Consider the following 56878-nt stretch of genomic DNA (forward strand, 5'->3'; position numbering starts at 1 on the left):
GAGTGGCGTCCCATAGGGGGTTCGAACCCCTGTTACCGCCGTGAAAGGGCGGTGTCCTGGACCACTAGACGAATGGGACGCTGTGTCTCGCCTCGTCGAGATGGCGCGTATAGTACTGACACGACGGGAAAGTGTCAAGCGCGGGAGTGGCCCGACGATCTAGCGTTAACGATCGAGCTGGAAAAAACGTCGTGTCTTGATGTCACAATGAGGTGCACGCACCTGGCGACGCAACCGAGGAGTAGAGGCCATGCGCAAGAAGGTAGAGAAGAGCGAGGCCGAATGGCGTGAACAGCTCACCCCAGAGCAGTATCACGTGACCCGAGAGAAAGGCACCGAACGCCCCTTCTCGGGCGACTACGGAACCACCGACGAACACGGCATCTATCACTGCGTGTGCTGCCACGCGCCGCTGTTCGAGAACGAGCACAAGTTCAACGCCGGCTGCGGCTGGCCGAGCTTCGACCGCCCCCTGGCCAGCGGCTGCGTGGAACAGCAGGCGGACTCCAGCCACGGCATGCAGCGCATCGAGGTGCTCTGCGCCCGCTGCGATGCCCACCTCGGCCACGTCTTCCCCGACGGCCCGCAGGAGACCACCGGCCAGCGCTACTGCATCAACTCGGTGGCCATCGACTTCCACCCCGGCGAATAGCGTCTTCCCCCACCCTGCAGCGGCCGGCCATCTGCTATGATGGTCGGCCGTTTCATTTAGTAGCAGGAGAGGGATGATGCTCGGCTGGTACCCGGGACACATGAACAAGGCGCGCCGGCAGATTCTCGAGGCGCTGCCGGAGATCGACGTGGTGATCGAGGTGCTCGACGCCCGTCTGCCCTACTCCAGCGCCAACCCCATGCTGGCGGAACTCACTCGCCACAAGCCGGTGCTCAAGATCCTCTCTCGGGCCGATCTGGCCGACCCGGTGCGCACCAAGGAATGGACGGCCCATTTCGACGCCCAGCCCGACACCCGGGCGCTGGCGGTGACCACCACCCAGTCGCGCGAGCTCAAGCGCATTCCCAAGCTGTGCCACGAGCTGGCCGGCCAGGTGCGCGCCGACCGCGACGTGCGGGTGATGGTCATGGGCATTCCCAACGTCGGCAAGTCGACGCTGATCAACGGCCTGGCCGGGCGCACCATCGCCAAGACCGGCAACGAGCCGGCGGTCACCAAGCGCCAGCAGAAGGTGCGCATCAACGGCCAGGTGGCGCTGATCGACACCCCTGGAGTGCTGTGGCCGAAGATCGAGGATCAGGCCAGCGCCTATCGACTGGCCGCCAGCGGGGCGATCCGCGACACCGCCATCGACTACGTCGACGTGGCCGTGGTGGCCGCCGCCGAGCTGGCCAAGCGCTATCCCGAGGCGTTCTCCGCCCGCTACAAGCTGAAGACGCTGCCTCCCTACGAGGGGCATCCGGACGCCGACCGGGTCGAGGCCGACGGCGACGCCCAGCTCGATCTGCTGGCCGAGGCCGGCTTCGACGGCCACGCCCTGCTCTCCACCATCGCCAGCAAGCGCGGCGGCCTGCGCGCCGGCGGCGAGGTCGATCTACATCGCGGCGCCGAGGTCCTGCTCCACGAGCTGCGCGACGGCAAGCTCGGCCGCGTGACCCTCGAGACCCCGGACGACATTCCGGCGGCTCCGCCCGAAGAGACCCCGGATGCCTCCGCCTCCGCCTCCGCCTCCGCCTCCGCCAGCGCCGACGACGAAGCGGCCGGCTGAGCCACACTGACGATTCTTCTTATCCCAAAGACGATCACCCCGCCGACCGGCGGCCCTGGACACCACTGGATTCGACCCCATGGACACTGCCTCGCTCAGGAAATCGCACAAGCTCGAAAACGTCTGCTACGACATCCGCGGCCCGGTGCTCGACCACGCCAAGCGCCTGGAAGAGGAAGGCCAGCGCATCCTCAAGCTGAACATCGGCAACCCCGCGCCGTTCGGCTTCGAGGCACCGGAGGAGATCCTCCAGGACGTGATGCGTAACCTGCCCACCGCACAGGGCTACTGCGATTCCAAGGGGCTCTACTCGGCGCGCAAGGCGATCATGCAGGAGTGCCAGCGCAAGGGCATTCCCGGCGTCGGCGTCGAGGACGTGTTCGTCGGCAACGGGGTCTCCGAGCTGATCACCATCTCGCTCCAGGCGCTGCTCAACGACGGCGACGAGGTGCTGATCCCGGCGCCGGACTATCCGCTGTGGACCGCCGCCACCAACCTCTCCGGCGGCCGCGCCGTGCACTACCTGTGCGACGAGCAGGCCGACTGGGCACCGGATCTCGACGACATCCGCAAGAAGGTCACGGAACACACCCGGGCCATCGTCATCATCAACCCCAACAACCCCACCGGCGCCGTCTATCCGCCGGAGGTGGTGCGCGAGCTGCTGGCGATCGCCCACGAGCACAACCTGGTGGTGTTCTCCGACGAGATCTACGACAAGATCCTCTACGACGGCATCGAGCACGTCTCCACCGGCTCCCTGGCCGGCGACGACCAGCTGGTGGTGACCATGAACGGGCTGTCCAAGAGCTATCGCTGCGCCGGCTTCCGCAGCGGCTGGATGACGCTGTCGGGCAGCATCGCCAAGCAGCGCGCCCAGGACTACATCCAGGGCCTCAACATGCTGGCCTCGATGCGCCTGTGCGCCAACGTGCCGGCCCAGCACGCCATCCAGACCGCGCTGGGCGGCTACCAGTCGATCAACGACCTGGTGCTGCCCGGCGGCCGGCTGCTGGCCCAGCGCGACATCACCCATGAGAAGCTGAACGCCATTCCCGGCGTGTCCTGCACCAAGGCCAAGGGCGCGCTCTACGCCTTCCCGCGCCTCGACCCCAAGGTGTTCAACATCCAGGACGACCAGCAGCTGGTGCTCGACCTGCTGCTGCAGGAAAAGATCCTGCTGGTGCAGGGCACGGCCTTCAACTGGCCCGAGCCGGACCACGTGCGCATCGTCACCCTGCCCTGGGCCGAGCAGCTCGACGACGCCCTGGATCGCTTCGCGCGCTTCCTGTCGCGCTACCGCCAGTGAGCCCACGGCGACGCCGCGCTTGAAACCCTCGACGAAAGTCCGTATCTAAGCAGATGCTTCTACTCGCCGCGCCCACCCGGGCGCGGCGCCTGCACGACAACCCTCATGGGAGAGTTCCGGCAATGATGAGAATCCTGCTGTTCCTGGGCACCAACCTGGCGGTGATCCTGGTGGCCAGCATCACCCTGCGACTGCTCGGCGTGGAGCCCTACCTCAACGCCCAGGGCATCAACTTCAACAGCCTGCTGATCTTCTGCTTCATCTTCGGCATGGCCGGCTCCATGGTGTCGCTGTTCATCTCCAAGTGGATGGCCAAGCGCACCACCGGCACGGTGATCATCGAGCAGCCCTCCAACAGCACCGAGCAGTGGCTGCTGGACACCGTTGGCGAGCTGGCCCGCGAGGCCGGCATCAAGATGCCGGAAGTGGGCATCTTCCCCGCCGAGCAGTCCAACGCCTTCGCCACCGGCTGGAACAAGGACGACGCCCTGGTGGCGGTCTCCGCCGGCCTGCTCAACCGCATGCGCCCGGAAGAGGTGCGGGCGGTGCTGGCCCACGAGATCGGCCACGTGGCCAACGGCGACATGGTGACCCTGGCGCTGGTTCAGGGCGTGCTGAACACCTTCGTGATGTTCTTCGCCCGCGTGGTGGCCCAGCTGGTCGACAGCTTCCTGCGCAAGGATGACAACGAAGGCCTGGGCTTCTTCGGCTACTTCGCGGTGGTGATCGTCGCCGAGATCGTGTTCGGCCTGATCGCCTCGGCCATCGTCGCCTGGTTCTCGCGCTTCCGCGAGTACCGCGCCGACGCCGCGGGCGCCAGGCTGGCCGGCAGCGGCGCCATGATCAATGCCCTGGGCCGGCTCAAGGCCGAGACCCAGATGGCCGACCAGATGCCGGACACCCTGACCGCGTTCGCCATCACCACCGGCCAGACCCGCAAGCTGATGGAGCGGCTGTTCGCCAGCCACCCGCCCCTGGATGATCGCATTCGTGCGCTCAAGGAAGCGGCCTACCGGCAGTAAGTGATGGCGGGTGAGGAGTGAGGGGTAAGGCGTTCGGGCAGCATCGAACGCCACCTTCCCTCCCTGCAAACAAGAGCCCCGCCGGCTGACGCCGGCGGGGCTTTCTTGTGGACGTTACGCGAGCCGACCAGACGCTCGGCGCTTATGCCCTTCTCCTCACGCCTTCCTCCTTACCCCTTACCGCTCGCCACCCGGAAACCGGCGGCCGCAAGCGGCGCGGCCAGGGCCTCGGCCGCCGGGCGCAGCTCGACGGCCAGGGTCGAGAACTCCCGGCGCAGCGGGTAATTCGCGCGGCAGTCGTCGAAGCCGACCGCCATGCCCTGGCGGCGGCTCTCCCGGTGCAGGGCATCGTGGTCGCGGCGCACGTCGTAGACCGCGCGCATGCACAGCCGCAGCGCCTCCTCCAGCGACAGGCCGCCGTCGAGGGTCAGCGAGGCCAGCGGCGGCGCCGGCGACAGGTCCGCCAGGGTCAGCCGCGCCGGCAGGCCGAAGCGCTGGGTCAGCGCCTGGTAGATGGCGTGGGTGCCACGCAGCTTGCCGTCGCGGCTGTGGCCGGCGATATGCGGCGTGGCGATCGCCGCCAGATCGCACAGCGCGGCGTCGATGCCGGGCTCGTGCTCCCAGACATCGAGCAGCGCGGTGATGTCGCCCTGCCCCGAGAGCCGCGAGCGCAGCGCCTGACCGTCCAGGCAGTCGCCCCGCCCGGCGTTGAGCACGACGGTGCCCGGCGCCAGCTCGGCGATGCGACGGGCGTCGAGCAGGTGACGGGTGGCATGGCGGCCATCGCGCACCAGCGGCGTGTGCAGGCACAGCACGTCGCAGGCATCGATCAGCGCGTCCAGCTCATGGAAGCCATCGTCGCCTTCTGCCTCGGCGCGGGGCGGGTCGCAGGCCAGGCAGGCGATGCCCATGGCCTCCAGCCGCGCGCGCAGCCGGCCGCCGACGTTGCCCACGCCGACGATGCCGACCGTGCGCTCGAGCAGCGAGAAGCCCTGCCGCTCGGCCAGGGTCGCGAGACTCGTCAGCACGTAGTCGACCACCGCCTCGGCGTTGCAGCCCGGGGCGCTGGCGAAGCCGATGTCACGCGCGGCCAGCGCCGCCTGGTCGACGTGGTCGGTGCCGATGGTGCAGGTGCCGACGAAGCGCAGCCGGGAGCCGGCCACCAGGGCCTCGTCGACGCGGGTGATGGAGCGCACCACCAGCGCATCGGCGTCGCGCACCGTATCGGCATCGATCTCGCGGCCGGGCACCCGGACCACCTCGCCCAGCGGCCCGAAACAGGTCTCCGCGGCCGGCACATTGGCATCGACGACGATTCTCATGGGTCCTTCCTCCCGCTTGACTTGTCCATGGAACACAAGGCCTTACAATACAGGTCATGTTACACGAGCGGCGCGCGTCGCGCCGCCGCCGACCTCGGGAGTCGCCGTGATCGTCCGCTGGGAAACCGACCATGACTATGTGCTGGTACATGTCCATCAGGACATGTTCGGCGACTGGATCTTCAGCCGCGCCTGGGGCCAGATCGGCACCCAGTTCGGCGGGCTCAAGCACCAGCTCGCCGACGACCACGGCCAGGCCATGATGTGGCTCGAGGACGAGGCCACCATCCAGGCCTCGCGCGGCTTCCACAAGGTACTGGAAGCCGACGACCACAGCCCGGAAGGGCGCGATGCGGTGAATCAGCTGTCGCTGCTCGACCAGCTCTGACCCTTCCCTGAACCGCGGCTCGCCCCTCAGCGCCTATCCGAGATAGCGACGCCCCCGGCGCCTGACCGCGCCACCCGGCTCCGACGGCGCATCGGCTTCTCCCTGCATCGCCTGCCAGGCGCTGTCGTCCAGCCAGCCCCGCGCGGCCAGCCACTCGGCCAGCTGCGCCAGGGAGACGGCACCTTCCAGCGCCTCCCCTGCCTCGTCCACCAGCACCGGAATGCGCTCACCGAAGCGCGCCAACAGCGCCTCGTCCTCGCTGATCTCGACCCGCGTCAGGCGAACCTCGACGCCGGCCAGGCGCGCCAGACCGGCCTCCAGCGTCTCGCACAGATGGCAGCCGAGCGTGGTGTAGAGCGTCAGATGGATCATGACGCGGCGCCCCCCTCCTTGTGGCGGATCAGGAAGACGTGGCGCAGGTCCGGGCGCCGGGTGCCGAGTAGAGAGCGGGTCGAAGGTCTCATGCCGTTTGCCCTTCCTCGCGATGACGAATCAGGAAGACGTGGTGCAGGTCCGGGCGACGATTGAAGTCCGGGTCGAACGTCTTCGCCGAGATATCCTCCACCGCGTAGGCCTGGGCCAGCTCGGCATCGAGCTTGAAGCGGCGCTGGTTGTTGGAGAACACCAGGGTGCCGCCGGGCGCCAGACGCGCCATGGCCAGGCGTACCAGCCGGCCGTGGTCGCGCTGCACGTCCAGGGTGTCGGCCATCTTCTTCGAGTTCGAGAAGGTCGGCGGGTCCATGAAGATCAGGTCGAAGTGGACGCCGGCGGTCTCCAGCCACTGGAAGCAGTCGTCGCGCACCACGCGGTGGCGCGATGGATCGAGCCGGTTCAGGGCGAAGTTGTCCCGGGCCCAGTCGAGGTAGGTGTTCGACAGATCCACGCTGACGCTGTCCGAGGCGCCGCCGAGGGCCGCCTGCACGGTGGCCGTGGCGGTGTAGCAGAACAGGTTCAGGAAACGCTTGCCCCGGGCCATCTCGCCGAGCATGCGCCGCACCGGGCGATGATCGAGGAACAGCCCGGTGTCGAGGTAGTCGCGCAGGTTCACCCATACCCGGGCCTTCCCCTCCTGGACCTCGAAGCGCTCGCCGCTGGCGGCCTGCTTCTGGTACTGGGCGCGCCCGCTCTGGCGCTCGCGGCGCTTGACCACCACCCGGCTGGCGTCGACCTCCAGCTCCTCCGGAATCACCGCCAGCGCCTCGAACAGCCGCTTCTGGGCCTGGCCGGCATCGATCGACTTGGGCGGCGCGTACTCCTGCACGTGCACGTGGTCGCCGTAGACGTCGATGGCCAGGGCATATTCCGGCATGTCGGCGTCATACAGCCGGTAGCAGGTCTCGCCGGAGCGCTTGAGCCACTTCTTCAGCCGCTTGCGGTTCTTGATCAGGCGATTGGCGAACATCTGCGCGCCCTCGGAGCGCGGCGGCGGAGCGGACACGGCGGGCTCGCCCTCGCCGTCTCCCTGAGCCGCCTCCGGCACGTCCATCAGCAGCAGCTTGGCGTCCAGCGGGCCGTTCTTCAGCGAATACTGCTTGTGGGCACGCAGTCCGGTGCGATGGCCGAGGTCGGGGTTGCCGGTGAACAGCGCCAGGCGCCAGCCCGGAAAGGCCTGGCGCGCCCGCTCGCCGAGATCGGCGTAGAGGCCGACCAGCTCCGGCAGCTCGCCGAGCCGCTCGCCGTAGGGCGGGTTGGTGATCACGAGGCCCTTCGCCTCGGGGTCGAGATCCTCGGGGCGTGTCAGCTCGGTGAGGCTGGCGCCCTTCAGGGTGATCAGCGCCGGAATGCCGGCGCGCATGGCGTTGGCCTTGGCCGACGACAGCGCCGGCGGACTCTGGTCGAAGCCGTGGATCCGGCAGCGGCAGCGCTTGCGGCCGATGCTGGCCCGGGCCTCGGCCTCGCGCTTGACCTCCTGCCAGCAGGCCTTCTCATGGCCGGCCCAGCCCTGGAAACCGAAGCGCTCGCGGTTGAGGTTGGGCGCCATGTCGGCGGCCATCATCGCCGCCTCGATCAGCAGGGTGCCGGCGCCGCACAGCGGGTCGACCAGCGGCTGGCCCTCGCGGGCCCGCTCGGGCCAGCCGGCGCGGATCAGCAGCGCGGCGGCCAGGTTCTCCTTGAGCGGCGCGTGGCCCACGTCGCGGCGATAGCCGCGGCGATGCAGGCTGTCACCGGCGAAGTCGATGCCCAGGGTCAGCCGACCGCGATGCAGATGAGCGTAGAGACGCAGATCCGGCTGGCGGGTGTCGACGTTCGGCCGCGGCAGACCGTCGGCCTGCAGGCGATCGACCACGCCGTCCTTGACGGTCTGGGCGCCGAAGCGGGTGTGGCGAATCTCGGTGGAGCGGCCATGGAAGTCCACCGCCAGGGTGGCGCCACGCGGCAGGTGCTCGCCCCAGGCCACGCCGGCCGTGGCCGCGCGCAGCTGGTCGGGGGTCTCGATGCCCTCCTCGCGCACCAGGCACAGCACCACCCGGTTGGCCAGCCGCGACCACAGGCAGGCCCGGTAGGCCGTCTCGAGGTCGGCCTGGAAGTGCACCCCGGCCAGGGTCGTCTTGCCGGGCGTGGCGCCCAGTGCGGCCAGCTCGTCGGACACCAGCAGTTCCAGCCCCTTGGGACAGGTGGCGAGGAAGGCCAGGGAGTCGGTAGCTCGTCGTTCGGTCATGAGAAATCCATCGGGTGGCATCAGGCCCGCCACGCCCGCGTGACGCCTGAATGTACGCTTTGTTACAAATCACCTGTCGACGGCATCGACCAGGTTGCGCTATGAATGAATTGGTAGCTACCAGACAACGCATGCATTCCTGTCATGAGGGCAAGGACCTGTCGGCGCGATTCGCTGACGCGCCGTTTTCGACGCCCTCGCTTAACGGGTGCGACGCCTGTGCGTCGTATGCCATCGGTGCCTTTCGCAAGAGGTAGTCCAATGAAACGACAGAAACGTGATCGCTTCCAGCGTGCCTATGTTCACGGGTACAAGGCGGGTGTCTCAGGTCGTTCCCGCGATGACTGTCCGAATCAGGATATCAATCTACGCGAGTACTGGATGAGCGGTTGGCGTGAAGGTCGTGGAGACCAGTGGTCCGGCATGACGGGCATCTCCGGTATTCACAAGAACCCCATGGTGATCTGACCTCCATTCGAGCGGATCACCGTTCGTTACCCTGACGAACCTCACAAGCCCACGCCTCGCGTGGGCTTTTTAGTGCGCCTCGATCCGCCGGGCTCAGCGACGCCAGCTGCGCAGCGCCCGGGCGCACTCCCCGACCAGCCCCGGCCCGCGATAGATGAAGCCGGAATACAGCTGCACCAGATCCGCGCCCGCTTCGCGCTTGGCCATCGCCGCCTCGCCGCTGTCGATGCCGCCCACGCCGATGATCGGCAGCTCCGGCAGGTGCCGACGCAGCTCGCGGATCACGGTGTTGGAGGCCTCGAACACCGGCCGCCCCGACAGCCCGCCCTGCTCGTCGCCGTGGACGAGTCCTGCCACCGCTTCGCGCGCGATGGTGGTATTGGTGGCGATCACCGCATCGATGCGATTGGCCTCGAGGCTGCGCGCCACCAGGCCAACCTCCTCGGCCTCCATGTCCGGCGCGATCTTGACCGCCAGGGGCACACGCCGCCCGCTGTCGCGGTCGAGCCGGTCGCCCGCCTCGCGCAGGGTGCCGAGCAGCTCGTCCAGATGCTCGCCGAACTGCAGGTTGCGAAGCCCCGGGGTGTTCGGCGATGAGATGTTCACGGTGATGTAGTGGGCGTGGGCATGCACCTTGTTCAGGCAGTGCAGGTAGTCGTCCACGGCCTGCTCCACCGGCGTGGTCAGGTTCTTGCCGATGTTGATGCCGATCACGCCCTGATAGCGGCTGGCCTTCACGTTGGCGATCAGGTGGTCGACGCCGGCGTTGTTGAAGCCCATGCGGTTGATGATGGCGCCGGCCTCGGGCAGGCGGAACAGCCGCGGCTTCGGATTGCCGTCCTGGGGCCTGGGCGTCACGGTGCCGACCTCGACGAAACCGAAGCCGAGCGCGCCCAGGGCGTCCAGATGGTCGGCGTTCTTGTCGAGCCCGGCGGCCAGGCCCACCCGGTTGGGGAAACTCAGCCCCATCAGCTCCACCGGATCGTCGACGCGTTCGCCCAGGGTCTTCGCCAGGCCGAGGCGGTCGGCCAGGTCCAGCCCCGACAGCGCCAGGCCATGGGCCTTCTCGGCATCGAGACGGAACAGCAGCGAACGGGCGAGGGAATACATAGCGACTCCTGGGACGGCGGCGGAAAATCGGGGCGCGAGTATAGCGCAGCCGCATCGCCACGACGAACTCGGAAACCAACGACCGCCCGGCACTTCTTGTATGATTCACTGACCGGACATCGGAATGTCCGCGACAGAACAGACCGCTGGGGCCACCGCCCCGCCAGGGAGACGCCATGACCGAAACCACCGAGACGCTGGAACACCGCCTGTCGCGCATTCACCTGGCGCTGGAGAAGGAACACCTGGAGTGGGTCGACGACGTGATCGCCGACCTGGAACCTGCCGAGGTCGCCCTGCTGCTGGAGTCGCTGCCGCTCGATGCGCGCATCCGGCTGTGGGAGCGCGTGCCCCAGGAGGTCGACGGCGAGGTACTGCTGCACGTCCACGACGAGGCGCGCAGCACCCTGATCGACGACATGGACCACGCCGAGATCGTCGCCGCTACCGCCGGGCTCGATACCGCCGATCTGGCCGAGCTGTTCGAGGACCTGCCACAGCAGGTCGCCGAGGACATGCTGCGCTCCATGGACGAGCTGCAGCGTGCGCGCCTGCAGGAGACCCTGGCCTTCGAGGAGGACTCGGCCGGGCGCCTGATGCGTACCGACACCATCGCCGTGCGTGCCGACGTCAGCCTGGAGACGGTACAGCGCTTCCTGCGCTGGAAGCAGGAGGTGCCCGACAATACCGACAGCCTGATGGTGGTCGACCGCAACGGCCTGTTCATGGGCGTGCTGCCGCTGGCCCGGCTGGTGGCCAGCGATCAGGAGCAGGCCGTGGCCGACCTGATGGACAGCGACGTGGACAGCATCCAGGTGACCATGAAGGCCCAGGACGTCGCCACCCTGTTCCAGACCCACGACCTGGTCTCGGCGCCGGTGGTCGATGCCCGCGGCCTGCTGCTTGGCCGCATCGTGATCGACGACATCGTCGACGTGATTCGAGAGCAGTCCGAGCAGGCGCTGATGAACATGGCCGGCCTCGACGAGGAAGAGGACCTGTTCGCTCCGGTGCTGCCCAGCGCCAAACGCCGTGCCGTTTGGCTCGGCATCAACCTGCTGACCGCCTTCCTGGCCGCCTGGGTGATCGGCCGCTTCGAGGCGGCGCTGGATCAGCTGGTGGCACTGGCCGTGCTGATGCCGATCGTCGCCAGCATGGGCGGCATCGCCGGCAGTCAGACCCTGACGCTGGCGATTCGTGGCCTGGCCCTCGGCCAGATCAGCCGCACCAACAGCAACTGGCTGCTGCGCAAGGAGGTCGGCATCGCGGTGCTCAACGGCGTGCTGTGGGCGCTGGTGGTGGCGGCACTGGCGATCGTCTGGTTCGGCAGCGTCGGCATCGGCATCATCATCGCCGCCGCCCTGGTGATCAACATGCTGGCCGCCGGCGTCGCCGGCATCGTCATCCCGCTGATGCTAAAGCGCTTCGGCATCGACCCGGCCCTGTCCGGCTCGGTGGTGCTGACCACGGTCACCGACGTGGTGGGCTTCATGTCCTTCCTGGGCCTGGCCACGCTGTTCCTGCTCTGATCCGCCGTTCCCCGGCCCAGAACGACGAAATCCCGCCTTCGAGGCGGGATTTCGCGTTCAACAGGGCCGGGCCGGCGGATCAGCCCTCGCTGTTGCTCTCGGCCAGGTCCACCAGCTCGCGGACCGCCACGGCAAACAGCGGGAAGCCACCCTGACTGCCGCTGCCGACCTCCTCGAGCAGGCGGCCCCAGCGCTGGTGCATGCTCTCGTGGAGCGACAGCCAGCGCTCGACGCGCTCGGCGCTCTCGCGCGGCCCGCCTTCCATGCTCAGCACGCTCGAGGTCAGCGCCAGCTGCTGACGCTCGATGTCGTCGCGGAAGGTCTCCCGCGCCTTGACCTCCCAGCCGTCGCTGACCTCGAGGCGAGTGACCTGCTGCAGCAGCCAGGGCAGCTCGAGGCGCGCACCGATCTCGTAGAAGACCTCGGCGACCCGCTGCGGCTTGTCGTCGTTCTGGCGAGCGGCATGAATGATGCCCAGCGCCGCGTAGAGACTGTCGGCCGCGGCGACCGTGGCGGCCAGGGCCTCCGGCACGCCGGCCTCGACCAGCTCCTGACGCCGCGCCTCCCACTGGGCCTTCTCCTCGCCGCGCAGACGCTTGCCGATGCCTTCCTGCAGCTGGGCCAGGCGCGGACCGAAGTAGTCGATGGCGTCGCGGGTGCTCAGGCTGCTGCGATGACGCAGGAACCAGCGGGTGGAACGACGCAGCATACGCATCAGGTCGAGCATCATCGCGTACTGGACATCCGTCGCGATCTTGTTGTCCAGCGCCTCGAGCTGCTCCCACAGCTTGGGCAGCTGGAAACTGTCACGGGCGATGACATAGGCCCGGGCGATGTCGGCACGGCCTGCCCCGGTGGAGTCCATCAGCCGGCGCATGAACACCACGCCCATGTGATCGATGATGTCGTTGGCCAGCTGGGTGGCGACGATCTCGCGCTTCAGGCGGTGGTCGTACATCTCGTCGCGATAGCGCTCGGCCAGCATCGACGGGAAGACGCGCTCCACGTAGCGGATGATGGTCGGGTCGTCGGGCACGTCGGAGGCGATCAGGTCGCCCTTGAGCACGCTCTTGGCATAGGAGATCAGCACCGACAGCTCGGGCAGCGTCATGCCCTGCGCCTGGTGTGCCCGCTCCTGAAGCTCCTCGTCGCTGGGCAGGAATTCCAGCTCGCGATCGATCTGACCGGCCGCTTCCAGCTCGCTGATGAAACGGCGGAAGGGGCCGATCCCCTCCCGGGAAAGCCGCTCGGCGAGATCGAGGGCCTGGGTCTGACGATAGTTGTCGAGCAGCACCAGCTCGCTGACTTCGTCGGTCATGTCGGCGAGCAGCCGGTTGCGCTGCTTCTCGGTCATGTCGCCGCGGGAGACCACCTCGTCGATGAGGATCTTGATGTTGACCTCATGGTCGGAGCAGTTGACGCCGCCGGCGTTGTCGATGAAGTCGGTGTAGACCCGCACGCCCTTGGCCGCGGCTTCCATGCGTCCGCGCTGGGTCAGGCCGAGGTTGCCGCCCTCGCCCACCACCCGACAGTTGAGCTCGCGCCCGTCGACGCGCAGGGCGTCGTTGGCCTTGTCACCGACCTGAGCGTGGCTCTCGGCGCTGCCCTTGACGTAGGTGCCGATGCCGCCGTTCCAGATCAGGTCGACCTGGGAGACCAGCATGGCGCGGATCAGCTCGTTGGGTGACAGCCTGTCCTCGCGGATGCCGAAGGCCTTCTTCATCTGCGGCGTGATGGTGATCGACTTGGCGCTGCGCTGGAACACGCCGCCGCCCTCGGAGATCGCGCTCTGGTCGTAGTCCTCCCAGCTCGAACGGGGCTGCTCGAACAGGCGCTTGCGCTCGGCGAAGCTGGCCGCGGCGTCCGGGGTCGGGTCGACGAAGATGTGCAGGTGGTTGAAGGCGCCCATCAGCCGGATCTTGTCGGACAGCAGCATGCCGTTGCCGAACACGTCGCCGGCCATGTCGCCGACGCCGACCACGCTGAACTCGTCTTCCTGGGTATTGATGCCCAGCCCGCGGAAGTGGCGCTTGACCGATTCCCAGGCGCCCTTGGCGGTGATGCCCATCTTCTTGTGGTCGTAACCGTGGGCGCCCCCGGAGGCGAAGGCATCGCCCAGCCAGTGACCGTACTCGACGGAGATCTCGTTGGCGATGTCGGAGAAGGTCGCCGTGCCCTTGTCGGCGGCCACCACCAGGTAGGCGTCGTCGTCGTCGTGGCGCACCACGCACTCGGGCGGCACCACCTCGCCGCCGACCAGGTTGTCGGTGACGTCGAGCAGCGCACGGATGAAGATCTGATAGCAGGCGATGCCTTCCTTCTGCACGGTCTCGCGGTCCGCGCCTTCCGGCATGCGCTTGCAGACGAAGCCACCCTTGGCCCCTACCGGCACGATCACCGCGTTCTTGACCTGCTGCGCCTTGACCAGCCCCAGCACCTCGGTGCGGAAGTCCTCCCGACGGTCGGACCAGCGCAGCCCGCCGCGGGCGACCTTGCCGCCGCGCAGATGCACGCCCTCGACCCGCGGCGAGCAGACGAAGATCTCGAAGGCCGGACGCGGCTTGGGCATGCCGGTGACCCTGGAGGGCTCGAGCTTCAGGGCGATGTAGTCCTTGAAGCCGCCGTCCTCGGTGCGCTGATAGTAATTGGTGCGCAGGGTCGCCTGGATCAGCTCCATGTAGCGACGCAGCATGCGGTCGTCGTTGAGGCTCGGCACCTCTTCGAGCAGCGCCAGGATGCGCGCCTCGCAGTCGGCGATGTCGCCGCCCTCGGGACGATCGGCGGGATCGAAGCGCAGCTCGAACAGGCTGACCAGCTCGCGGGTGATCTCGGGATGGTTCACCAGGGTGGTGGCGATGTAGTTCTGCGACATGCCGAAGCGGATCTGCTTCAGGTAGCGCGCGTAGGCACGCAGCATCGCCACTTCCCGCCAGTCCAGGTTGGCGCCGATGATCAGCCGGTTGAAGGGATCATTGTCGGCCTCGCCGGTCCAGATGCGCTGGAAGGCCTCGATGAACGGCTCGCGCATCTCCTGCAGATTCACCTCCACGCTGGTGTGATGCTCCAGGGTGAAATCATGAATCCAGTAGTCGCGATCGGTGGCACCGACCTCGTAGGGCCGCTCACCGAGCACCCGCAGGCCCAGGTTCTCCATCATCGGCAGCACATCGGAGAGGGGGATCGAGGTGTCGGGATGGAACAGCTTGAGATTGACACCGCTGCCCTCTTCCTCGATCAGGCGGTACAGCGACAGCGCCAGGGGCGCGCCGTCGTCGAGCTCCCCGAGATGCTGCAGGTCGTAGACCGCGGTGCGAGCGCTGAAGTCGTCGCGGTAGCTGGCCGGGAAGGCGTCGCGGAAGCGGCCCATCAGCTGGTTGGCATGCTCCTCGCCGAAGCCCTCGATGGCGGCGTTGAGCAGGTCGTCGCGCCAGTTGCGCGCCAGCTTGACCAGCTTGTCCTCGAGGCGCCGGATGTCGTAGTCCGCCGGGCCGTCACCGTTGAAGCGCAGGATGAACTGGATGCGCGCCAGCACCGACTCGGAGAGATAGGTGTTGAAGTCGCCGAAGGTGGCGTCGAGTTCCTCGCACAGCAGCTCCTGCAGGCGCAGGCGCAGCTCGGTGGAGAAGACGTCGCGCGGCACGAACACCAGGCAGGAGAAGAACTTGCCGAAGCGGTCCTCGCGGATGAACAGCCTCACCCGGCGCCGCTCACGGATGTCCAGGATGCCCAGCGCGGTCTGCGCCAGCTCGTCGACGTCGATCTGGAACAGGTCGTCGCGGGGATAGACCTCGAGGATCTGCAGCAGCTGCTTGCCGTTGTGGGCCTTGGGATTGAAGCCGGAGATCTCCATCACCGAGCGCAGCTTGCGCCGCAGGATCGGCACGTGGCGCGGCGAATCGTTGTAGACGGTGGCGGTGAACAGCCCCAGGAACCGCCGCTCGCCGACGATGTTGCCCTGCTCGTCGTAGCGGTCGATGGAGATGTAGTCCGGGTAGGTCGGCCGGTGGATGCGCGCATGATGGGCGCTCTTGGCGAACGACAGCAGCTGGGGGACCAGCACGAAGCGGTCGCCCTCGACGCCCAGGTCGGTGCGAATGCGTTCGCGGTAGCGCGGCTGGTCGAGACGGAACACGCCGAGTTCACTGTCCTCGACCTTGTCCAGGCGCTGCCGGCTGCCGTCTTCGAGAACCTCGTACTCGTCGTAGCCGAAGAAGGTGAAGTTGTCCTCGAGCAACCACTCGAGGAAGGCGATCGCCTCGCGATGATCCTCGGCTTCGACCTGCTCGGGGCAGCCGGTCTCGAGTTCGGCGATGGCCTCGCGGACCTTCTCGCGCATGGGGTCGAAGTCGGCCACGGCGGTGCGCACGTCGCCAAGCACCTCATGCAGGCTGGCCTCGATCTCTTCCAGCTCGGCCACGTCGGAGTGGCGGTCGACCTCGATGGCGATCAGCGATTCGCGGGTGTCAGGAGCGCCGGACGCACCAGGGTCGCTGACGCGGCAAAGGCGATGGTCGGCGTCGCGCTCCACCGCCAGCACGGCGTTGTGGATGGCGTGCACGGTCATGCCGCGACGGTTGAGCTCCACGCGCACCGAATCGACGAGGAACGGCATGTCCTCGTGCAGCACGGCGATGAAGGTATGGGTGGACTGCCAGCCGTGCTCCTCGAAGTCCGGGTTGAAGACCCGCACCTTGGGGGCGTCGGCATCGAACTGCTGGATGAAGTGCCACACCGAGAGGGTCGCGCCGTAGAGGTCGTCGAGGCGTCGGTCGGCGAGGTCCTCCAGAGGCACCGCCGCATAGAAGTGCCGGGCGAAGGCCTCGACCGACGCGGCCTTGTCCTGTTCCAGACGGCTCTGCAGCCGTTCCTCGAGCTGCTTGAGGAGGTCCTGACGGCCCTCCTCGTGTGCGACTTGTAGCATCCATCACCTCGACTGCCAGCGGCCGCCTCGTGCGGCCGGATCATTGGACCGAATCGCCGGGCCCGGCCTCGGCCAAAGCCCCGCATTGCCAACAGCTTACGCTTTCGACACCGATCACCCCAGCCACATGCCGCTTTCCTCATGACCATGTCGGTTGCGCATCGCCCTTGACATTTCGCCCGACAGCGAGGTCTGTTCTCGCCGCTAGCGGCGTCGCTCCAGCAGGACGCCGCACTCGCAGTGGTGGGTCCAGGGGAACTGGTCGAAGAGCGCGAAGCGCACCACCTCGTGGGTACGGGCGAGGGTCTCCAGGTTGTCGGCAAGCGTATCCGGATTGCATGAAATATAGACGATACGCTCGTAGTCACTGAGTTGACGACAGCTGTCCTCATCGAGCCCGGCCCGCGGCGGGTCGACCAGCACGGTGGAGAAATCGTAGTCGTCGAGGCCGAACTCGGCGACCCGGCGGCCGCCCTTCTCGCCGCGCAGCGCCTGGGAGAACTCCTCGGCCGACATGCGCCCCACCACGGCGTTGTCGACGCCGTTGGCGGCCAGGTTCTCCCGGGCGCTGGCGACCGAGGTGCGCGAGATCTCGGTGGCCAGCACGCGGCGGAAGTTCTCCGCCAGGGCCACGGTGAAGTTGCCGTTGCCGCAGTACAGCTCCACCAGGTCGCGTTCGGTGCTGCCGGCGGTGACGTCCCGGGCCCAGGACAGCATCGAACGACAGATCTCGGCGTTGGGCTGGGTGAAACTGTTCTCCACCTGCTGGTAGACGAGCTCGCGGCCGTCGACGCCGAGCCGCTCCCAGACATGATCGCGAGTCAGCACCAGACGCTGCTTGCGGGCCCGGCCGATGATCATGATGTCCAGTGCCTGCTCGAGGGCACGGGCCTCGACCTCCCAGGCCTCGTCGAGCTGGCGGTGATAGATCAGCGTCACCAGCGCCTCGCCGGTCAAGGTGGTGAGAAACTCCACCTGGAACAGCCGATGACGCAGGGCCGGGTTGTCGAGCAGGCGCTCGCGCAGTGCCGGCATCAGCTCATTGATGCGCTGGCCGGCCACCGGGTAGTCGTCCAGACGCACCACGGTCTTCTGCTTCGGATCCTCGGGATCGACCTCGAACATGGCGTAGTAGAGGTCGTCGCCCTCGTGCCAGACCCGGAATTCGCAGCGCTGGCGGTAGTGGCTGGCCGGCGAGGCATGCACTTCCAGCTCGGGTGGAGCGAAACGGGCGAACTGGGCGGTCAGTCGGTCGCGCTTGGCCGCGAGCTGCTCGTCATAGCGGTCGGGGTCGACAACGGGAATGGCCACGGCGGCTCCTGAAAGATGGTCGGTCGAAAGGGATGGTCGAATACGGGCGATGAAAGACGGAAAGCGCGGCACCTTGGGCCGGCCGATGCCTCAGGGCAACACGAGAGCGTGCGTCTCGGAAAAACCGAAGCCGGCGAGCCCCCGGGCCAGGGTCGTGTCGGGGCCGGTGACCCAGCCCCGCTCGACGGCCGGGCGGCGCTGGGGCGCGACGATCACCTGGCCGGTGCGCCGGGCGATGGCGTCACCGGAGTCGACCCAGCGCACCGGATGCGGTACCGCGGCCTCGAGCGCCTCGCGCAGCAGCGGGAAGTGGGTGCAACCGAGTACCAGGGTATCGAGGTCCGGCAGCTCGGCCAGCGGCGCCAGCACCCGGCGCAGCACCTCGGGGTCCGGCACCTCGCCGGCCACCAGGCGTTCGGCCTCGCCCACCAACGGGTCGGCGGCCAGGCGCGTGACCCGGCAGTCGCCGGCGAAGGCCTCGATCAGCCGCGCGGTATAGGGCCGCGCCACGGTGGCACTGGTGGCGAGCAGACCGATATGGCGGCTCTCGCTGGCCCCGGCGGCGGGCTTGATCGCCGGCACGGTGCCCACCACCGGCACCGACAGCCGCTCGCGCAGGGCATCGAGGGCCAGGGTGCTGGCGGTGTTGCAGGCCACCACGAGGCCACAACACCCACTGGCGGTCACCGCCGCCTCGCACACGGCGAGGATGCGCTCTACCAGCCAGGCGTCCTCACGCACGCCATAGGGCAGCATGGCGTTGTCGCAGGCGTAGGCCAGGAACACGTCGGGCAGGCGGCGGCGAAGCGCCTCGACCACCGAGAGCCCGCCGACGCCGGAATCGAACACCAGCACCGGGCCCGTCATCGGCGCGCCACCACGCACTCGCCCCCCGGCCGGGACGGCACGAGGGGCAAGATCAGGGTGAAGGTGGTCGAGGCGAACATCGGCATCGCAGGCTTTCCGTCGAACGATGCGGCGCATTCTACCTCAGCGGGGCCGGGACTCGAAGCCGTCTCCCGGCGGCGGCGCAGGGAATCAGGTCACCGGCTCCGGCGCATCGCGCAGCTCGGCATAGAGCTCGGGGTAGGCCTCCTGCAGGCGCTCGAGTTCGGTGGTCGCGCCCTCGGGCAGGGCCTCGGCAAGCCGCTGGAGATCATCCTCGGAGAAATGCTCGCGAATCAGCGGGAAGAGCAGCTCGCGCTCGTCGCGCAGGTAGGCCCGATGGGCATCGAGATACGCCTTGAGGTCGTCGGCGAAACGATCCATGGGCACCACGGCATCCATGAGAATCATGTCGAGGTCGCCGGAGAGGCGCTTGAGCTGGGCCTTGAGGGCACGATAGTCCTTGGCCAGCCGCTCGGTCACCGCCTCGGTCTCCGGGGCCAGTTCCTGCAGGCGTTCGGAGCAGACATGCTCCAGCGGCTGGCTGAAGCTGTCCTGGTAATCGAGGATATAATCCACGACTTCCCGCACCAGCTGGAAGTTCGGGCGTTCGCCCTCGGCCAGGGTCTTCTGCTTGAGCTGTAGAACGTGCAACATGCGGGCCATGTTGGCATGATCCTGGCGCAGTTGGTTCAGCATGGGCATTGCGGCAGCCTCCTCAATATCGGTCATGGACGGAAGGCACGGGTGTTAGACGCGCCTTCGCCCTCCGGGTTCCTGGCCAATGGCACCGGCCGTCAGGGTTCGCCCACCTCGTTCGGGATCTGGCGATGCCGGGAGCCAATGCCCGACATCGCGTATCCAACATAGCAGCCGTCAGCGAAGGAGTCAGAAATGGACCTGTTCCAGCAGGCCAGCAGCGAGGAGAGCGCCCCCCTGGCCTGGCGCATGCGCCCCCGTCGGCTGGCCGATTACGTGGGCCAGCCGGCGCTGGTCGGCCCCGGCAAGCCGCTGCGCCGCATGGCCGAGGGCGGCCCGGTGCGGTCGATGATCCTGTGGGGCCCGCCGGGCACCGGCAAGACCACCCTGGCCGAGATCCTGGCCGAGGAGTCCGGCGCCCACCTCGAGCGGCTCTCGGCGGTGATGGCCGGGGTCAAGGACATCCGCGCGGCGGTGGACCGCGCCCGAGCCGCCCAGGGTCAGGACCGCCCGACCCTGCTGTTCCTCGACGAGATCCACCGGCTCAACAAGAGCCAGCAGGACGCCCTGCTGCCCCACGTGGAGTCCGGGCTGCTGACGCTGATCGGCGCCACCACCGAGAACCCCTCGTTCGAGGTCAACTCGGCGCTGCTGTCCCGGGCCCGGGTGCACGTGCTGAAGTCGCTCTCCGACGACGACGTGACCGAGGTGCTCCGCCGCGCGCTGGCCGACGCCGACCGCGGGCTGGGCGCCCGACACATCACCGTGGACGACGAGGTGCTGGCGCTGCTGGCCCGGGCCGCCGCCGGCGACGCCCGCCGCGCCCTGGGCCTGCTGGAGACCGCCTGCGACTTCACGGTGCAGGAAGGCGACGGCGAGCGCCTGCCACGCGAGGCGCTGGAGGACGTGATCGGCCACCAGGCCAGCGCCTTCGACAAGCAGGGCGATCACTACTATGACCTGCTGTCGGCGATCCACAAGTCGATCCGCTCCTCGCGCCAGGACGCCGCCCTGCTCTACATCGCGCGCTTCATCCAGGGCGGCGGCGACCCGCTGGACGTGATCCGCCGGCTGACCGCCATCGCCTCGGAAGACGTCGGCAACGCCGACCCCAAGGCGCTGCCGCTGACCATGGCGGCCTGGGACGCCTACCTGCGGCTCGGCGACTACGAGGGCCAGCGCGCCATCGCCCACGCCGCCGTCCATCTGGCGGTGGCCCCCAAGAGCAACGCCGTCGACCAGGCCTGGCATCGCGCCAAGGCGTTCGCCGCCGCCCAGCCGCGCCTCGAGGTGCCCACCTACCTGCGCAACGCGCCCACCAAGCTGATGGAATCACTGGGCCACGGCGACGGCTATCGCTACGCCCATAACGAGCCCAACGGCTACCCCGCCGGCAGCGCCCACGACTGCTGGCCGGACGACGTGCCCTTCGAACGCTTCTACCAGCCCACCGCCAACGGCCAGGAGAAGCGCTACGGCCAGATGCTGGAGTGGCGGGCCGAGTTGGACGCTGCCGCCGACCGAGCACGGGACTGAGTCATCGCGGGTCGGCGAGGAAGGCCCGCGCCCGGGCATCGTCGACGTAGGCCACGTTGAGGCGCAGCCAGGGCGTGTCGCTCGCCTCGGGCAGGAAGACGTCGCCGGGCGACAGCCGGAGGCCGCGCTTCGCCGCGGCCTCCACCAGCGCCCGGGACGAGGCGAACGCCGGGTGGCGCGCCCACAGGAACATGCCGCCCCGGGGCGTCGCGAACGGCACCCAACCGCCCTCGTGAGCCAGCTTCAGGGCAGTGTCCATGCGCCGCGCGAGGCGCGGCCGCAGCCGCTCCACCAACCGGCGATAACCGCCGTTGCGCAGCAGGGTCGCCACCACCTGTTCGGCAAACGGCGAGGTGGCGATGGTGCTGAGCATCTTGACGTCGACCAGCGTCCTGACCAGCGCCGGCGGCGTGGCGATGAAGCCGACCCGCAGCGAGCAGGACAGTGTCTTGGAAAAACTCCCCACGTAGAGCACCCGCCGCAGGCCATCCAGCGCGGCCAGTCGCGGCGTGGGCGTCGCCTGGAAGTCGGCGTAGATGTCGTCCTCGACGATCCACAGGTCATGGCGCTCGGCCAGCGCCAGCACCCGCCGGGCGACCGCCTCGGACAGGGTCGTGCCGGTGGGGTTGTGCAAGGCGCTATGGCAGAAGAACAGACGCGGGGCATGGCGCTCGATCAGTGCCTCGAGGCGCTCGGGATCGGGGCCGTCCTCGGTCCGGGGCACGCCGACGACGTTGACCCGATGCAGATGCAGCAGCCCGAGCAGGTTGTAGTAGCCCGGGGATTCGACCAGTACGGTATCGCCCGGACGCAGCAGCCCGCGCACGATGGCGTCCAGGGCCTGGCTGCCGCCCGCGGTGGTCAGCAGCTGGTTGGCGTCGACCGCAATGGCCAGCCCCCGCAGCCGCTCCTGCACCAGGGCGCGCAGCTCGGGCGAACCCAGCGGCGTGCCGTACTCGAACAACCCCGTCATCGACTGACGCGTCACCCGGCGCAGGGCGTGGCCGAAGGCCTCCTCGTCGCGCCAGGCGGTGGGCAGCCAGCCGCAGCCCAGGCGTAGATGTTCGCCCTCGGGCTGGAACTGCTGCCACATCTCGTCGGACACGTCGGCCATGCCGGCCCGGGCCTGGTGCTCCGTCGTTCTGCAGACGCCCTCGGCCACGTAGAACCCGGCACCGGGACGCGAGACGATCCGACCCAGCGCGACGAGGCGCTCGTAGGCCTCGATGACCATGTTGCGGCCGACGCCCTGGGACGCCGCGAGGCGGCGGATCGACGGCAGCCGATCGCCGGGGGCGGCGTGCCGCTCGATCCAGCCTCGCAGGCCGTCCGTCAGCTGCTCGACCCGCGGCCGCGGATCTCGCGGATCGATCATCATCCGCATGGGATGCCCCTGCTGGCCATCGGTGTCGTGCCCCTACCGTTCCCGTGAAATCGACCGCCAGTGTACCTTATGGCGCCGCGGGCACGGTGCGAGGCTTGAAGGCTCATCCACCCGCCCGAGGACTCCCATGTCGCCGCTTCCGGGACTGCGCCTGGCCGCCGCCCTCTGCCTGATCACTACCGCCGTCAATCTCCAGGCGCCCTACTATGATGCCCTGGCCGCCCACGACGGCTTCGGCGCGACCGCCACCGGCGTCGCCTTCGCCTGCTACGTGCTCGGCATCCTGCCGGCGCTGCTGCTCGGCGGCGGCCTGCCGGAGCGGTTCGGGCGACGTGCCCTGATCGCCGTTGCCCTGGGCCTGTGTCTCGCCGCCACCCTGCTGACGCTGATCGCCCCCGGCGTGATCACGCTGGGCCTCGCCCGACTGCTGATGGGCATTGCCAGCGCGCTGACCGCCGCCTCGGCCCCCGGCTACATGCGCGCGCTGATGCGCGCCGGCGATGGTCGCCGCGCCACGGCCTGGGTCACGGCCAGCACCTCGCTCGGCTTCGGCCTGGGCGCCGCCCTGACCAGCCTGTGCCTGCTGCGCGAGCCCAGCCTGACGCCGCCGAGCCTGTGGGGCTATCTGCTCGCGGCCTCGCTGGCCCTGGCCGGCCTGTGGCGACTGCGCGACGACAGCCCCGTCACCTCCGGCGCCGTTCGGATCCGCCTGCCGGCCTATCCGCCCGGTGCCGCCACCTTCGGCGCGGCGATCCTGCTGGCCTGGGCCACGGTCGGGCTGGTGATCGCGCTGCTGCCCGGCGTGCTGGAGCGCCACGCACTCTCGGCCTGGTCCGGCTTTGCGACCCTCGGCATCTGCAGCGGCGGCGTGCTCTTCCAGCCCCTGGCCCGCCGCCTGGCGCCGGCGACCTCGGTGCGCCTGGGCCTGGCCATCCTGCCGCTGACCTACGCCCTGATCGCCTGGGGCGCCCTCGAGGGCCAGCTGCTCGCCGTGCTGCTGGGCACGCTGGGCGCCAGCAGCGCCTGCTACGGATTCCTCTATCTGGGCGGCCTGAGCGGCGTGCTCGAAACCGCCGGGGATCGCCCCGACCGCGCCAGCGCCGGCTTCTTCCTGCTGGCCTATCTCGGCTTCAGTGTGCCGGTCGTCGTCACCGGCGGCCTGATGGAGCGACTCGGACAGGCCGGCGCCCTGACGGCCTTCGGCGTGACGCTGTTCGGTGCCTGCCTGCTGGTGGCCACCCGGCTGTGGCGCCAGCAGCAACGCGCCGGACTGGCGACCCGAGACCCCGCCTGAAACGACACCGCCCCCGGAGCGCTTGCTCCGGGGGCGGTGTCGTCGGCGGCATCCGCGCTTGGCGGCGCCTAGCGCGACTCGCGGATCACGTCGGTGCCTTCAGGCAGCGTCACGTCGAAACGCGAGTCCTCCACCGAGACGTTCTGCTCGACGTCGTCGAACTCGATGGCGGTGCGCTGGCCGGTGCTATCGGTCATCTGCAGGAAACCGAGCCGTTCGCCATAGAAGGTCAGCTTGAGCTCCTCGAACAGGGTGTCGGGGCTCTTCGGCACCAGCGCGAAGGTCTCGGCGGTGCCCTGCTGGCTGCTGGTGACCTCGTAGCTCTCGGTCAGCTGGTCGGCGCTGCCGGACAGCAGCAGGGCCGGGGTGTGGGTCACGCGGTCGTCCAGCGGCTGGACGGTGGCCTGCTGGAGGTCGGGATCGTAGAGCGTGACCTCGTCGCCGTCGGAGACCACGACCTGCTCATAGGGGGCGTTCACTTCCCAGCGGAAGCGGCCCGGGCGCGACAGCCACATGCGGCCGCTGGCCTCCTGCAACCGCTGGCCGGAGCCGTCGAGGATCTGCTGGTCGAAGTCGGCGACGTAGGTGTCCAGCGGCTCGAGCATGTGCGCCAGCCGCTCGGCGCCTTCGTTGGCCACGGCGGTCAGCGGGGTCAGGGCCACCAGGGCCAGCGCGGCGAGGGATCGTTTCATGGTCATCTCCTGTTTCCCTGAAGGTCGAGGGCATCCTGCCCGGTAAGACTGCACGGGCCGCGGCGGGTTGCCTCCCCGCCGCGGCTTGCATGGTGGTTGCACGATCGGCGGCTCAGTCGCCCGCCGGGGGCGGCGCCAGCACCTCGCGGGCGCCGTTGGTGCCCATGGTCGAGACCACGCCGGCCGTCTCCATCGCCTCGACCAGGCGTGCCGCCCGGTTGTAGCCGATCTTGAAGCGCCGCTGGACCGCCGAGATGGAGGCCCGACGGCTCTCGGTGACGAAGGCCACCGCCTCGTCGTAGAGGGCGTCCTGCTCGGCGTCGTCGTCGCCGCCACCGCCGCCCTCGGCTTCGAGGCCGGCCAGGGCGTCGGCGGACACGCCGCCGGAGAGGATCTCGTCGATGTACTCCGGCTCGCCGCGACGCTTCCAGTCCTCGACCACCCGATGCACCTCGTCGTCGTCGACGAAGGCACCGTGCACGCGGGTCGGCATGCCGGACCCGGCGGGCAGGTAGAGCATGTCGCCGTGGCCCAGCAGGTTCTCGGCGCCGCCCTGGTCGAGGATGGTGCGCGAGTCGACCCGGGAGGAGACCTGGAACGCCATGCGGGTGGGGATGTTGGCCTTGATCAGGCCGGTCACCACGTCCACCGAGGGCCGCTGGGTGGCGAGGATCAGGTGGATGCCGGCGGCACGGGCCTTCTGGGCCAGGCGCGCGATCAGCTCCTCGACCTTCTTGCCGACGATCATGAACATGTCGGCGAACTCGTCGATCACCACCACGATGTAGGGCAGCTTCTCGAGCACCGGCGGCGCCTGGTGCATCTCCCAGGGCTGCGGCTCCCACAGCGGATCGGCGACCTGGGCCCCGGCACGCTCGGCCTCGTCGAGCTTGGCGTTGAAGCCGGCGATGTTGCGCACGCCCATGGCGGCCATCAGCTTGTAGCGCCGTTCCATCTCGGCCACGCACCAGCGCAGGGCGTTGGCGGCCTCCTTCATGTCGGTGACCACCGGCGCCAGCAGGTGCGGGATGCCGTCGTAGACCGACAGCTCCAGCATCTTCGGGTCCACCATGATCATGCGGACCTCTTCCGGCTTGGCCTTGAGCAGCATGGAGATCAGCATCGCGTTGACCCCCACCGACTTGCCCGAGCCGGTGGTGCCGGCCACCAGCAGGTGCGGCATCTTGCCGAGGTTGGCGACCACGGCGCCGCCGCCGATGTCCTGGCCGAGCGCCATGGTCAGCGCCGAGGCCTCGTGCTGGTAGCGGTCGGAGTCGATCACCTCGCGCAGGCGGATCATGGCGCGGTTGGGATTGGGAATCTCGATGCCCACCGTGGGCCGGCCCGGGATCACCTCCACCACGCGCACGCTCTTGACCATCAGCGAGCGCGCCAGGTCCTTGGCCAGGTTGCTGATCTTGGAGACCTTCACCCCGGCCGCCGGCTTGATCTCGAAGCGCGTGATCACCGGCCCCGGCCAGGTGTCGACCACCTCGGCCTTGACCCCGTACTCGCGCAGCCGCACCTCCAGCAGTTCGGCCATCTCGGCCAGCTGCTCGTCGGTGTAGTTGGGCTCATGATCCTGGGGCGGCGTCAGCAGCCGCAGGCTCGGCAGTTCGCCCTCGGGCTCGGCAAACGCCTCCACCTCGGCGCCCTGGTTCTGCAGGTGCTCCACGGTCCACAGCGTCGGGCCGTCGGGCTCGTCGGCGGCCTGACGCGCCTGCTCGGCGGTCGCCACCTGAGCGGCGGGCGCTTCCTGACGCGGCGGCTCGGCCGCCCGCGAGCCGGGCGCGGCCGACGCAGAAGACGACGGCAGCGGCGCCTCGTCATCGTCGTCCGGCAGCACCGGATCGGGGATCACCTCCGGCACGCGGCGCGGCTCGGGCCGCTCGCGCTCCGGCGGCGCACCCGATTCAGGCCGAGTCTCACGGGGAGCCGCAGGCTCGTAGGACGCCTCGGGCGCCTGGGGCTCGGCCGGCTGATTCGGGGCAGGCTCGGGCTCGGCCTGGGCCGAAGGATCGACCTCGTCATGCGACCAGGGCGGCGCGACCGCCTCGCCCGGGGTGTCCTCGACCGGCATCCCGGACGAAGGCGTCCCGGACGACGGCTGCTCGGCCGTCGACGGTGAGGGCTCGCGCGTCGGCTCGGCCTCCGGTGCCGGCCCGGGGGACGGAGACAACGCGGGCTCCCGAGCCTCGAGTGCCGGCTCCTCGTGCTTCTCCGCGTTCTCTTCGCGCTCGCGCGACACGAACGACTCGTGCCGCGGCTCCCGAGGCTCGACCGCAGCGTCTTCCCGCGGTGCGGAGGCCTGGGGCGACGGCGCGACGGACGCCTGTGCCGGCTGAGCGGGTGAGCGCGCCGCATCGGATGAGTCGCGACGCGGCGTCGGTTCCTCGACCTTGGGCTCGGGCTCGACCGCGCGTGACGGCGTCGGCGCTGCCGACCGAGCGTTCTCCGCCGCTGTGGCAGGCGTCTCCGATTCTGCGGGCTCGGTGGCACGCAGCGGCATGGCGGGCTCACGGGCCTCGCGCGGCTCGCCGCGTTCGGGGGACAGCGACAGACGCGGCTCCTGAGCGGTATAGGCCGCCTCCGGGCGCTTGGCCGAAGGCGTGCGCTCGGGCACCTCCCAGGGAATCTCTGTGTCGCCGTCGTCGCCGAAGCCGGGCTCGCGGCGTCCGCTCTCGGCAGCCAGCGCCGGGGCGGGCTCGCGACGCGCCGGCAGCCAGCGGCGCCACCAGGGCGCGCGTTCCGGGCTCGCCGCGTCATCACGCTCGGCCCGGGCCGAGTCGTCGGCGCTCTTGCTGTCCTGGGTGCTGTCCTGCGCGGGCTCGGCGTCGCCGTCGCCCGCCTCGTCACGGCCGAAGGCGAAGCGCTCGCTGATGCCGGCCCACAACGAGGTGGCGCGGCGGCCCAGCTCGTCCATGATGGTCAACCAGGACCAGCCGCTGAACAGCGGCACGCCGCACAGGATCGCCACCAGCGACAGCAGCGCGGTGCCGCCGGCACCGACCAGCGGCAGCAGTGCGCCGACCAGCCCCTCGCCGAGGATGCCGCCGGCCCCGTAGGGCAGCAGGCTCTCGGGATCGTAGAAGTGCAGCGCACCGAGCGTGGTCGAGCCGAGCAGCAGCAGCATCAGGCCACCGCTGCGCACGGCGAGCGACGTGGCATCCCATTCCAGGCGCACCTGGCCGGCACGGATCAGCCACCAGGCGGCGAAGCCGAGCATGCCCGGCCACCACAGCGCACTCACGCCGAACAGCGAATACAGCACGTCGGCCAGCCAGGCACCGATGCGGCCCATCCAGTTGGCGACCTCGGTCTCGGGGCCACTGCGTGACCAGCCGGGATCGTCGGGCCGAAAGCTGTACAGCGCCAGCAGCAGGAACACGCAGCCCGCCAGCAGCAGGATCACCACGCCTTCGCGCATCGATCCCTGCAAACGCAGGCCGAAGCGCCGGGCCGTTTCCTTGGCAGTCGCTGCGCGTTCGCGCGGCGACGTGGTTGTCTTCTTGGCACTCAAGCGGCCAACCCCCTTGCGCCGAGACGGCGTCTTCCAAATCCAAGGCCAACAATCATACCGAGCCAGCCGCGCCCGTCACAGGGGGCACGCCACGACTTGAGCCGCGCCATCGCGCCGGTCACACTTGGACTTCCACGCCCCGAGGACGTCCACCCCATGCTGCCCTGGCTCCCCGAGCACCCCGTTCGCTTCCCATCGGTCGAGTCCGCCCTCGACGATCCCGGCGGTCTGCTGGCCGCCGGCGGTGAACTGAGCCCGGCCTGGCTGCTCAGCGCCTATCGCCACGGCATCTTCCCCTGGTACAGCGAGGGCCAGCCCATCCTGTGGTGGAGCCCGGACCCGCGCATGGTGCTGTTTCCCGAAGAGGTCCGGGTCCGGCGCAGCCTGGCCAAGCGGCTGCGCAACGGCGGCTTCACGGTCACCGGCGATACCGCCTTCGAGGCCGTCATCGCCGCCTGCGCCGCACCCCGAGACGACGAACCCGGCACCTGGATCACCCCGGAGATGGTCACCGCCTACCGCCGCCTGCACGCCTTGGGCGCGGCCCGCTCGGTGGAGGTGTGGCAGGACGAGACGCTGGTCGGCGGCCTCTACGGCATTGCACTGGGGCCGGTATTCTTCGGCGAATCGATGTTCTCGCGGGCGCCCGACGCCTCCAAGGTGGCGCTGGCGTGCCTCGCCCGCACCATGGCCGCCGAAGGCGGCCGCCTGATCGACTGTCAGATGCATACCGCGCACCTGGCGAGCCTGGGCGCCAGGGACATCGCCCGGCGGACGTTCATCGGCTATCTTGATGAGTGGCTGGACGCGATGCCGGAGCCGCAGGGCGACGGGACCCTCGTCTTTCCACCGCCGGCATGGTCGTTCGAACGCCTCGACGCCGCGAGACAGATGCCCCCGGGAGCCACAGGAGGCGGTCACCTTGAGCAGTAACACTCCCCGCCAGCCGATTCGTGATCTGCGGTTCTTCCTGACCGTGCCGCACGCCTGCAGCTATCTGGAGGGGCGTGAGGCCACCACCCTGTTCCTGGATCCTCAGGAGTCACCGGGCAGCGGCGTCTACGACTCCCTCGCCCCGCTCGGCTTCCGGCGCAGCGGACGACACCTCTATCGCCCCCACTGCGAGGGCTGCAACGCCTGCGTCTCGGTGCGCATTCCGGTCAAGGGCTTCACCCCCAACCGCACCCAGCGCAAGCTCTACCGCCGCAACGCCGATCTCGAGGCCAGGGTTCGCCCGGCGCTGTTCGATGCCGAGCACTACGGGCTCTACGCCCACTACATCCGCACCCGGCACGCCGATGGCGACATGTACCCCCCCAGCCATGAGCAGTACCGCACCTTCCTGACCCTGAATCAGGACTATGCGCGGATGCTGGAGCTGCGCCTCGACGGCCGGCTGCTGGCCGTCTCGGCCTTCGATCAGCTCTCGCACGGCCTGTCGGCCATCTATACCTTCTTCGATCCGGCCGAGGAATTCGACCGCCGCTCGCTGGGCACCTACGCGGTGCTGGCACTGGTGGAGCGCGCCCGTGAGCTGGGACTGCCCCACGTCTACCTGGGCTACTGGATCGAGGAATGCCGCAAGATGGCCTACAAGCAGGCCTTCGCCCCCCTGGAACGGCTCGAGGGACGCCACTGGCGGCGCCTGATCCCGACCTGACATTGCGGCGCTTTTTGCCTTGACGCCCGGCATGCGGCACAATATCGCGCTATCCTGATCGGCACGAGCGGACACACCGCCACTCGTGCCGCCGTTTGTTATCACCAGCGAGGAATTGCCTATATGGCACGCGAAGACCATATCGAAATGGAAGGCGTCGTCGTCGACACGCTGCCCAACACCATGTTCCGGGTCGAACTCGAGAACGGCCACGTGGTGACCGCCCACATCTCGGGCAAGATGCGCAAGAACTACATCCGCATCCTCACCGGCGACAAGGTCAAGGTCGAGCTGACTCCCTACGACCTGTCCAAGGGCCGCATCGTCTACCGCTCTCGCTAGGCCAGCCTGAGGGCATGCATGAAATGCCCTTCAGAAACCCCGCCATCACGGCTCCCAGACGCACAACGCCCCGTCCGAAGACAGGGCGCTGATGGGTTGGCGGGAGCGATCGACGCGCCGCTTCAGGGCGCGTCGGCCAGTTCCGACTCCGACGCCAGGTGCAGCTCGCCGTCCTCGACGCTGACGTGCACCACGCCACCGTGCTCGGCCAGCTCGCCGAACAGGATCAGCTCGGCCAGCGGCTTCTTGAGCTTCTCCTGGATCAGGCGCGCCATCGGCCTTGCGCCCATGTCGGGGTCGTAACCCTTCTCGGCCAGCCAGTCCCGAGCCTCGTCGTCCACGTCGAGCTGCACGCGCTTCTCGTCGAGCTGCGCCTGGAGTTCGATCAGGAACTTGTCGACCACGTTGCGCACCACCTCGGTGGGCAGCGCGTGGAACTGGATGATGCCGTCCAGGCGGTTGCGGAACTCCGGCGAGAAGGTCTTGCGGATGACCTCCATGGCGTCGGTGGAGTGGTCCTGGGTCTGGAAGCCGATCGAGCGCCGCGTGGCCTGCTCGACCCCGGCGTTGGAGGTCATGATCAGGATCACGTGACGGAAGTCCGCCTCGCGGCCGTTGTTGTCGGTCAGCCGGCCGTGGTCCATCACCTGCAGCAGCAGATTGAAGACTTCCGGGTGCGCCTTCTCGATCTCGTCGAGCAGCAGCACGCAGTGCGGCTGCTTGGTGATCGCCTCGGTCAGCAGACCGCCCTGGTCATAGCCGACGTAGCCCGGGGGCGCGCCGATCAGCCGCGACACGGTGTGGCGCTCCATGTACTCGGACATGTCGAAGCGCACCAGGTCGATGCCCATGATATGGGCCAGCTGGCGGGCCACCTCGGTCTTGCCGACACCCGTGGGGCCGGCGAACAGGAAGCTGCCCACCGGCTTGTCCGGCGCCTTGAGGCCGGCCCGCGACAGCTTGATCGCCGCCGCCAGGCCGTCGATCGCCTCGTCCTGGCCGAACACCAGCATCTTGAGGTCGCGGTCGATGTTGGCCAGCAGCTTGCGATCGGAGCTGGAGACGCTCTTCGGCGGAATCCGGGCGATGGAGGCGACCACCGCCTCGACCTGATCGGTGTCGATGGTGTCGACGCGCACCTCGGGCGGCAGCAGCCGCTGGTGGGCCCCGGCCTCGTCGATCACGTCGATCGCCTTGTCCGGCAGGTGACGGTCGTTGATGTAGCGATCCGCCAGCCGCGAGGCGCTTTCCAGCGCGGCGTCGGTGTACTTGAGGTGGTGATGCTCCTCGAAGCGCGAGCGCAGCCCCTTGAGGATGCGGATGGTGTCCTCAACCGAGGGCGCCATGACGTCGACCTTCTGGAAGCGGCGGGCCAGCGCACGGTCCTTCTCGAAGATGCCGCGGAACTCCTGGAAGGTGGTGGAGCCGATGCAGCGCAGCTCGCCGGAGGACAGCAGCGGCTTGAGCAGGTTGGAGGCGTCCATCACGCCACCGGAGGCCGCTCCGGCACCGATCACGGTGTGGATCTCGTCGATGAACAGGATGGCGTTGGGCTGCTTGCGCAGCTCGGCCAGCAGCGCCTTGAGACGCTTCTCGAAGTCGCCGCGGTACTTGGTGCCCGCCAGCAGCGCGCCCATGTCGAGGGAGTAGACGACGGCGTCGCCGATCACCTCGGGCACGTCCTCCTCGACGATGCGCTTGGCCAGCCCCTCGGCAATGGCGGTCTTGCCCACGCCAGCCTCGCCGACCAGCAGCGGGTTGTTCTTGCGCCGCCGGGCGAGGATCTGCACCACCCGCTCGAGCTCGTGATCGCGCCCGATCAGCGGGTCGATCTTGCCCATGCGGGCCTGCTCGTTGAGGTTGGTGGCGTAGCCCGTCAGCGGATTACCGCCCTGCTCGCTGCCGGCCTCCTCGGCGTCCTCGGCCTCGGGCGACGGCGAACTCTGCCCCTGGCCATGACCGGCGACCTTGGAGATGCCATGGGCGATGTAGTTGACGGCGTCCACCCGGGCCACGTTCTGCTGCTTGAGGAAGTAGACGGCCTGACTCTCCTGCTCGGAGAAGATCGCCACCAGCACGTTGGCGCCGGTCACCTCGCTCTTGCCGGAAGACTGCACGTGGAACACCGCGCGCTGCAGGACGCGCTGGAAGCCCAGCGTCGGCTGCGTCTCGCGATCGGCCTGATCCTCGGGAATCAGCGGCGTGGTGGAATTGATGAAATCCTGCAGGTCGGACCGCAGCTTGTCGAGGTTGGCCCCGCAGGCTCGCAGCACGTCCGCCGCCGAGGCGTTGTCGAGCAGCGCCAGCAGCAGGTGCTCCACGGTCATGAACTCGTGACGCTTGGAGCGCGCCACGGTAAAGGCCGTGTTCAGGGTCAGTTCAAGTTCTTTGCTCAGCATGGCAGTCCCCTTCTCGCCGCTTAGGGCTTGCGTCGGACCCTTCTGGGTCCGGCATCATCAACATCGAGCACAAACATCGGCGTTGCAAGTCGCCCCGCCAACGCTGGCGATTTCCTTACTTCGACACGCCGACGCTCAATCCGTTGCTTCGATGTCGCACAGCAGTGGGTGCTGGCACTCCCGGGCGTACTCATTGACCTGATGACTCTTGGTCTCGGCGATATCGCGAGTGAAGATCCCGCAGGTCGCCTTGCCCTGGGTGTGCACGGCCAGCATGACCTGCACCGCCTTCTCGTTGTCCATGTTGAAGAACGTCTGCAACACGTCCACCACGAACTCCATGGGGGTGAAGTCGTCGTTGTGCAAGACCACCTTGTACATCGGCGGTTGCGCGAGCTCCGGTTCCGACGACTGCACCGCCAGGTCGCCGTCGCCCTCTTCCTCGGGCCCGGGAGGCCGCGTCATGCCGGCATGAAGCGACGCGCGGTGCGGCGCCATGCCCTCTTCCTTTGTCTTGAACATAAGCATCACTGTCGCTATCGACAAGCCGGGCGTCCGCCGGGCATTCCAACCGTGTTTGGACGCCGGCGAGGCGATCGGGTTCATCGGGATGAATTCACTGTGCCGTCTTTGACCGCCGCCAGCAATGCAACGGCCCCCGCCCGGGAACGGGCAGGGGCCGGAACACGTCGACGACGCGTCTGTCGCGGGTCGGTGGCGCTTAGCGCTCGGCCACCAGCTCCAGGGCCGCGTTGAGGGTTCGGCTGGGGCGCATCACGGCATCGGCCAGCTCGCCGTTGGCGTGATAGTAGCCACCGATGTCGACCGCCTGCCCCTGAACGGCGTTGAGCTCTTCGACGATCACCGCCTCCTTGGCGGTCAGCTCGGCGGCGAGCTTGCCGAACAGTTCCTTCAGCTCGGCGTCCTCGTCCTGGGCGGCCAGCGCCTCGGCCCAGTACATGGCCAGGTAGAAGTGGCTGCCGCGGTTGTCGAGCTCACCGACCTTGCGCGACGGCGACTTGTTGCTGTCGAGGAACTTGCCGTTGGCCTCGTCCAGTGCCTTGGCCAGCACGCGGGCGCGAGCGTTGTCGAAGGTCTTGCCCAGATGCTCGAGGGACGCGGCCAGGGCCAGGAACTCGCCCAGGGAGTCCCAGCGCAGGTGATTCTCCTCGAGCAGCTGCTGGACGTGCTTGGGCGCGGAGCCGCCGGCGCCGGTCTCGAACAGGCCGCCGCCGTTCATCAGCGGCACGATGGACAGCATCTTGGCGCTGGTGCCGAGCTCCATGATCGGGAACAGGTCGGTCAGGTAGTCACGCAGCACGTTGCCGGTCACGGAGATGGTGTCCTCGCCGCGGCGGATGCGCTCGAGGGAGAACTGCATCGCCTCGACCGGGGCCATGATGCGGATGTCCAGGCCGTCGGTGTCGTGCTCCTGCAGGTAGGCCTCGACCTTCTTGATCAGCTGGGCGTCGTGGGCGCGCTCGGCGTCGAGCCAGAACACCGCCGGGGCACCGCTCTCGCGGGCGCGGGACACGGCCAGCTTGACCCAGTCGCGGATCGGGGCGTCCTTGGTCTGGCACATGCGCCAGATGTCGCCCTCTTCCACCGCGTGCTCGAACAGCACCTCGCCGGCCTCGTCGGTCACGCGCACGGTGCCGTCGGCGGGGATCTGGAAGGTCTTGTCGTGGGAGCCATACTCCTCGGCCTTCTGAGCCATCAGGCCGACGTTGGGCACGCTGCCCATGGTGGTCGGATCGAAGGCGCCGTGCTTCTTGCAGTCCTCGATGGTGGCCTGATAGATGCCGGCATAGCAGCGATCCGGGATCACCGCCTTGGTGTCGTGCAGGGCGTCGTCGGCGCCCCACATCTTGCCGGAGTCGCGGATCATGGCCGGCATGGAGGCGTCGATGATCACGTCGCTCGGCACGTGCAGGTTGGTGATGCCCTTGTAGGAATCGACCATGGCCAGGCTCGGACGCTCGGCGTACAGCGCGTCGATGTCGGCCTCGATCTCGGCCTGCTTGTCGGCCGGCAGCTTGGCGATGGTGGCGTACAGGTCGCCGATGCCGTTGGTGGCGTCGAAGCCGACCTCTTCCAGCGCCTCGGCGTGCTTCTCGAGCACGTCGCGGTAGAACTCGTCGACCACCATGCCGAACATGATCGGGTCGGAGACCTTCATCATGGTCGCCTTGAGGTGCAGGGAGAACAGCACGCCCTGGGCCTTGGCGTCGGCGATCTGATCGGCGACGAAGGCGGACAGCGCCTTGCGGCTCATCATGGAGCCGTCGATCACCTCACCGGCCAGCACCGGGGTGCGCTCCTTGAGCACGCTGACGCTGCCGTCCTGGCCGACCAGCTCGATCTTGACCGCGCCGTCGGCGCCGATCACGGCGGACTTCTCGCTGCCGTAGAAGTCACCCTCGCTCATGTGGGCGACGTGGGAGCGGGAATCGGACTGCCACTCGCCCATGCGGTGCGGGTACTTGCGGGCGTAGTTCTTCACCGACTTGGGGGCACGACGGTCACTGTTGCCTTCACGCAGCACCGGGTTGACGGCGCTGCCCTTGACCCGGTCGTAGCGCGCCTTGATGTCGCGCTGCTCGTCGCTGGCGGGCTCGTCCGGGTAGTCGGGCAGCGCATAGCCCTGGCCCTGCAGTTCCTTGATGGCCGCCTTGAGCTGCGGCACCGAGGCGCTGATATTGGGCAGCTTGATGATGTTGGCTTCCGGCGTCTTGGCCAGCTCGCCCAGCTCGGCCAGGTGGTCGCCCAGCCGCTGCTCGTCGGTCAGGGAATCGGGGAACTGCGAGAGGATACGCCCGGCCAGGGAGATATCACGGGTCTCGACGGAGATGCCGGCGGAATCGGTATAGGCGTCGATGATCGGCAACAGGGAATGGGTCGCCAGAGCCGGCGCTTCGTCGGTCAGCGTATAGATAATCTTCGGCGTTTTGGACATGTGGCGTAGATCTCTCTGGTCACTGCGGTGCATGAAACGGATCGAAGCGCACACTCTCGATGTCGGCAACACGGGCAACCAGGGCGACCGCCGCTCGGCTCGATCGCCGACACGCGGCATCGGCCATCCCTCTGAGCGGGTCACGCCAGGCCCGGAAAATGACGAGGGCGCTCCGGCGAGCGTCGCGCAGTATACCAGCCCGCCGCCCACGACGCATGGCAGCGATGGTCGCCGATCCCTGCCATCCCGCCGCGCCGAGCGGTAAGATACGCCCATGAGCCGCTTATATCTCTTTCACAAGCCCTACCGGGTGCTGTCCCAGTTCACCGACCAGGGCGACGCCGGGGGCACGCCCCGCGCCACCCTGGCCGACTACCTCGACGTGCCCGGCATCTATCCGGCGGGCCGACTCGACCACGACTCCGAGGGTCTGCTGCTGCTCTCCGACGACGGCGAGCTGATCCACCGCATCAGTCATCCGCGTCACAAACAGCCCAAGACCTATCGCGTGCAGGTCGAGGGGCGGCCCGACGATGCCGCCCTGGAGGCCCTGCGCCGCGGCGTCGAACTCAAGGACGGCCTGACCCGGCCGGCGCGGGTCCGCCGGCTCGAGGCCAGCGAGCTGCCCGAGCGCGAGCCGCCGCTGGACCCGAAGCGTCATCCCGACACCCACTGGCTGGAACTGATCATCTCCGAGGGCCGCAATCGCCAGGTCCGGCGCATGACCGCCCATGTGGGCCACCCTACCCTGCGCCTGGTCAGGGTGGCGATCGGCCCCTGGACGCTGGACGGCCTGGCGCCCGGCGAGTGGCGCCGCGAGACCCTGCACGCGCCCGCGCCGCCCTCGAATCGTCGCGACACCGGCCGCCGGGGCAGCGGCCGTCGGAACGGCAAGTCACCCCACGGCGGGAGGACACGCCGATGAGCCGCTGGCATCCCCTCGTCACCGTGGCCACCGTGGTCGAGCGCGCCGGGCGCTTCCTGATCGTCGAGGAAGACCGGGGCGGGCCGCACACGGTCTTCAACCAGCCGGCCGGGCACCTGGAACCGGGCGAGCGCATCCAGGACGCCGCCCTGCGCGAGCTGCGCGAGGAAACCGCCTGGCAGGTGGGTCTCAGCGATTACCTGGGCATCTACGTCTATCGGGCGCCGGACGGCACCACCTTTCACAGCCACGGCTTCTACGGCATGGCGCTGGCCCGGCTGGGCACCGAACTCGACCCGGACATCCTGGCCACCCACTGGGTGACGCTGGAGGAGCTGGAGGCGCTGGAACGCCTGGGACGGCTGCGCAGCCCGCTGGTGCTGCGCCGCGTGCGCGACGCCCTGGCCGGGCGCTTCTATCCCATGGACGTGATTCACGAACGATAGCCGCGCACGCCGCCCCGAGATGACACCGATGGCGCTCGAAGCGCGCCATCGGTGTCGTGTATAATCCTGCCCCATTTGCGACCACCCCAATCCGAGAGCGTCATGACAGCCACCCAAGGCAAGGTGATCGTCGGCATGTCCGGCGGCGTCGATTCCTCCGTCTCCGCCCTGCTCCTGCTCGAGCAGGGCTATGAGGTCGAGGGCCTGTTCATGAAGAACTGGGACGAGGACGACGGCACCGAATACTGCACCGCCAAGGAAGACCTGGCGGACGCCGAGGCCGTGTGCGCCAAGCTCGGCATCAAGCTGCACACCGCCAACTTCGCCGCCGAGTACTGGGACAACGTCTTCGAGCACTTCCTGGCCGAGTACCAGGCCGGGCGCACGCCGAACCCGGACATCCTCTGCAACCGCGAGATCAAGTTCAAGGTGTTCCTCGAGTACGCCGAGATGCTGGGCGCCGAGCGCATCGCCACCGGCCACTACGTCCGTGGCGGTCGCGCCCGCGGCGAGCTCGACGGGGTCGAGCGCCCGCGGCTGCTCAAGGGGCTCGACGCCAACAAGGACCAGAGCTACTTCCTGCACGCCGTGCCCGAGGCGGCCATCGCCCGCACCCTGTTCCCGGTCGGCGAACTGGAGAAGCCCGAGGTCCGCGCCCTGGCCGAGCGCCATGACCTGGTGACCGCGCGCAAGAAGGACTCCACCGGCATCTGCTTCATCGGCGAGCGCCGCTTCCGCGACTTCCTGCAGCAGTACCTGCCCGCCCAGCCCGGCACCATCGAGACGCCGGACGGCGACGTCATCGGCGAGCACATGGGCCTGATGTACTACACCCTCGGCCAGCGCCAGGGGCTCGGCATCGGCGGGCTCGCCAACTACTCCGACGCGCCCTGGTTCGTGGCCGACAAGGACCTCGAGCGCAACGTGCTGGTGGCCGTGCAGGGCAAGCATCACCCGCTGCTCTACACCGACAGCCTGGCCACCGAGCCGATGGACTGGGTCGCCGGCGAGCCGCCGGCCGCCGAGGGCCGCCTCACCGCCAAGACCCGCTACCGCCAGGAAGACGTGCCCTGCCGCTTTGAGACCACCGAGGACGGCGGCGTGCGGGTACGCTTCGACGAGGCCCAGCGCGCCGTGACCCCCGGCCAGTCGCTGGTGCTCTACGACGGCGACATCTGCCTCGGCGGCGGCGTGATCAAGGCCATCTGGAACGCCGAGGAGCGCGCGCGATGAACGGCACCACGCCCATTCACCGCGCCCCCGACTCGCCCGTCGCGCGCCAGGCCCTGGCGCTGGCCGGGGTCTTCCAGGCCGCCAGCCAGGTCGACCAGCTGGCCCGCACCGGCCAGGTCGACCAGCGCGCCTGGGACACCCTGATCCACGCCACCCTGGACACCGACCCGGCCAGCTTCGAGGCCATCTACGGCGGCCATCCCAACAACCTGCGCCAGGGCATCGAGACCCTCGAGGGCATGCTGGGCCGCCGCCAGGCCAACCCGGTGGTGATGCGCTATGGTTTCTCGCTGCTGATGCTGATGAGCAAGCTGCGCAACGACGCCGACATGATGGACACCCTGGGCACCCGGCTGACCCGCATCCAGGGCCAGGCCGAGCACTTCGGCGAGACCCACGAGAACGTCGTCGCCAGCCTCGGCGAGGCCTACCAGGACACCATCTCCACCTTCAAGAGCCGGATCGTCGTCCAGGGCGATCCCTCGCTGCTGCAGAGCCGCATGATGCCCGAGCGCGTGCGCGCCTGCCTGCTGACCGGCATCCGCTTCGCGCTGCTGTGGCACCAGCAGGGCGGCCGCCGCTGGAAGCTGATGTTCCAGCGCGGCGCCCTCAAGAAGGCCCTGGACGAGCTGAACTGATGTCCCCCACTGATTTCCCCACCACGCCACCCGGAACGCGACCATGCAGCCCAAGTCACTCCCCTTGACCGCTCTCACCGCCCTTTCTCCCGTCGACGGCCGCTACGGCAGCAAGGCCGAGGCCCTGCGCGAGCACTTCAGCGAGTTCGGCCTGATCCGTGCCCGCGTCATCGTCGAGGCCCGCTGGCTGCAGCGCCTGGCCGAACAGCCCCAGATCACCGAGGTGCCGCCGCTCTCCGCCGCGGCCACCGCGGCGCTGGATGCCCTGGTCCGCGACTTCTCCGTGGAAGACGCCGAGCGCATCAAGGAGATCGAGCGCACCACCAACCATGACGTCAAGGCGGTCGAGTACTTCATCAAGGAGCGCATCGCCGAGACGCCCGAGCTGCACGCCATCACCGAATTCGTGCACTTCGCCTGCACCAGCGAGGACATCAACAACCTGTCCCACGCGCTGATGCTGCGCGGCGGCCTGGATGCGCTGCTGCCGGTGATGCACCAGGTGGCCGACGAGGTGGCCCGCCTGGCCGAGGAGCACGCCGCTCAGCCGATGCTGTCGCGCACCCATGGCCAGACCGCCAGCCCCACCACCCTCGGCAAGGAGATGGCCAACGTCGCCTACCGGCTGCGTCGCCAGCTCAAGCAGATCGAGAGCGTGGAGCTGTTCGGCAAGATCAACGGCGCCGTGGGCAACTACAACGCCCACCTGGCGACCTACCCGGAGGTCGACTGGGAAGCCAATGCCCGCACCTTCGTCGAGGGCCTGGGCCTGACCTTCAACCCCTACACCACCCAGATCGAGCCGCACGACTACATCGCCGAGCTGTTCGACGCCGTGTGCCGCTTCAACACCGTGCTGATCGACTTCGACCGCGACGTCTGGGGCTACATCTCGCTGGGCTACTTCAAGCAGAAGACCGTGGCCGGCGAGATCGGCTCCTCGACCATGCCGCACAAGGTCAATCCGATCGACTTCGAGAACTCCGAGGGCAACCTGGGGCTCTCCAACGCCGTGCTGGGTCACCTGGCCGAGAAGCTGCCGATCTCCCGCTGGCAGCGCGACCTGACCGACTCCACCGTGCTGCGCAACCTGGGCGTCGGCATGGCCTACGCGCTGGTGGCCTACCAGGCCTCGCTGAAGGGCATCGGCAAGCTCGAGGCCAACCCGGCCCGCCTGGCCGAGGACCTGGACAACAGCTGGGAAGTGCTGGCCGAGCCGATCCAGACCGTGATGCGTCGCTACGGCATCGAGAAGCCCTACGAGAAGCTCAAGGAGCTGACCCGCGGCAAGCGCATCGATCAGGCCGGCTTCGCCGCCTTCATCGACACCCTGGCGCTGCCGGCCGAGGTGAAGGACGAGCTCAAGCAGCTGACCCCGGCCAACTACATCGGCAACGCTGAGGCCCAGGCGCGCAATCTGTAAGCCATAAGCCGGCGTGAGCGGCGCCGGGGACAGGTCCGAAGAGGGTCCTTTGCCATGAATGGCAAAGGTAGCGCCCAGGGAAGGGTTTACAGCGCCCTCGCACGGACCTGTCGCCGGAAAAGCCGCGTCGCCACCGAGCCAGACAGCGACATGCTAGTATCCCGACAGGCGCCACTCGGCGCCTGTCGCCGTTTCATCCCTTCGCGAGCGCGAGCCTCATGTCACGACAGTCCCGAGACGAACCCCTCACCCTGCTCGGCGGCCGCACCGCCGCCGACTTCCTGCGCGACCACTGGCAGCGCCGCCCGCTGCTGATCCGTGGCGCCATCCCCGACTTCCAGAGCCCGCTCGAGCCCGACGAACTCGCCGGCCTGGCCTGCGAGGAGAACATCGAGGCGCGTCTGGTCGAGGAACGCGGCCCCGACGGCCCCTGGCAGGTCAGCCACGGCCCCTTCGACGAGGCCACCTTCGCCCGCCTGCCGGAGCAGGACTGGACCCTGCTGGTCCAGGCCGTGGACCACTACGTGCCAGAGGTCGCCGAACTGCTCGAGACCTTCGACTTCCTGCCCAGCTGGCGCCTCGACGACATCATGGTCAGCTACGCCCCGCCGGGCGGCAGCGTCGGCCCTCACGTCGACCAGTACGACGTCTTCCTGCTCCAGGCCAGCGGCCAGCGCCGCTGGCAGCTCGGCGGCAAGGTCGGCGACGACGCCCCGATCCTCAAGGGCATCGACCTGCGCATCCTCGAGACCTTCGAGGTCGAGGCCGACGCCGACTGGGTGCTGGAACCGGGCGACATGCTCTACCTGCCGCCGGGCTGGGCCCATCACGGCGTCAGCCAGTCCAGCGACTGCATGACCTTCTCGGTGGGCTTCCGCGCCCCCTCCGCCGACGAGGCCGTGACCTCCTACGCCGACTACATCGGCGAGCAGCTGCCGCCCTCGCTGCGCTACGCCGACGCCGGCATGGCGCCGCCCGCCGACCCGGCCGAGCTCGACGACGCCGCCCTCGAGCGCATGCGCGCGCTGATCCTCGAGACCCTGGACGACCCGGACCAGCTGGCCCAGTGGTTCGGCCGCGTGATGACCCAGCCCAAGTACGTCGACCAGCTGGTGGCCAGCGAGACGCCCACCGACCCGAACGACCTTGTCGCCGCGCTACAGGACGGCGAGACGCTGGAGCGCAGCCCCGGCTCGCGCTTCGCCTGGCGCGCGCTGGACGACGCACGCGCCACCCTGTTCGTCGACGGCGACGGCGTCGAGTGCTCGATCGCCCTGGCCCGCGCCCTGGCGGGCGGCGAACCGGTCGACGCCGAGCTGCTGGCCTTCGACGACGCGCCCCGCGTACTGGTCCATCTGCTCGACGCCGGCAGTCTGGCCTGGTGGAACGACGAAGACGAATGAACACAGAGGAGTAAGCGCATGAGCACGAGCGTCGAGATCCGCGAGGGCGACTGGCAGACCCTCGGCGAGGCGGCCGGCGAGATCCGCCGCGTCGTCTTCATCGAGGAGCAGGACGTGCCCAGGGACGAGGAATGGGACGGCCGCGATCCCGAGTGCCTGCACTTCCTGGCGCTGGCCGACGGCCGCGCCCTGGGCACCGCCCGGCTGCTGCCCGACGGCCATATCGGCCGCGTCGCCGTGCTCGCCGAGGCGCGCGGTCTCGGCATCGGGCTGGCGCTGATGGAGGCGGCGATCGCCGCCGCCCGCCAGCGCGGCCTGCCCGCCGCCGAGCTCGCCGCCCAGACCCATGCCCTGGCGTTCTACGAGCGACTCGGCTTCGAGGCCTTCGGAGAGCCCTTCATGGAGGCCGGCATTCCGCACCGCAACATGGCGCTTCGCCTCGACGCATGAGCGCTGCCTGTCACGTCTTTCCCGGCCCCGCCGGGAAAGACGACTACAAGAAAAGCCCGTTCCCCTCCCTTCCTGTAGTCGAGCTACAACCCTCGCTGCCCCCAAGGATCAATTGTTGAGCCGCGCCATGGCGGCCCATAGTGATACCCAAGGCGAGTGAGGGAGACCCGGCATCGAACGCTCGTTCGTGTAGTCGCCGGGCCGCTTCCTTCCTCGACGAGGTTCGACCAACACCCTAGAGACAGACTCGGGAAAGCGGACGAACCTGATAGCGCTTCGCGGTCGCAGCATGAGGCTTCGTCGACACCAGACGGCAATCACGCCGGGACGAGACCGGGCGACCTTCCCCTGAAGGCAGAGAGGATGGCTCCATGGCAACGTTTCAAGATCAACTCAAGACCCTGGCCCAGCTGCGCGAAGGTCAGCGCGGCAAGTGGGACAACATCACGCCCGAGCATGCCGCCCGGCTGCGCGTCCAGAACCGCTTCCAGACCGGCCTGGACATCGCCCGCTACAACGCCCGGATCATGCGCGAGGACATGGCGGCCTACGACGGCGACACCGCGAAGTACACCCAGTCGCTGGGCTGCTGGCACGGCTTCATCGGCCAGCAGAAGATGATCTCCATCAAGAAGCACTTCGGCCAGACCAAGGGTCGCTACCTGTACCTGTCGGGCTGGATGATCGCCGCCCTGCGCTCCGAGTTCGGCCCGCTGCCCGACCAGTCGATGCACGAGAAGACCAGCGTGCCGGCGCTGATCGAGGAGCTCTACACCTTCCTGCGCCAGGCCGACAGTTGGGAGCTCAACCACCTGTTCCGCGACCTGGAAGCGGCCCGCGAGGCCGGCGACAGCGCCCGGGCCGCCGAGCTCGAAGGCAAGATCGACAACTTCGAGACCCACGTGGTGCCGATCATCGCCGACATCGACGCCGGCTTCGGCAACGCCGAGGCCACCTACCTGCTGGCCAAGAAGATGATCGAGGCCGGGGCCTGCTGCCTGCAGATCGAGAACCAGGTCTCCGACGAGAAGCAGTGCGGCCACCAGGCCGGCAAGGTCACCGTCCCGCACGAGGACTTCATCGCCAAGCTCAACGCCGTGCGTTACGCCTTCCTGGAACTCGGCGTGGAAGACGGCGTGATCGTCGCCCGCACCGACTCCCTGGGCGCCGGCCTGACCCAGAAGATCGCCGTCAGCCACGCGCCGGGCGACCTGGGCGACCAGTACAACGCCTTCCTCGACGGCGACGAGATCACCTCCGCGGACGATATCGCCAACGGCGACGTGGTGATCAAGCAGGACGGCAAGCTGGTCAAGGTCAAGCGCCTGGCCTCCGGCCTCTACCAGTTCAAGCCGGACACCGGCGAGGACCGGGTGGTCCTGGACTGTATCACCAGCCTGCAGAACGGCGCCGACCTGCTGTGGATCGAGACCGAGAAGCCCCATGTCGGTCAGATCAAGGGCATGGTGGACCGCGTGCGCGAGGTCTGCCCCGACGCCAAGCTGGTCTACAACAACTCGCCGTCCTTCAACTGGACACTGAACTTCCGCCAGCAGGTGTTCGACGCCTGGGAAGCCGAGGGCCGCGACGTCAGCGCCTACGATCGCGCCGACCTGATGAACGCCGAGTACGACGACACCGAGCTGGGTCGCCAGGCCGACGAGTGGACGCAGAACTTCCAGCGTGACGCCGCCCGCGAGGCCGGCATCTTCCACCACCTGATCACCCTGCCGACCTACCACACCGCGGCCCTGTCCACCGACAACCTGGCCAAGGGCTACTTCGGCGACGAAGGCATGCTGGCCTACGTGGCGGGCGTGCAGCGCCGCGAGATCCGCGAGGGCATCGCCACCGTCAAGCACCAGGACATGGCCGGCTCCAACATCGGCGACGACCACAAGGAGTTCTTCCACGGCGAGGCGGCGCTCAAGGCCGGCGGCAAGGACAACACCATGAACCAGTTCGGCTGATCGCCCGCCGCGACGGCGCAGCGACAGGACGCTCGGGGAGGCTTCGGCCTCCCCTTTCTCGTGCCCGCTCGCCCGACCTCGGTGCACCGCGATGCAGCACGCCAAGTGCCCCGTGAAGGAGGCCGACAACCTCGCCGCCATTCCTTAAAGGATGTAGTCGAGTTACAACGCCGGCTGCGCCCAAGGAGGCATGGTCGGTTCTGCCGTACTGCACCATAGTCAAGTCACAGCGCAGGACAACGCGTCGCTACCCCGACCGGCGACCTGCACTGAAAGCTACAACGAAGGCGCTTTCACGATGATCCAGGCGCCGTAGGCGATGGTCTTTCCAAGCTTGTGACCACTTCGCGACTGCAGCACCGGGCGCTTACCCGGCCCGGCATGAGTAGCAAACGCCCATCACGCCATCGACGATGGCCACCGCACGAGGTGTTACACATGAACTGCATCGAACTGAGCCACCAAGCCGACCTCATTGCCAGCACGTTCAGCAAGCAGGAACTCGCCAAGCTGGTGCTGGCCCTGAAAGGCAACCGGGAATCCCTGCAGCACGCCGTCGAGGTGATCGACACCGTCGACAGCCGCGCGGGCTACTCCCTCGACGATGCCTGGGACGAGGTACTGACCGGCGACGCGACCCAGCTCGAAGAGGAGTGATGCGGAAAGCGATTCCCCTGGAAGCGGAATGACTCGCCTCCCCGGTGACATGGCATGACTAGCCATTGCCCATCCCGCCCCGCGGGGTGGGCTTTTTCATGCGGCCGGCCCCCCCAGGGGCACCGATGTCGTTCGCAGGCGCACCTTTTTGTCTTTCACTGGTCAAACCTCCCGACTACAGGCAGGGTATGGGCACCGGCAAGCCAGAGGCCCGCTGCATCATGCCCTACGGAAGCCATACGGCAGACGCCCACGGCGTCGCTCACCGCCTTGCAAGGAGGTTACCCATGAAGCGTTTTCTTCCCATCGTCGCCCTCGGCGCCCTGACCCTGGCGGGCTGCGCCAACACCTCGCCCTACTCGGGCAATGTCTACACCGGCAACCAGGCCAAGGTGGCCCAGAACGTGAGCGTGGGCACCATCACCGCCATGCGCCGGGTGCAGATCCAGGCCGGCGACCAGAACAGCGGCGCCATCGGCGGTCTCGGCGGCGCCGTCATCGGTGGCCTGCTGGGTAACCAGATCGGCGGCGGCTCGGGCCGGACGCTGGCCACCGCGGCCGGTGCCATCGGCGGCAGCGTGGCCGGCAAGAAGATCGAGGACAGCGCCAACCGCACGGATGCCTGGGAGCTCGAGATCCGCAAGCAGACCGGCCAGACCGTGGTGGTGGTGCAGAAGGCCGACCAGCCGTTCCAGGTCGGTCAGCAGGTGCGCCTGATCGGCACCGGCAACAACGTCAGCGTGGCGCCCTACTGAGCCCCGGCGGTTCGACAACGCCCAACGCAAAAGGCCCGCGGCGCATGCCGCGGGCCTTTTCGGTCAAGGGGCGCCGGCTCAGTGGAAATTGGCCTTGCGCATCGCCCAGCACGCCAGCTTGCCGCCCACCAGCGCGATCACCGCGATGATGATCAGCGTCAGCAGCAGGTCCACCGGCCGCACGATGGCCGTCGCGGCCAGCACGGCGATGGCCGGGCTCCACACCCAGCGGTCGTCCTCGCTGCGCAGCACGGCGGGAATCAGCTTGTCGAGCCCCGCGCTGACGGAGGCCTCCCAGCGGCTCAGGCACAGGAAGAGGATCACGGCAAAGGCGATCAGCCAGATGACGGTCACGGTCATGGAGGGTCTCCAACAGGGAACGAAGGACAAGGGAAAAGGTGTCGCAGCAAAGGGTATCCCTGCCTCCGGAAGCACGCAACCACGGGACACGGCGTGAATCGCGCTCAGGATCGTACCGGGCAAGCTGAAAAATCTCCTTGCGCCACTGACAGTCCCCGGGAAGCCACGTTACCATGCGCGCACACGCACTCATCGATAGGTTCATCATGCAAATCGCACAGAATTCCGTTGTGGCCTTCCACTACACCCTGACCAATGATGCAGGGGAAGTGCTGGACAGCTCGGAAGGCCGTGAGCCGCTGACTTACCTCCACGGCGCCGGCAACATCATCCCGGGCCTCGAGAAGGAAATGGAAGGTCGTGCGGCTGGCGACAAGCTCCAGGCCAAGGTCGCCCCTGAAGAAGGCTACGGCGAAGTCCAGCCGCAGCTGGTGCAAGAAGTCCCGCGCGACGCCTTCCAGGGCGTCGAGAGCATCGAGCCGGGCATGCAGTTCCAGGCGCAGACCCAGGGCGGCCCGCTGATGGTCACCGTGACCCAGGTCGAAGGCGACACCGTCACCGTCGACGGCAACCACCCGCTGGCCGGCCAGACCCTGAACTTCGACGTCGAGATCGCCGAAGTCCGCGAGGCCAGCCAGGAAGAGGTCGAGCACGGCCACGTCCACGGCGAAGGTGGCCACGAGCACTAAGCTCCCGCCAGCCAGGACGACGCCAGAACGAAAGAGGGGCAGCCCATGGGCTGCCCCTTTTTCATGCCCGCCTGGCACCTGTCCGTCTGCAACATGCCAGGCGGCCACCCGACCCGACTCACTCCGAGGCACGCGGCATCGCCTTCAGGGTCAGGTAGCCGCCTGCCAGCCGGGTCGCGGTGGTGATCAGGCAGGCCACCGCGAAGACACCGGCCAGCAGCGGGAAGTGCGCCGGCCACAGGCAGAAGGCCACCAGCGCCAGCAGCGTCTCGGTACCCTCGGTCAGCCCGTTCAGGTAGTAGAAGGCCTTGCGCGGGAAGCGCGGCCGGTCCAGTGCGTGACGGGCGGCCATGATGGCGAACGCCAGGAAGGAGGTGCCGGTGCCGATGAAGGCGAACAGCAGCAGGGCCGCGGCCAGGGCATTGGCGGCCGGGTCGGCCAGGGCGAAGCCCAGCACCACCGCGGCGTAGAAGACGAAGTCCAGGCCAATATCGAGAAAGCCCCCGGCGTCGCTGGCATGATCGGTCAGTCGCGCCAGGGCGCCGTCCAGGCCGTCGCCGAGCCGGTTGAGCAGGACGGCGACGAGGGCCGCGCCGTAGGCCTCCATGGCCAGCAGCGGCAGCGTCAGCATCCCGACCACGAAGGCCGCGACGGTCACCTGGTCCGGCCGCACGCCGGCCTTGGCAAGCCTGCGCGCCAGCCACTTGAGCGGCCGCTGGGTCAACGGCATGGTCCAGCGATCGAGCATCAGGCCTCCCTTTTCTCGTTCAGAGCGTCCTTGCCCGGCGGCTCCCTTCCCGTCTCATCGCGCTCCGCCGTGTCGCGGGCGTTCGACGCCCGCCCCTCGCCGCGCCGCCAGGCGAAATAGCGCTCGAGCCAGGCCAGCAGCCGCGCCGGCTTGTGGGCGTTCTTCCACACCCCGGCGGTGGCCTTCACCGCCTCGCTGCGGGTCGGATAGGGATGCACGGTGCCGAGCAGCTTGTTGAGCCCGATCCCGTGGGTCATGGCCAGGGTGAACTCGGCCAGCATCTCGCCGGCGCCCGCGCCGACCAGGGTGGCGCCCAGCAGGCGGTCGCGCCCCGGCACGGTGAGCACCTTGACGAAGCCCTGCCGCTGGCCGTCGGCGATGGCGCGGTCGAGCTCGGACAGCGCATAGCGGGTCACCTCGACCTCGATGCCACGCTCGCGGGCCTCGCGCTCGTTGAGACCGACCCGCGCCACCTCCGGGTCGGTGAAGGTCACCGCCGGCAACGCCCGATAGCTGACCCGAAAACGCCTGAGCTCGCCGAACAGGGCATTGACCGTGGCGTGCCAGGCCTGGTGCGCCCCGGCGTGAGTCAGCTGGAAGGGGCCGGCCACGTCGCCACAGGCCCAGACGTTGGGCAGCACCGAGCGCAGCGTCTCGTCCACCGCCAAGGTGCCGTCCGGAGCGGTCTCGACGCCCAGCGCCTCGAGCCCCAGACCGGACACGTTGGCGCGCCGCCCCACCGCCACCAGCAGCCGGTCGAAGGGCAGCGTCTCGACGCGCGCCTCCTCCCCCCTCTCCCCTGTCTGGCCGATCTCGATCTCCAGGCCCTGGCCGCCGTCGTCATCCGTCACCACCCGCAGCGCCTTGGCCGTCAGATGCACCTCGACGCCCTCCTCGCGCAGCCGCGATGCCACCTCGGCGGCGACGTCCTCGTCTTCCCGCGGCAACAGCCGGTCGCCCAGCTCCACCAGGCTCACCCGGCTCCCCAGCCGCGCGAAGCTCTGGCCCAGCTCGCAGCCGATGGGCCCGCCGCCCAGCACCAGCAGCCGCTCGGGCAGCGCCTCGAGCTGCCAGAGGGTGTCCGAGGTCAGCGGCTCGGTCTTCTCGATGCCCGGCAACGGCGGCACCCAGGGCGAGGCGCCGCTGGCGATGATCACATGGCGGGCAGTGATCACCCGCTCGCCCTCGCTTCCGAACACGCGAACCCGCCAGGGGTCGTCCAGTCGCGCCTCGCCCTGGACGACCTCGACGCCGAGCCCCTCGTAGCGCTCGCGGCTGTCGTGGGGCTCGATCTCGCGAATCGCCCCGCGCACGTGGGCCATGACGGCGGCGAAATCGACGCTCGGCTCGCCGGCCTTGACGCCGTAGCGCGGCGCCCGGCGCACCTCCTCGGCGGCCCTCGCCGCGCGGATCAGCGCCTTGGAAGGCACGCAGCCGGTATTCAGGCAGTCACCGCCCAGCCGGTCGCGCTCCACCAGCGCCACCCGGGCCTTCACCGCGGCGGCGATGTAGCTCGCCACCAGCCCGGCCGAGCCGCCGCCGATCACCACGATGTCATGATCGAAGCGCGTCGGCCGGGAGAAGCGCCGCGCCAGCCGGCGCCGCTTGGCCACGCCGATCAGCCACCGGGCCAGCCAGGGAAACAGCCCGACCAAGGCGAAGGACAGGATCAGCCCCGGCGACAGGATACCGGCCAGGGACTCGAGTTCCCCCAGCTCGCGGCCGGCGTTCACGTAGACCGCGGTGCCCGGCAGCATGCCCAGCTGGCTGACCCAGTAGAAGGTGGTCAGGCGCATCCGCGTCAGGCCCATCACCAGATTGATGACGAAGAACGGAAACAGCGGAATCAGCCGCAGGGTGAAGAGATAGAAGGCGCCCTCGCGGCGAATGCCGGCGTTGACGCGCTCGAGCTGGGCGGCGAAGCGACGTTCCAACGGCGCGCGGGCCAGGGTGCGGGCGATCAGCGCGGCCAGGGTCGCGCCCAGGCTGCTGGCGAACGAGATCAGCAGAAGCCCCCAGCCGAAGCCGAACAGCGCCCCGCCGAGCAGCGTCAGCAGCGCCGCGCCCGGCAGCGACAGCGCCGCCATGGCCACATAGAGCGCGAAGAACCCCCCGGCCACCGTCAGCGGCTCCGCCGCCAGCCAGGCCTGGAAGCGGGCCTGCTCGGCCTTGAGAGACTCCAGCGTCAGCAGCTGGTCGGCGCCGGAGAGAAAGAAGGCGGAGAAGGCCAGCACGATAAGACACAGCAGCAGCAAGCGTCGCTTGGTCAAGTCGGTCTCCCTGTTCCATGGTGAGGTCTCGCCCCTGAGTCGTCGCCAGGCACTTCCCCTTACACTGGCGGTCAACCGCGTGTAAGGAAAGCCGCTCCCGATCGACGACGCTCCATTGCATCCTGGAGGAGGTCCCCATCATGACACTCAACCGCCCGATTCGCCTGCCCGCCCTGCCGCTGCTGCTCGCCACCGCGTTCGCCGGCCCCGCGACCGCCGAGTCCGACAGTACTGCCATCGACGGCCCTGCGAAGGAAAGCGCCGTGTTCGGCGGCGGCTGCTTCTGGTGCGTGGAAGAGGCCTACGACAAGGTCGAGGGCGTGGTCGCCACGACCTCGGGCTTCGCCGGCGGCGAGCTGGAGAACCCCAGTTACGAGCAAGTCTCGTCCGGCGACACCGATCACATCGAGGTGGTGAAGGTGGAGTACGATCCCGAGCGGGTCGACTACCGCACCCTGCTCTATGTGTTCTGGCGCAACATCGATCCCTTCGCCGTCAATCGCCAGTTTTGCGACCGGGGCCGCCCCTACCAGAGCGCCATCTTCCCCGAAAACGCCGACCAGCGTGCCCTGGCCGAGGCGACCCGCGACGCCATGGCCGAGCGCTTCGGCCGCGAGATCGGCGTCGAGATCCTCGACTTCACGGCCTTCTACCCCGCCGAGACCTATCACCAGGACTACTACGACAAGAACCCGGTGCGCTACAACTTCTACAAGTCGGCCTGCGGGCGCGAGGACCGGCTGCAAGAGGTCTGGGGGGACGAGGCCGAGGCCTACGCCATGCCCTGAGCCGCGGCCTCCTCGGCCGCCCGACGTCGCTCGCCGCGGCGCAGCCGCAGGGCCAGCGTCAGGGTGATCGCCAGCACCAGGGCGCCGCCGAGCAGCACGCCCGGCCAGGCCCCCGCGCGCCAGAACGGCTCGAGCCACAGCCCACCGAGGCTGGCACCGAGGTAGTAGAACACCAGATAGAGCGCCGAGGCGCTGCCCCGGGCACGCCGGGCCTGGCGCCCCACCCAGCCCGAGGCCATGGAGTGGGCCAGGAAGAAGCCGAAGGCCGCCAGGGTCAGCCCGCCCAGGATGATCGGCAGCGAGGACGCCAGCGTCAGCGCCATGCCCGAGGCCAGCAGCAGCGTGCCGAGCGCCATGCAGGTCGGCGGCGAGGCGCGGCGCACGAGGCGCCCGGACATCGACGAGCCCAGCGTGCCGCCCAGGTAGGTCAGGAACAGCAGCCCCAGCCAGCGGGCGTCCAGCGCGAAGGGCTCGGCCGCCAGGCGGAAGGTCAGGTAGCTGTAGAGATTGATGAACACCAGGAAGTTGAGCCCGCCCAGCAGGTAGGCCCCGCGCAGCTCGGGCTGGCCCAGGTGCCCGGCCAGATCGCCGAGCGCCTCGCCCAGCCGGAAGCGCCGCGGGGTGAAGCCCCGGGACGCCGGCAGCAGCCACCAGAACAGCGCCACCCCGGCGAGCGTCAGGCCGCCGACCCACAGGAAGCTCGCCGAGACCCCGGCCGACTCCGCGGCCCAGCCGCCGATCACCCGCCCCGAGATCCCGCCCAGCGAGTTGGCGGCGATGTAGAGCCCTACCGCCGGCAGCATCGCCGAGCGCTCGAACTCATCCCCCATCCAGGCGATCGCCACCGCCGGCAGCCCGCCCAGCACGAAGCCCTGCACCACGCGCAGTGCCAGCAGCGCCTCGAAGTTCGGCGCCACCGCCAGCGCCAGCGACAGGCCGCCGGCGGCGAGCAGCGTCAGGCGCATGATGCCGCCACGCCCGATGGCATCCGACAGCGGGCCGAACACCAGCAGGGCCGCGGCCAGCGACAGCGTGGCCAGCGACATCGTCAGGTTGGCGACCAGGGTCGAGACCCCGTGGGCCTGATGCAGCGACGGCAGCAGCGGCTGCACCACGTAGAGATTCAGAAACACGAGGAAGGAACCCAGGCTCAGGGCCAGGGTCGCGCGCCACCAGGCGCGGCTGTGAGCGTCGATCATGAGGTCCTCCGGGTTGGCCGACCATGATCGAAGGCGCACAATGATAAGCCAAGCAGAAGTTAATGATCGTACTCATCGGATTGTCTTATGGCCTTGCCCTTCGACCTGCGCAGCCTCGGCGTCTTCCTGGCGGTGGTGGACCAGGGCGGCTTCAGCGCCGCCGCCCGCTCGCTGCACCTGGCCCAGTCCGCGGTCAGCCAGACCATCGCCAACCTGGAGCATCGCCTCGAGCTCACTCTCTTCCACCGCCACGAGCGGCGCATCGGCCTGACCGCCGAGGGCGAGGCGCTGGTCGAGCACGCCCGCGACCTGCTGGCCCGGGCCGAGGCGGCCGAGCTGGCCATGCGGGAGCTGCACGGGCTGATCAAGGGCGAGCTGCGCATCGGCATTCCCTCGATGCTGGGCTCCTACTATTTCCCGCCGCTGCTGATGGGCTTCAAGGAACGCCACCCGGGCATCCGGCTGACGGTGGTGGAGGCCGGCGCGCGCCGCCTGCAGCGCATGATCGCCGCGGGCGAGCTGGATCTGGGCGTGGTGATCGACGACGGCCAGAGCCGCCATCTGACGCGCCAGCCGCTGGCGCGGGAGGAAATGGTGGTCTGCGTGCCCCGGGAGCATCCCTTCGCCGGGCGTGATCACGTCACGCCCGAGGCCTTCTTCGCCGAACCGCTGGTGCTGTTTCAGGACGGCTACTTCCACCGCGAGTTCATCGATGCCCTGGCGCGGGATACCGACGCCCACGCCAACGTGGCCTTCGAGTCGAACCTGATCCCGCTGACCAAGGCCATCGTGCGCCAGGGCTACGGCATCACCACCTTTCTCAGGCGGGTGGTCGAGGAGCCGGAGCTGGCGGCGGTGCCCTTCGACCCGCCGGCCTGGCTGGCGCTGTCGCTGGCCTGGAAGGAAGGCGCCTACCTGTCCCGGGCGGAGCAGGCGTTCGTGGCCTTCGCGCTGGAAAACCGCTGAAGCGGGCGGTCAGCCCTCGCCGCGATCGTACTGGATATCGTCGAGGCGCTGGGCCAGATGCACGTCGTCCAGCGGGCGGCGGGCCTGCCAGTAGTAGTGGCGCCAGTAGCGGTTGTCGAGAGAGGATATCTTGACGCCGCGGGAGGTCGAGGCGTGAAGGAAGCGCCCCTGCCCCACGTAGATGCCGACGTGGTGGTAGTAGCCGGGCGGCTGGAAGAACACCAGGTCGCCGGGCTGCAGGGCGTCGCGCGACACCGACTCGCCCTCGCGGACCTGCTGGGTGGTGGTGCGCGGCAGCTCCAGGCCGAAGGCCTCGGCGAACACGCGCTGCACCAGGGCGGAGCAGTCGATGCCGCGGCGGGTGGTGCCGCCGAGCCGGTAGGGGGTGCCGAGCCAGCGTTCGTGCTCGGCGAGCAGCGCCTGGCGTACCTGGGCCGGCGGCGGATGGCGCAGACCACGCATCTCGAGAACGGGATTGTCGACCGGCGACATCTGACCGGGCAGCCCCGGCATGTCACGGGCGAAATAGTCGTCCACCGGCGCCTTGGACCCACCACTGCCGGCACAGCCGGTCAGCAGCAGCAACGTCATGCCTGCGAGTGAAACGCGACACCGGGTCGGCATCCCTGTCCTCTTTGCCATCCTTGTCTCTCGATCGCCATCATCGTGCCGGCCGGGCCGGCAATCACGCATCATAACCGGCACAAGGGTTTAATGCAGCTGTCGACCGTCGCCGGGCAGCGTATCCACGTGCATGGGCGCCCAGTGACGCGGGCGCGCACCGGGGAAATCCAGGCTCGCCCAGGCGCCGGCCATGGGCGGCGCCGCGGACAGCCAGCTCACCAGTGCCTGGCGGAAGCCGCTGAGGAAGGCCTCGCGCTCCGGCGTCTCGCCCATGAAGAAGGAGAAGCCGGCAAGCAGGCCACGGGCGTACTCTTCCCAGCCGCCGTACTGGCGCGCGGCCAGGGCGTGGGCCCGGCCCAGGAAGGCCAGGAAGTCGGCCTCGGTGAGCCAACCGAGCTGGCGACCGGCGATCGCCAGATCCACCGCCTGGGCCAGGTCCCAGGCAGTCATGTCGAGCTCGTTGCAGCCGTCCTCGCCGTCCCGCACACGGATCAGGCGCAGCAGGTGGTTACGCTCCTCCTCGCTGCACTCGCCGGATTCCAGGGTGGCGATCTCCGAGGCCAGTCGTTCGCGATTGAGGGTATAGGGGGCATAGTTGATCTGGTATTCCTGGCGATCGCCCGCCTCCAGCAGGTAGTCCACGAAATCGGCCAGCTCGCCGGCGGTATGCAGGGCGTAGTGACCATCGACCCACTCGCGGATCGAGGCGCACTCGCGTTCGCTCTCCGGCTGGGGCAGGCTCCAGGCCGGGCTGTTCAACGGCCCCACCAGCGCCATGGCGGTGAAGTGCGACAGGCTCGGCCGCGGGCCGGGCTCCTGCCATTCGCCGCTGCTCCAGTCCAGCCAGTGGAAGACGCTGCCGGGATCGTCCTGGTGCCAGCGGATCTCGGCCACCAGCGACGGCTGGTCGGGCTCGGGCAGCAGCGCCTCCCACTGTGCCCAGGCCGCGAGCAGGCGCCGCGGGCTGGTGTAGAAACGGCTCAGCGAGCCGTGCAGGGCCGCGGTGAGCTCGGACAGCCGCGCGGCGTCGAAGAGCCCGCTGTCCATGGCCATCTGCAGGTGGAAGGCGTACTTCTCAGCCATGTGAATGGTCGCCGCGTGGCGACTGGCCTGGCCCAGGGCATCCCGGGCGGCCAGGTCCTGCCTGCCGGGACGGCCGAACGGCGTGGCGGCGGTCGGCAAGGCGCCGTGGGCACCGTCCGCCGCCAGCTGATTGAGATGATGCGCCTGGGCCGGCAGCCAGTAGCGCGAGAGCGCCTCGGGGCCTTCGTCGGCGTGCAGGTCGAGGGTCTCGGCGAGGTAGCGGCGGGCGTCCTGCCGACGCGCCTCCGGCAGCATCGGCGCCACGCCCTGGCGCAGCGCCAGCTCCGGCTCGCGCACCGCGGCCAGCGCCAGCACCCAGTGGCGAGGGTCGCGACGCCAGTCGCGCATGGCCCGGCGCGAGGCCTCGAGCTGCGCCTCGTCGACGATCTCCGACAGCGGCGTGCGCCAGGGGCTGACCGGCGACTGCAGCAGCAGCGCCCAGTCGACGTCGAAGGCCCCCCGCAGGTCGCGGGCCTCGAACAGGCTGCGTCCGCGCTGGTAAGCCCGGGCCAGCGCCACCCAGTCGCTGTAACGGTGCATCGCCATGTCGGCGCCGTGCAGCGCGAAGTGGCGCGCCTCCTCATCGTCGAGCCAGCCCATGCACAGGCCGGCCCAGGCCAGATCGATCAGGCGCAGCCAGTCCCAGGCGGCCCACTCCAGGGGCTCGCCGCTCTCGACCAGGGTCAACAGCACCCGGCCGGCGGACTGGTCGCGGGGCGCGAGGCCCTCCCACCAGGCCCGACGTTCCTCGGCCGCCGCCGACAGCAGGCGGGTGGCGTCCAGGTCCCAGGCCTGGCGGTCGCCCTGGGAGGCCAGCCACAGCAGCACCCGAATCAGCTCGTCGCGCCCCTGGACCTGCCAGGCCTCGGTCAGCCAGCCCTCGAGCCCTTGCCAATCGAGCGGCGCGGCCCGGGGCTCGAGCACGGGGCTGAAGGCCGCGCGCAGCCGCCAGACCCGGTCGACCGGATCGTCGGGCCACAGCGCCTGTTCAGGGCGCGAATCGGCCAGCCACTCGCGCATCATCTCCCAGGTGACGCCCTCGCCCTGGTGTTCGAGGGCGGCCAGGGCCTCGCAGGCCTCGCTGAAGCCGTCATCGCCCTGGACCCAGCCCACGGCGCTACGCGCCCGGCACAGCGCATCCAGCCACGCCTCCAGGCCGTGATAGCGACTACCGATCTCTTCGGCCAGGCGCTGTGCCCAGGCCCGTGCTCGGGGCTCGCCGAGCCAGCCGGCGGCGCCGCCGAGGGCTGCCAGTTCCAGGGCAGAGAGCAGACGCGCCGGATCGGCCTCACCACCGCCTCCGAATGCCTCGAGCAGCCGCCATCCCAGCTCGCCGCGATCGACGACCCCGAGCCCTTCCAGGCGGGCCGCTGCCACCTCGGCGTCCAGCGTCAGGGGATCGGGGGCGAAGGCCCAATCACACAGCACCAGCTGCTGGGCCCACCAGGCATTCAGGGGATCGACCAAGGCACACCTCGCCACACAAGCAAACGTTCGGAACGGCGCCGAAGCGCCGCGGGAAATTCGGCGACACAGTGTAACGGAAAGCGCCGCCGGCGCCGATGCTCGAAATCACTCGGAGAGACGTCGATCCGGGGCTTGGCGGCGTGTTCTAAATAATGCACACTCGTAAAACATAACGCATCACAAGCTCGCCTTGTGTCAACGATGGCGAGAGACAGCCGAGAGAGTGCCGATGACATCCCCGAGCGACCTGCTGATCGACAAGGCCTACGTGGCCGGCCAGTGGCGCGCCGCCGAGCGACGCTTCCCCGTGACCGACCCCGCCACCGGCGAGGTGCTGGCCGAGGTCCCCGACCTGAGCGCCGACGACGCCCGTGAGGCCGTGGCCGCCGCCGAGGCGGCCTGGCCGGCCTGGCGCCGCCTGGCCGCCAAAGAGCGTGCCGCCCTGCTGCGCGGCTGGTTCGAGCGCATCATGGCCCACCAGGAGGCCCTGGCCCGGCTGATGACCCGCGAACAGGGCAAGCCACTGGCCGAGTCCCGCGGTGAAGTCGGCTACGGCGCCAGCTTCGTGGAGTACTACGCCGAGGAAGCCAAGCGCGTGGCCGGCGAGACCCTGCCCGGCCACGGCGCCGACAAGCGCATCCTGGTGATGCGCGAGCCGATCGGCGTGATGGCCGCCATCACGCCCTGGAACTTCCCGCTGGCGATGATCACCCGCAAGTGCGCCCCGGCCCTGGCCGCCGGCTGCCCGGTGGTGATCAAGCCCGCCGAGGCCACCCCGCTGACCGCCCTGGCGCTGGCCAGGCTGGCCGAGGACGCCGGCTTCCCGGCGGGCGTGATCAACGTGGTGACCGCGGCCCGCCCGGCCGAGATCGGCGAGGTGCTGACCACCGATCCGCGAGTACGCAAGGTTTCCTTCACCGGCTCCACGCCGGTCGGCAAGCGGCTGCTGGCCCAGTGCGCCGGCACCGTCAAGAAGGCCTCCATGGAGCTCGGCGGCAACGCGCCCTTCATCGTCTTCGACGACGCCGACCTGGACGCCGCCGTGGAAGGCGCCATCGCCTCCAAGTTCCGCAACGCCGGCCAGACCTGCGTCTGCACCAACCGCTTCCTGGTGCAGGATGGCGTCTACGACGCCTTCATCGACAGGCTGGCAGCTCGCATGGCCGAGCTCAAGGTCGGCAACGGCCTGGACGAGGGCGTGCTCCAGGGGCCGCTGATCAATGACGCGGCGGTGGCCAAGGTACAGTCACACATCGCCGACGCCCTCGAGCACGGAGGCCGGCTGGTGTGCGGCGGCGAGCCCCACCGCCTGGGCGGCACCTTCTTCCAGCCGACCCTGGTCGCCGACGTCACCGCCGAGATGAAGGTGGCCACCGAGGAAACCTTCGGCCCGCTGGCGCCGGTGTTCCGCTTCCACGAGGACGAGGAGGCGATCGCCATGGCCAACGCCACCGAGTTCGGCCTGGCCGCCTACTTCTATGCTCGCGACTACCAGCGCATCTGGCGCACCATGGAAGGACTGGAGTACGGCATGGTCGCCGTCAACGAGGGTCTGCTCTCCACCGAGCTGGCGCCGTTCGGCGGCGTCAAGGAATCCGGCCTGGGACGCGAGGGCTCGCGTCACGGCCTGGATGAATACACTGAACTAAAATACGTC

General features: G+C 68.9%; 46 protein-coding genes and 1 tRNA gene (1 of these 47 cut by a window edge). 26 read left to right on the forward strand and 21 right to left on the reverse strand.

The features are described from left to right. Window positions 1-3: 3 nt before the first annotated feature. Window positions 4-79: transfer RNA gene (locus CVH10_RS08135), tRNA-Glu, on the reverse strand. A gap of 171 nt (window positions 80-250) precedes the next feature. Between CVH10_RS08135 and msrB the strand changes: the two genes are divergently transcribed. The 4 genes from msrB (at window position 251) to htpX (ending at window position 4052) form a co-directional block, all read left to right on the forward strand. Further along, window positions 251-652, forward strand: coding sequence for a peptide-methionine (R)-S-oxide reductase MsrB (msrB, locus tag CVH10_RS08140; protein WP_035595307.1), 402 nt, complete (start codon window positions 251-253; stop codon window positions 650-652). A 76-nt stretch (window positions 653-728) separates the two neighbouring features. Further along, entirely contained in the window at window positions 729-1721 is a 993-nt protein-coding gene (ylqF, locus tag CVH10_RS08145; protein ID WP_106488468.1) for a ribosome biogenesis GTPase YlqF, read from the forward strand. Between the two features lie 79 nt (window positions 1722-1800). After that, on the forward strand, window positions 1801-3030 hold the full coding sequence (locus CVH10_RS08150) for a pyridoxal phosphate-dependent aminotransferase (protein WP_035595303.1): 1230 nt from the start codon (window positions 1801-1803) through the stop codon (window positions 3028-3030). Between the two features lie 122 nt (window positions 3031-3152). Further along, on the forward strand, window positions 3153-4052 hold the full coding sequence (gene htpX, locus CVH10_RS08155; protein WP_106488330.1) for a protease HtpX: 900 nt from the start codon (window positions 3153-3155) through the stop codon (window positions 4050-4052). 170 nt (window positions 4053-4222) lie between these two features. Here the strand turns inward: htpX and pdxB are convergent, their stop codons facing one another. Further along, on the reverse strand, window positions 4223-5374 hold the full coding sequence (gene pdxB, locus CVH10_RS08160; RefSeq protein WP_106488331.1) for a 4-phosphoerythronate dehydrogenase PdxB: 1152 nt from the start codon (window positions 5372-5374) through the stop codon (window positions 4223-4225). 106 nt (window positions 5375-5480) lie between these two features. Here pdxB and CVH10_RS08165 point away from each other — a divergent pair, with 106 nt between their 5' ends. Beyond that, complete coding sequence (locus tag CVH10_RS08165; protein ID WP_035595296.1) at window positions 5481-5762, forward strand: hypothetical protein; 282 nt, start codon at window positions 5481-5483, stop codon at window positions 5760-5762. 33 nt (window positions 5763-5795) lie between these two features. Here CVH10_RS08165 and CVH10_RS08170 read toward each other — a convergent pair whose 3' ends face one another. Together CVH10_RS08170 and rlmKL are read right to left on the reverse strand one after the other, a co-directional pair. Beyond that, complete coding sequence (locus CVH10_RS08170; RefSeq protein ID WP_106488332.1) at window positions 5796-6134, reverse strand: glutaredoxin family protein; 339 nt, start codon at window positions 6132-6134, stop codon at window positions 5796-5798. Between the two features lie 88 nt (window positions 6135-6222). After that, window positions 6223-8421, reverse strand: a complete 2199-nt coding sequence (gene rlmKL, locus CVH10_RS08175; RefSeq protein WP_106488333.1) for a bifunctional 23S rRNA (guanine(2069)-N(7))-methyltransferase RlmK/23S rRNA (guanine(2445)-N(2))-methyltransferase RlmL — start codon at window positions 8419-8421, stop codon at window positions 6223-6225. A gap of 261 nt (window positions 8422-8682) precedes the next feature. On the opposite strand from rlmKL, the gene rmf reads away from it, so the two are divergent. Further along, a complete protein-coding gene (gene rmf, locus CVH10_RS08180) occupies window positions 8683-8889 on the forward strand; it encodes a ribosome modulation factor (RefSeq protein ID WP_081945816.1) in 207 nt (68 codons plus the stop codon). A 93-nt stretch (window positions 8890-8982) separates the two neighbouring features. Here the strand turns inward: rmf and CVH10_RS08185 are convergent, their stop codons facing one another. Then, a complete protein-coding gene (locus CVH10_RS08185; protein ID WP_106488334.1) occupies window positions 8983-9999 on the reverse strand; it encodes a quinone-dependent dihydroorotate dehydrogenase in 1017 nt (338 codons plus the stop codon). A gap of 176 nt (window positions 10000-10175) precedes the next feature. On the opposite strand from CVH10_RS08185, the gene mgtE reads away from it, so the two are divergent. Continuing rightward, a complete protein-coding gene (gene mgtE, locus CVH10_RS08190; RefSeq protein WP_035595288.1) occupies window positions 10176-11528 on the forward strand; it encodes a magnesium transporter in 1353 nt (450 codons plus the stop codon). A 79-nt stretch (window positions 11529-11607) separates the two neighbouring features. Here mgtE and CVH10_RS08195 read toward each other — a convergent pair whose 3' ends face one another. The 4 genes from CVH10_RS08195 to CVH10_RS08210 all read right to left on the reverse strand — a co-directional run bounded on the left by CVH10_RS08195 (window position 11608) and on the right by CVH10_RS08210 (window position 19344). Continuing rightward, window positions 11608-16449 carry an NAD-glutamate dehydrogenase gene (locus CVH10_RS08195; protein ID WP_106488335.1) on the reverse strand — a complete coding sequence of 1614 codons (4842 nt, stop codon included), beginning with the start codon at window positions 16447-16449 and terminating at the stop codon, window positions 11608-11610. 204 nt (window positions 16450-16653) lie between these two features. Further along, window positions 16654-17760, reverse strand: a complete 1107-nt coding sequence (gene trmA, locus CVH10_RS08200) for a tRNA (uridine(54)-C5)-methyltransferase TrmA (RefSeq protein ID WP_106488336.1) — start codon at window positions 17758-17760, stop codon at window positions 16654-16656. Between the two features lie 90 nt (window positions 17761-17850). Then, window positions 17851-18627, reverse strand: a complete 777-nt coding sequence (gene murI, locus CVH10_RS08205) for a glutamate racemase (protein ID WP_106488337.1) — start codon at window positions 18625-18627, stop codon at window positions 17851-17853. A 171-nt stretch (window positions 18628-18798) separates the two neighbouring features. Further along, entirely contained in the window at window positions 18799-19344 is a 546-nt protein-coding gene (locus tag CVH10_RS08210) for a hemerythrin domain-containing protein (protein WP_035595313.1), read from the reverse strand. Between the two features lie 195 nt (window positions 19345-19539). Here CVH10_RS08210 and CVH10_RS08215 point away from each other — a divergent pair, with 195 nt between their 5' ends. Next, the gene (locus CVH10_RS08215; RefSeq protein ID WP_035595281.1) at window positions 19540-20880 is read left to right on the forward strand and encodes a replication-associated recombination protein A; all 1341 of its coding nucleotides are present in this window, start codon (window positions 19540-19542) and stop codon (window positions 20878-20880) included. Window position 20881: 1 nt separating this feature from the next. Here the strand turns inward: CVH10_RS08215 and CVH10_RS08220 are convergent, their stop codons facing one another. Continuing rightward, complete coding sequence (locus CVH10_RS08220) at window positions 20882-22264, reverse strand: PLP-dependent aminotransferase family protein (protein ID WP_035595278.1); 1383 nt, start codon at window positions 22262-22264, stop codon at window positions 20882-20884. A 127-nt stretch (window positions 22265-22391) separates the two neighbouring features. Between CVH10_RS08220 and CVH10_RS08225 the strand changes: the two genes are divergently transcribed. After that, window positions 22392-23558: an MFS transporter gene (locus tag CVH10_RS08225; protein ID WP_106488338.1), complete on the forward strand. Its 1167-nt coding sequence runs from the start codon at window positions 22392-22394 to the stop codon at window positions 23556-23558. 68 nt (window positions 23559-23626) lie between these two features. On the opposite strand, the gene lolA is transcribed toward CVH10_RS08225, so the two are convergent. Next, entirely contained in the window at window positions 23627-24256 is a 630-nt protein-coding gene (gene lolA / locus CVH10_RS08230; RefSeq protein ID WP_106488339.1) for an outer membrane lipoprotein chaperone LolA, read from the reverse strand. Between the two features lie 106 nt (window positions 24257-24362). Further along, window positions 24363-27677: a DNA translocase FtsK 4TM domain-containing protein gene (locus CVH10_RS08235; protein WP_369335754.1), complete on the reverse strand. Its 3315-nt coding sequence runs from the start codon at window positions 27675-27677 to the stop codon at window positions 24363-24365. A 249-nt stretch (window positions 27678-27926) separates the two neighbouring features. Here CVH10_RS08235 and aat point away from each other — a divergent pair, with 249 nt between their 5' ends. The 3 genes from aat (at window position 27927) to infA (ending at window position 29772) form a co-directional block, all read left to right on the forward strand. After that, complete coding sequence (gene aat / locus CVH10_RS08240; protein ID WP_035595269.1) at window positions 27927-28703, forward strand: leucyl/phenylalanyl-tRNA--protein transferase; 777 nt, start codon at window positions 27927-27929, stop codon at window positions 28701-28703. Next, window positions 28693-29430 (forward strand): arginyltransferase, encoded by a 738-nt coding sequence (locus CVH10_RS08245; protein WP_035595268.1) that lies wholly within the window; start codon window positions 28693-28695, stop codon window positions 29428-29430. Before aat ends, CVH10_RS08245 begins: the two co-directional genes overlap by 11 nt. Before the next feature lie 123 nt (window positions 29431-29553). Then, complete coding sequence (infA, locus tag CVH10_RS08250; RefSeq protein ID WP_013332816.1) at window positions 29554-29772, forward strand: translation initiation factor IF-1; 219 nt, start codon at window positions 29554-29556, stop codon at window positions 29770-29772. A gap of 122 nt (window positions 29773-29894) precedes the next feature. Here infA and clpA read toward each other — a convergent pair whose 3' ends face one another. The 3 genes from clpA to CVH10_RS08265 form a co-directional block, all read right to left on the reverse strand. Further along, window positions 29895-32171 carry an ATP-dependent Clp protease ATP-binding subunit ClpA gene (gene clpA / locus CVH10_RS08255; protein ID WP_035595266.1) on the reverse strand — a complete coding sequence of 759 codons (2277 nt, stop codon included), beginning with the start codon at window positions 32169-32171 and terminating at the stop codon, window positions 29895-29897. Window positions 32172-32306: 135 nt separating this feature from the next. After that, window positions 32307-32669: an ATP-dependent Clp protease adapter ClpS gene (gene clpS, locus CVH10_RS08260; RefSeq protein ID WP_046080071.1), complete on the reverse strand. Its 363-nt coding sequence runs from the start codon at window positions 32667-32669 to the stop codon at window positions 32307-32309. A 223-nt stretch (window positions 32670-32892) separates the two neighbouring features. Beyond that, window positions 32893-35127, reverse strand: a complete 2235-nt coding sequence (locus tag CVH10_RS08265) for an NADP-dependent isocitrate dehydrogenase (protein ID WP_035595264.1) — start codon at window positions 35125-35127, stop codon at window positions 32893-32895. Between the two features lie 274 nt (window positions 35128-35401). Between CVH10_RS08265 and CVH10_RS08270 the strand changes: the two genes are divergently transcribed. The 10 genes from CVH10_RS08270 to CVH10_RS08315 all read left to right on the forward strand — a co-directional run bounded on the left by CVH10_RS08270 (window position 35402) and on the right by CVH10_RS08315 (window position 45027). Beyond that, entirely contained in the window at window positions 35402-36052 is a 651-nt protein-coding gene (locus CVH10_RS08270; RefSeq protein ID WP_035595262.1) for a pseudouridine synthase, read from the forward strand. Further along, window positions 36049-36498, forward strand: coding sequence for an NUDIX domain-containing protein (locus CVH10_RS08275; protein WP_035595259.1), 450 nt, complete (start codon window positions 36049-36051; stop codon window positions 36496-36498). Before CVH10_RS08270 ends, CVH10_RS08275 begins: the two co-directional genes overlap by 4 nt. 102 nt (window positions 36499-36600) lie before the next feature. After that, the gene (gene mnmA / locus CVH10_RS08280) at window positions 36601-37731 is read left to right on the forward strand and encodes a tRNA 2-thiouridine(34) synthase MnmA (RefSeq protein ID WP_035595257.1); all 1131 of its coding nucleotides are present in this window, start codon (window positions 36601-36603) and stop codon (window positions 37729-37731) included. Then, entirely contained in the window at window positions 37728-38369 is a 642-nt protein-coding gene (gene hflD / locus CVH10_RS08285; RefSeq protein WP_035595256.1) for a high frequency lysogenization protein HflD, read from the forward strand. The genes mnmA and hflD overlap by 4 nt, the downstream gene beginning before the upstream one ends. A 43-nt stretch (window positions 38370-38412) precedes the next feature. Beyond that, window positions 38413-39792 carry an adenylosuccinate lyase gene (gene purB, locus CVH10_RS08290; RefSeq protein ID WP_106488341.1) on the forward strand — a complete coding sequence of 460 codons (1380 nt, stop codon included), beginning with the start codon at window positions 38413-38415 and terminating at the stop codon, window positions 39790-39792. A gap of 218 nt (window positions 39793-40010) precedes the next feature. Next, complete coding sequence (locus tag CVH10_RS08295; protein WP_106488342.1) at window positions 40011-41195, forward strand: cupin domain-containing protein; 1185 nt, start codon at window positions 40011-40013, stop codon at window positions 41193-41195. Window positions 41196-41213: 18 nt separating this feature from the next. Further along, window positions 41214-41645, forward strand: coding sequence for a GNAT family N-acetyltransferase (locus CVH10_RS08300; RefSeq protein WP_106488343.1), 432 nt, complete (start codon window positions 41214-41216; stop codon window positions 41643-41645). A 371-nt stretch (window positions 41646-42016) separates the two neighbouring features. Continuing rightward, window positions 42017-43615: an isocitrate lyase gene (locus CVH10_RS08305; protein ID WP_106488344.1), complete on the forward strand. Its 1599-nt coding sequence runs from the start codon at window positions 42017-42019 to the stop codon at window positions 43613-43615. 438 nt (window positions 43616-44053) lie between these two features. Continuing rightward, the gene (locus tag CVH10_RS08310) at window positions 44054-44272 is read left to right on the forward strand and encodes a hypothetical protein (protein ID WP_035595246.1); all 219 of its coding nucleotides are present in this window, start codon (window positions 44054-44056) and stop codon (window positions 44270-44272) included. A gap of 287 nt (window positions 44273-44559) precedes the next feature. Then, window positions 44560-45027, forward strand: coding sequence for a glycine zipper 2TM domain-containing protein (locus tag CVH10_RS08315; RefSeq protein ID WP_035595243.1), 468 nt, complete (start codon window positions 44560-44562; stop codon window positions 45025-45027). A gap of 78 nt (window positions 45028-45105) precedes the next feature. Here CVH10_RS08315 and CVH10_RS08320 read toward each other — a convergent pair whose 3' ends face one another. Further along, on the reverse strand, window positions 45106-45387 hold the full coding sequence (locus CVH10_RS08320; RefSeq protein WP_035595240.1) for a hypothetical protein: 282 nt from the start codon (window positions 45385-45387) through the stop codon (window positions 45106-45108). Between the two features lie 206 nt (window positions 45388-45593). Between CVH10_RS08320 and CVH10_RS08325 the strand changes: the two genes are divergently transcribed. Further along, window positions 45594-46076 (forward strand): peptidylprolyl isomerase, encoded by a 483-nt coding sequence (locus CVH10_RS08325; protein WP_035595239.1) that lies wholly within the window; start codon window positions 45594-45596, stop codon window positions 46074-46076. A gap of 118 nt (window positions 46077-46194) precedes the next feature. Here the strand turns inward: CVH10_RS08325 and CVH10_RS08330 are convergent, their stop codons facing one another. Together CVH10_RS08330 and CVH10_RS08335 are read right to left on the reverse strand one after the other, a co-directional pair. Further along, the gene (locus CVH10_RS08330) at window positions 46195-46824 is read right to left on the reverse strand and encodes a CDP-alcohol phosphatidyltransferase family protein (RefSeq protein ID WP_106488345.1); all 630 of its coding nucleotides are present in this window, start codon (window positions 46822-46824) and stop codon (window positions 46195-46197) included. After that, the gene (locus tag CVH10_RS08335; RefSeq protein WP_106488346.1) at window positions 46824-49094 is read right to left on the reverse strand and encodes an FAD-dependent oxidoreductase; all 2271 of its coding nucleotides are present in this window, start codon (window positions 49092-49094) and stop codon (window positions 46824-46826) included. The genes CVH10_RS08330 and CVH10_RS08335 overlap by 1 nt, the downstream gene beginning before the upstream one ends. A 140-nt stretch (window positions 49095-49234) precedes the next feature. On the opposite strand from CVH10_RS08335, the gene msrA reads away from it, so the two are divergent. After that, window positions 49235-49882, forward strand: coding sequence for a peptide-methionine (S)-S-oxide reductase MsrA (gene msrA, locus CVH10_RS08340; protein WP_106488347.1), 648 nt, complete (start codon window positions 49235-49237; stop codon window positions 49880-49882). Here the strand turns inward: msrA and CVH10_RS08345 are convergent. Continuing rightward, window positions 49867-51081, reverse strand: a complete 1215-nt coding sequence (locus tag CVH10_RS08345; protein ID WP_035595231.1) for an MFS transporter — start codon at window positions 51079-51081, stop codon at window positions 49867-49869. The genes msrA and CVH10_RS08345 overlap by 16 nt on opposite strands. Window positions 51082-51168: 87 nt before the next feature. Between CVH10_RS08345 and CVH10_RS08350 the strand changes: the two genes are divergently transcribed. Continuing rightward, complete coding sequence (locus CVH10_RS08350) at window positions 51169-52047, forward strand: LysR family transcriptional regulator (RefSeq protein ID WP_106488348.1); 879 nt, start codon at window positions 51169-51171, stop codon at window positions 52045-52047. 9 nt (window positions 52048-52056) lie between these two features. Here the strand turns inward: CVH10_RS08350 and CVH10_RS08355 are convergent, their stop codons facing one another. Both CVH10_RS08355 and CVH10_RS08360 read right to left on the reverse strand, forming a co-directional pair. Beyond that, window positions 52057-52638, reverse strand: a complete 582-nt coding sequence (locus CVH10_RS08355; RefSeq protein WP_035595227.1) for a C40 family peptidase — start codon at window positions 52636-52638, stop codon at window positions 52057-52059. Window positions 52639-52758: 120 nt separating this feature from the next. After that, window positions 52759-55221: a DUF1266 domain-containing protein gene (locus CVH10_RS08360; RefSeq protein ID WP_106488349.1), complete on the reverse strand. Its 2463-nt coding sequence runs from the start codon at window positions 55219-55221 to the stop codon at window positions 52759-52761. 229 nt (window positions 55222-55450) lie between these two features. On the opposite strand from CVH10_RS08360, the gene CVH10_RS08365 reads away from it, so the two are divergent. Then, a protein-coding gene (locus tag CVH10_RS08365) for an NAD-dependent succinate-semialdehyde dehydrogenase (RefSeq protein ID WP_035595223.1) crosses the window boundary here: on the forward strand, window positions 55451-56878 show its 5' portion. Its footprint extends 18 nt past the window's final position; the window shows 1428 of its 1446 coding nt (coding positions 1-1428); the start codon lies at window positions 55451-55453; the stop codon falls past the right edge of the window.

This window comes from Halomonas sp. ND22Bw (genome assembly GCF_003011945.1).
Classification (GTDB): domain Bacteria; phylum Pseudomonadota; class Gammaproteobacteria; order Pseudomonadales; family Halomonadaceae; genus Halomonas; species Halomonas halophila.

What these genes read in the sequence shown, in the direction of transcription:
- msrB (WP_035595307.1), top strand. Translation starts at nt 251, where the DNA reads ATGCGCAAGAAGGTAGAGAAGAGCGAGGCCGAATGGCGTGAACAGCTC.
- ylqF (WP_106488468.1), top strand. Translation starts at nt 729, where the DNA reads ATGCTCGGCTGGTACCCGGGACACATGAACAAGGCGCGCCGGCAGATT.
- CVH10_RS08150 (WP_035595303.1), top strand. Translation starts at nt 1,801, where the DNA reads ATGGACACTGCCTCGCTCAGGAAATCGCACAAGCTCGAAAACGTCTGC.
- htpX (WP_106488330.1), top strand. Translation starts at nt 3,153, where the DNA reads ATGATGAGAATCCTGCTGTTCCTGGGCACCAACCTGGCGGTGATCCTG.
- pdxB (WP_106488331.1), bottom strand. Translation starts at nt 5,374, where the DNA reads ATGAGAATCGTCGTCGATGCCAATGTGCCGGCCGCGGAGACCTGTTTC.
- CVH10_RS08170 (WP_106488332.1), bottom strand. Translation starts at nt 6,134, where the DNA reads ATGATCCATCTGACGCTCTACACCACGCTCGGCTGCCATCTGTGCGAG.
- rlmKL (WP_106488333.1), bottom strand. Translation starts at nt 8,421, where the DNA reads ATGACCGAACGACGAGCTACCGACTCCCTGGCCTTCCTCGCCACCTGT.
- rmf (WP_081945816.1), top strand. Translation starts at nt 8,683, where the DNA reads ATGAAACGACAGAAACGTGATCGCTTCCAGCGTGCCTATGTTCACGGG.
- CVH10_RS08185 (WP_106488334.1), bottom strand. Translation starts at nt 9,999, where the DNA reads ATGTATTCCCTCGCCCGTTCGCTGCTGTTCCGTCTCGATGCCGAGAAG.
- mgtE (WP_035595288.1), top strand. Translation starts at nt 10,176, where the DNA reads ATGACCGAAACCACCGAGACGCTGGAACACCGCCTGTCGCGCATTCAC.
- CVH10_RS08195 (WP_106488335.1), bottom strand. Translation starts at nt 16,449, where the DNA reads ATGCTACAAGTCGCACACGAGGAGGGCCGTCAGGACCTCCTCAAGCAG.
- murI (WP_106488337.1), bottom strand. Translation starts at nt 18,627, where the DNA reads ATGACGGGCCCGGTGCTGGTGTTCGATTCCGGCGTCGGCGGGCTCTCG.
- CVH10_RS08210 (WP_035595313.1), bottom strand. Translation starts at nt 19,344, where the DNA reads ATGCTGAACCAACTGCGCCAGGATCATGCCAACATGGCCCGCATGTTG.
- CVH10_RS08215 (WP_035595281.1), top strand. Translation starts at nt 19,540, where the DNA reads ATGGACCTGTTCCAGCAGGCCAGCAGCGAGGAGAGCGCCCCCCTGGCC.
- CVH10_RS08220 (WP_035595278.1), bottom strand. Translation starts at nt 22,264, where the DNA reads ATGCGGATGATGATCGATCCGCGAGATCCGCGGCCGCGGGTCGAGCAG.
- CVH10_RS08225 (WP_106488338.1), top strand. Translation starts at nt 22,392, where the DNA reads ATGTCGCCGCTTCCGGGACTGCGCCTGGCCGCCGCCCTCTGCCTGATC.
- lolA (WP_106488339.1), bottom strand. Translation starts at nt 24,256, where the DNA reads ATGACCATGAAACGATCCCTCGCCGCGCTGGCCCTGGTGGCCCTGACC.
- CVH10_RS08235 (WP_369335754.1), bottom strand. Translation starts at nt 27,677, where the DNA reads ATGCGCGAAGGCGTGGTGATCCTGCTGCTGGCGGGCTGCGTGTTCCTG.
- aat (WP_035595269.1), top strand. Translation starts at nt 27,927, where the DNA reads ATGCTGCCCTGGCTCCCCGAGCACCCCGTTCGCTTCCCATCGGTCGAG.
- infA (WP_013332816.1), top strand. Translation starts at nt 29,554, where the DNA reads ATGGCACGCGAAGACCATATCGAAATGGAAGGCGTCGTCGTCGACACG.
- clpA (WP_035595266.1), bottom strand. Translation starts at nt 32,171, where the DNA reads ATGCTGAGCAAAGAACTTGAACTGACCCTGAACACGGCCTTTACCGTG.
- clpS (WP_046080071.1), bottom strand. Translation starts at nt 32,669, where the DNA reads ATGGCGCCGCACCGCGCGTCGCTTCATGCCGGCATGACGCGGCCTCCC.
- CVH10_RS08265 (WP_035595264.1), bottom strand. Translation starts at nt 35,127, where the DNA reads ATGTCCAAAACGCCGAAGATTATCTATACGCTGACCGACGAAGCGCCG.
- CVH10_RS08270 (WP_035595262.1), top strand. Translation starts at nt 35,402, where the DNA reads ATGAGCCGCTTATATCTCTTTCACAAGCCCTACCGGGTGCTGTCCCAG.
- CVH10_RS08275 (WP_035595259.1), top strand. Translation starts at nt 36,049, where the DNA reads ATGAGCCGCTGGCATCCCCTCGTCACCGTGGCCACCGTGGTCGAGCGC.
- mnmA (WP_035595257.1), top strand. Translation starts at nt 36,601, where the DNA reads ATGACAGCCACCCAAGGCAAGGTGATCGTCGGCATGTCCGGCGGCGTC.
- hflD (WP_035595256.1), top strand. Translation starts at nt 37,728, where the DNA reads ATGAACGGCACCACGCCCATTCACCGCGCCCCCGACTCGCCCGTCGCG.
- purB (WP_106488341.1), top strand. Translation starts at nt 38,413, where the DNA reads ATGCAGCCCAAGTCACTCCCCTTGACCGCTCTCACCGCCCTTTCTCCC.
- CVH10_RS08295 (WP_106488342.1), top strand. Translation starts at nt 40,011, where the DNA reads ATGTCACGACAGTCCCGAGACGAACCCCTCACCCTGCTCGGCGGCCGC.
- CVH10_RS08300 (WP_106488343.1), top strand. Translation starts at nt 41,214, where the DNA reads ATGAGCACGAGCGTCGAGATCCGCGAGGGCGACTGGCAGACCCTCGGC.
- CVH10_RS08305 (WP_106488344.1), top strand. Translation starts at nt 42,017, where the DNA reads ATGGCAACGTTTCAAGATCAACTCAAGACCCTGGCCCAGCTGCGCGAA.
- CVH10_RS08310 (WP_035595246.1), top strand. Translation starts at nt 44,054, where the DNA reads ATGAACTGCATCGAACTGAGCCACCAAGCCGACCTCATTGCCAGCACG.
- CVH10_RS08315 (WP_035595243.1), top strand. Translation starts at nt 44,560, where the DNA reads ATGAAGCGTTTTCTTCCCATCGTCGCCCTCGGCGCCCTGACCCTGGCG.
- CVH10_RS08320 (WP_035595240.1), bottom strand. Translation starts at nt 45,387, where the DNA reads ATGACCGTGACCGTCATCTGGCTGATCGCCTTTGCCGTGATCCTCTTC.
- CVH10_RS08325 (WP_035595239.1), top strand. Translation starts at nt 45,594, where the DNA reads ATGCAAATCGCACAGAATTCCGTTGTGGCCTTCCACTACACCCTGACC.
- CVH10_RS08330 (WP_106488345.1), bottom strand. Translation starts at nt 46,824, where the DNA reads ATGCTCGATCGCTGGACCATGCCGTTGACCCAGCGGCCGCTCAAGTGG.
- msrA (WP_106488347.1), top strand. Translation starts at nt 49,235, where the DNA reads ATGACACTCAACCGCCCGATTCGCCTGCCCGCCCTGCCGCTGCTGCTC.
- CVH10_RS08345 (WP_035595231.1), bottom strand. Translation starts at nt 51,081, where the DNA reads ATGATCGACGCTCACAGCCGCGCCTGGTGGCGCGCGACCCTGGCCCTG.
- CVH10_RS08350 (WP_106488348.1), top strand. Translation starts at nt 51,169, where the DNA reads ATGGCCTTGCCCTTCGACCTGCGCAGCCTCGGCGTCTTCCTGGCGGTG.
- CVH10_RS08355 (WP_035595227.1), bottom strand. Translation starts at nt 52,638, where the DNA reads ATGACGTTGCTGCTGCTGACCGGCTGTGCCGGCAGTGGTGGGTCCAAG.